Below are 56,726 nucleotides of genomic sequence, written 5' to 3'. Positions count from 1 at the left end.
TACGTCAACCTCACGACCACAGGCGCGATGATCGTGAAGAACTCGGCAGCCACCGGCATCCGGGCCCAGGGGAACACCTTCACGAACTTCTTCACCCCCCAGGCCACCCCGCCGTCCAACGCGTTCTCCTGGGGCGGCACCGATGGGGCATCCGCCCTCGTAGCCAACACGCCCGGCCAGATGATCAGCATTTCGCCCGGTGCGGTACCCATCTCGAATGTCACCCAGACCACACTCGGCACCCTGTCGATACCTCCGGGCATGTGGTCCTGCCACGCCACCGTACAGGTCTTGCCTGCTAGTGGCGCCCTGGTTGCCGTGATGCAGGCAGCATTCAACAACGGCTCGGCAACCCTGCCGCTGGCGCCGGGAGGTGGCATGATGAAGTTCACCGGGTCCTTCTCTAACGAGGAGATCCGCCCCATAGGCCCCTGGGTGTTCGACTTCACGACCGCCACGGGGAACACGAGTGTTTATGTGGTGGGCGTGGCGTCCTATTCGGGCGGCTCGCTACAGATGAACACCGTGGCCCAGTGCGTTCGCCTTAGGTGATCGTCCTGCTTCACAGCAGGCCCCGTCGGTAAGGCGGCAGTTCTCTCGGAGAACCCATCAGCATTGTGAATCGATAGGGGTCCTCATGGCTCACATCGATTCACTCTTTGAATTGGACCGCCCCGGCCCCTCTGCGGGACATAATGGGCAGTTTTACCCGAGCACATAGAAAGGCTCCCTTCGATGCCTACCCCCGAACTTCCGACCACTGCCGGCACCGCCAAGAAGGTCTATGACTTCACCACCCAGGTCTTCGAGACCGTGCCCACGGACGCTCTCAGGTCTCGCATTTCGTCGCTCCCTTTCCGGGCCCGCTGGACGGCCCTCTCCGTTGAGGTCGAAAAGGATGGCAAGCCTCGGGGCTTCTTTGTGCCTGCCGCCTATTTCGTTGAGGTGCGGGGCGCGGCCCCCGACAAGGTCCACCATGCGTATATCAAACAGAAGCTCTCGGATGAGTGGAACAAATGGCTGAAGGAGCTTCCCGCCGCTCGAAGGTCTGACCGTTTCGCGCTGGTGAAGACCAAGCGGACCGGGGAGGAGCCCGACTACAAAGGGCAGGGCCTCGGAGTCATCGCGGTACTGACGGTGAAAGGGTAGGGCGATGGACAACGTTATCCCATTTCCGGGGACCTCAGAGGTTCGGCCCAGCCGGGGAACGGCCCCAGGCAAGACCACCTTGGTGGCCGCTCTGGCCACGGCGGCAACCGCTTGGCGTGACCTCAGGTCCGCCGAAACGATGGTGTGCCAGGGGCGTATGATCATCCAAGATCTCACCGAGGACCTTGCCGTCCGCCATGTCGCGGAGGTCACCCGGGAGCACATCAGGGCTATGGTCTCGAAGTGGAAAGAGCAGGGCTATTCTGCCAGCACCATCCGCAAGCGCCTGATCGTGCTCAAGACTATGGGGTGTGACACGGCGGGGATTACCAGCGGCGTCAAGAAGGCCCCCAAGTGGTGGCTCAATGACGACCACAGGTCCCGCCTCCTCACGTGGCTCCGTACGCCTGTGCCCGAAGGTACCTCGCTGGCTGCCACAAGGCCGGAACTCGCGGACCACATCGAGTGGACCCACTTCACCGGGCTCCGCATTGAGGAGACCCTGCGGGTCAAGTGGTCCGGCGTGAGCTTCAGCAGGGGTCCCGAGGTCGGCCCGCCGTCTCCCTTTGGTATGGACCTCTTTGTCCCAGGCACCAAGACCGAAGGGTCCGAGGCGACCATCCCATTGAGTGGCGAGGCGGGAGGCCTGTTGCTCCGCAGGTGGTTCGCGGCTGGGTGTCCTAAGGGTGACAGCAAGGTCTTCCCGGAGCGCTACGACAACCTTCAGCGCCTGTGGAAGCTCTGCCGGGACCACCTTGGGCTCACCAAGTCCACCACATGCACCCTTAAGGCTATTCGCAGGTCCGCCGCACGGTACCTGCACTACGACAGGGCCATGCCCCTGGACCTCACCCGGCAATACCTCAGGCACAGCAACATCCAGACCACGATGGAATACCTGCGGCTGACTGGTGGTGCCAGCACCGAGGAAATGCGGAGGTTCCTATGATGGGCGGACAGAAGGCACGCTATCGCCTCTCGTGGGGCGCCGATGGTAAGCCGGTCTATACATTGATGGCCGCCGAGCCGCCCCGTGTCCCAGGCAAGACGCTGCTTATGGACCAGTTGGACGCACTCTGTGAGAACCAATGGAAGGGCCGGCGCTCTATGGACTCAATGCGCGGGCAGGGGAAGACCACTATTGTGGCCCTCAGCGAGCGTTTCGCCGTCCACTACGCTGAGGATGTCACCAAGGAGCATATCAAGGCCCTGGTGTCCAAGTGGGAAGCCGAGGGCATCGCCAAGAGCACCGTAACGAAACGCCTCATCGTCCTGAAACAGATGGGCATTGATCGGTCTGGCGTTAAGGCCAAGGGCAAGGTGACCCCGAAGTGGGCCCTCAATGAGAGCACCACCGTTCTCATCCTTGCATGGCTGCGGGACCCCAAGAAGGCCCTGGCTAGTCACCGCTGGTCCCGCCACGAGGACTATCGCCTCCGGTGCGAACTCGCGGACCACATCGAGTGGACCTGCCTTACGGGCCTGAGGGTCGAGGAGAGCCTCCGTCAGGTCTGGGGGGACATCACCTTCAAGCACGACCCCGAGACCAACGAGCTGTCCCCCAAGGGCATGGTGATCATGGTGGATGGCACCAAGACCCAGGCCAGCCGTGCCCCGCTGCCGCTCAGTGAGGATGCCGGGAGGTTGCTCATCAAGAGGCACCAGCGGGCCCTGGACCAGGGTTTGGACTCCAAGATATTCCCACAGAGCTACCGAGATCTAGCGGACCTCTGGCGTGAGTGCCGGAAGTTCCTTGGGGTCACCAACCCGACATGCACCCTGAAAGCCCTCCGCAGGTCCGCCGCTCGCTACCTGCACACCGAGAAGGGCATGCCTCTGGACATCCTGCGGCAGTACCTCAGGCATGAGAACGTTGAGACCACCATGGGGTACCTGAAGATCGCGGGCGGCTACAACACGGAGCAGATTGCGAGGTTCCTGTGATGAGTACCCGCCGCCTCTAGCTGCTGATTCCATTCAATTCCCTACGTAGCCCGGAGCCCCCGAAGGAGCCCGGAAGCGCTTCCCCTATGTCCATTCCAAAACTCACCCGAGGAGCCGAACCCCATGGCTAAGACCCACGGACCCATGACCACCATCGCCTTCCACGACTTTGTGGGGTGGCTTGAAATGCGCCTTCACGGAGGCCTACCGGACCCGAAGTTTCTCTGCCAGCATCTCCCCCAGGGCGTCCTTGCCCGTGCCGTTCCTGTCGTGGACCCGGTGGACGGGTCGGCGGCCATCGCGCTATCAGTGCAGCCCATAAGGCCCGAGCGTCTCCACCTTGCTGACCGCGAGGGGGACAACAGCCCAGCCCGCCCCAGGACACGCTACTGGGAACCCGAGGCCGTCCTCTTGCTCCGCATGGCCCTCGCCAATGGGGGCACGATGTTCGTGGATGACGACTGCACCGGGAAGACTGAAAGCAACCCCGAGGGCAAATGGCACTACCCTGAGATATTCGGGGAGGGCATCTCCCTCAACAGGGTCTTCATGGATGCTGCCCCGGGTGACCGCGTGAGGGTCCACGTAGACCGCAGCCATCCCTTTGGGCACCACGATTGCCGCAGGCGGCTCCTCTACATCGAGACCAGCAGCCCGGTCACCGCACGGGGCGTTTCGGACTTCCTCGATATCGCCGTGCGGACCTACGAGAAGCCCAACCCACAAGACGGACTCACGGGCCCCCAGCGCTTCCACGCGACCACCGAGCAGTACCGGCAGGTTCTCACGGATGCCCTAGCTGCCCACGCCGCTTTCAACCCCTCTGCCTCCTCCGAGCAGGTTGCCCGGTGGCATCGGGAGAGACACCCGGTCTAGGGCAATGCCTCGCCTACGGCAGGTGGTGACACCGAGTTTCCCCGAGGCGGGAACGCCGTGCCGTACATTCGGTGCGGCCATACAGAGCGGGCTTCCTCGGCTTGCGTCCTGCGGGGAGCGGGGGAGGGATATCAATGTTCGAAGGGGTTCGGCCAATGTCTCTCCCCCGTAGCCGCCTAGCGGAAATCTTTGGGGACTTCATTACGCCCGATGGGGTCCGCTTGGCCCTCGGGTACCTTGGGTTCCTGGTGGTCCTCTTCGCTGTCCTTAGCGGGGCGGCACGGGTCTTGGATGGGCTCATGAAGGAGCCGCCCGGGGCACATGCGGACAGACTCAGTGCCTATTGCGTGGACCACGGGATAGGGTCCTGGGAGCGGTGTGTCTCGCTGTATGAGGCCGGCAAGATTCGCGATGAGGAGCTTGAGGGGTACCGCTAGGGCGTTGTAAGGCGCTTAGCTCTCTTGACCACTGTCCGCACTTGCTCATCACCGAGGTCGCATGTTCGGCGACGTGGCGCAGGGTCACCCATGAAAAGGGCCTCTCCGACGACGAGATACCGCCCCGGAACCTCGGGCACGGTCAGCACTTCCCACCCTTCTATTATTCCCACAACCGATCGGTCAGTCGAACCGCCCAAAGCATTGATCAGATCCTTATCATAAGGGTCTTCGGGCAGGTGCACGCTAGTGACCACTCCCGTATCGTCCAGCAGTCTGCCAACTATGGTCACTTAAGTTGCCTCCCCCTGCTCGGGCCTGAGCCCCTAACTCAATCTGAAACAGCCATCAGCATACACAATTCGCCCGTATTGCAGCAGGCATCAGAACTCGCATTATACCGCTATCGCTACGCAACTACGAACCTCGGGAACCGCTCAAAGGCCTTCGCCTTGGCCGCCACGGTCACCTCGCCATAGTCGGCACCTATCGTTCCCGGGGCGTGGCCGCAGATGGCATCCAATACGCTATCCTCTATGCCGGCTTGCCGCCCGATGGTCTTGAAGGTGTGCCGCCAAGCGTGGTTGGGGCGAACACGGGGGTCCGTCACGGCCTTCCGCACCGACTCCGTAACGCGGTTCTTCATGGTCCGCCATGAGCCCCGGAGTTCCCCCTTGGCGTCCGGTGTGATGAAGAGATGTCCGGCCTTAGCGCTTGCCACAAAGTCAGGGAACCCGAGGTCCACTAAGTGGCTGTGAAGCACGACCTCACGGAACTCCTTGTCCTTCACGGTGTAGGCCTCTGGCGTGATGGTGAGGACCCACACCTCTCCGTTGCCAGCTCGGTCCTCGGGCGTTCGCCCTGCGGGAACACTCACCTTCCTCAGGTCCGTCTTGCGGAGTTGCACGATTTCACCGACCCGGGCGCCCGTGTAGGCACACAGCCAGGGGACCCAGCGTTTAGCCGCTGCGGTCTTGGCGTCTTCCCTGGGGCCTTTGCGGTAGTCGGCGGCGTGCTTTAGGATCGCTAGGGCCTCCTCCTCCGTGAAATCCCTGGCTCGCGTTCGGACCGTCTTGGCGGGGCGCAGCGTGATGCCCACCGCAGGATTGACCTGAAGTTTGCGATTGGTGACCGCCCAACCGAATAGGGCGCGGAGGGCACTGAGGTCATTGTCTTTCACGGTTCGAGCATTGATGCCGTCCGCTAACCGCTTGTTCTTGAAGCCCACGATATTGTCAGCCGTGACGCGGGCCGCATCGTCATGCCCAAGGAATTCCTTCAGCCGTTCCATCTTGCGGCTGTAAGCCTCATAGGTTGATTGCGTGACCCCCACTGCCTTGGCCTCTGCCCACCATCCCTCTACGATGTCTCCGAGTGTCAACTTGCCGTTGGCGCTCGTGGTGGCCGGCTTGGCGGGCTCCCCAGGCGGTTGCCACGCGGGAAACCTTTGGGCCTTGGGGTCTGGCGAATAGTCCCCCTCTGCCTGCCTTTGGCGGCTCGCAGCGGCGTCCCGTAGCGCATCCCGGAAAGCTCCCAGGAGAATGAGCCGACTATGGCTGTCCACCCTGCGGATGCCGTGAGCAAGCAAGAGGCGGTCCACTATGGCGCCGAGGACGGCTTCCAGAGCCTCCGTGTCATCAGCGGGCAGGGCGCTCAGTTTCTCCCGGAGGTTCTCCCAGGCGGCGGCCATCTCGTGAGGCAGCGGGGGAGGCTCAGGGGTCCACGTCCCGTCGAATCCGATGGTGCCCGAGACGGTGCGTTCACTCTCCCCTTCGTTCGCCCAGGCGTGATAGAGGAACCCAGCCAGAGCGGTGGCCTGCTTGGCAGTGAGGGAAACCGGAGCGTCCTCTCGAAGGCTGCGCCAGATGGCTTCCAGATACGCCACGATTTCGGCATGCCGTATCTTGGCGGTCACCGGGTCATCCGTGCGGAGCGAGATGCGAAGGGACCCCTTGATCATCGCAGGCGTGATGGTGACTGATTGCGTGGTGCCCCCAATGGGAACGCTGAGCTTCATGCCGAGGGCCTGAGGCTGCACGTCCTTGGGAACTCGCTGAATGAAATAGCGACTGCGGGAGCCTTTCCGCTGCATGGACATGACCATCCGATAACGCATTGTGTGCCACTTTTGTTGTACAGTGGCGCAATCCTAACTGTCTGACAACACGTAACTTATTGGCTTCAATGGCTAAAGTCGTGGTGCTGGTGCGGACGGCGGGACTCGAACCCGCACCCGGTTTCCCGAAGCAGATTTTAAGTCTGCTGCGTCTACCATTTCGCCACGTCCGCAGCGCCGGCCTTGCTTAGGGCCGGAATCGTGTGGGCTCAAGTCGTTTCTGTCGGCTTCCAGCCATAGAGCCAGTCATAGCGCTCCAGGAGACGCCGGCCGCCGAGGGCCGACAGCCCGAGGTCGCGGGCGCTCGCGAGAGGCCAGCGCCAGTGATAGCGCTCGCCATTGCTGTGCGCCTCGGCCTGGATCCGGCGAACGCGCGGCAGGCGCAGGCGGGACCATTCCTGCATGCGGGCGGGAACATCATTGTCGTCGGCGCCACTGAGTTGGGCAGCCAGTTCGGCCGCATCCTCGATGGCCGCCGCGCCGCCCTGGGCGATGAACGGCAGCATGGGATGGGCGGCGTCGCCGATCAGGGCGATGCGGCCGGTCGCGATCCGGTTGTCGGCGCGGCCCTCGAACAGGGGCCAGGTTCGCCATTGCGGCACGGTGGCGAGCAAGGCCCGCAAGCGTCCGTCCCAGCCGGCATAATGCGGCAGCAGCGCCGCCAAAGGCTGCGGCGCGGACCAGCCGGGGCCTGCATCCACGTCATGCGTCACCGCTACGAGATTGAGCGCCTGCCCCGATCGCACGGGGTAATGCACGAAATGGGCGTTGCCGCCGAGCCAGAGCCCGGTCTTCAGGCCCTGGAACAGGGCCGGGGCATCCTGCATCGGGATCACCGCCCGCCAGGCCCGCCGCCCGGCGAAACGGGGCGGCTCGAGCCCGAGCTGGAGCCGCAGCTTCGACCAGAGGCCGTCGGCGCCGATCAACATGCGAGCGGAAACATCGGGATCTGTGCCCGCAAAGGACAGGGTAACCTGCTGCCCATCCTGCCGGGCTGTACGGATCTCTCGCCCCAGCTTCAGCGGGATGCCGTGCCGCCGCACCGCTTCCACCAGCACGGCCTGCAGGTCGGCGCGATGGATCACGCCATAGGGGGCGCCCCAGCGCGCCGGGCAGGCATCGAGCGGCAATTCCTGAATGAGGGCGCCGGTGGCACCCTTGCGGATCCGTACCGCTTCCAGCCGCACCATATGCGCTTCGAGCGCGGCAGCGAGGCCGAGGCCGAACAGGACGTTGAGCGCATTGGGGGTGAGCTGGATGCCGGCCCCAGCTTCCTCGAGCGTCGCGGCGCGCTCGTAGATCTCGACGGCAAAGCCGCGCCGGGCCAGGGCCAGGGCAGCCGCCAGCCCGCCGATGCCGGCGCCGGCGATCGCGATATCCATGGCCGGTTCAGGCGGCCTGGGCGTTCACCGTGCAGGCCGCCGGCTCCGACATGCCCTCGGGCAGCTTGGGATCATATTTGAAGAGCGTGGAGCAGTAGGAGCACACCGCCTCGTCATCCGAACCGAGGTCGATGAAGATGTGGGGATGGTCGAAAGGCACGCTCGCGCCCTGGCACATGAATTCCTTCGAGCCGACGCGAATGACCTTCAAGCCGAGGTCATTTTGGAAATGGGGAATGGAATGGCCTGCCATTGATCTTCAGTCCGCGATGGGGACTTGCGGTCCACGATGTGGACTTAGGGTCCGTAATTTTCTCTCGCGCGGACCATAGCGGTGCCGCACGGGATGCGATAGGGGCTATTGGGAGCAAGAGCAAAGGAAAACCGCGCCGATGCAGCGTTTTGATCATGACGGCGTCGAAATCGCCTATATCGACGAAGGAGAGGGCGAGCCCATCCTTCTCATCCACGGCTTCGGTTCGAATCATCAGGTCAACTGGGTCGGCACCGGCTGGGTCGACCTGCTCACCAGGCAGGGAAGGCGGGTGATCGCCTTCGACAATCGCGGCCATGGCGACTCCTCGAAACTCTACGATCCCGCCGCTTACCACCCCGCCGTGATGGCAGGCGACGCCGTCGCACTGCTCGACCATCTGCGCATCGGCTCGGCGACGGTGATGGGCTATTCCATGGGCGCCCGCATCACGGCTTTCCTGGCGCTTGAGCATTCCCAGCGCGTGGATGCGGTTGTATTCGGCGGCCTGGGCGTGCGCCTCGTGCATGGCGAGGCCTTGCCGCCCACCATCGCAGCGGCGATGGTGGCGCCTTCGCTCGAAGACGTGCCGGATCCGATCGGCCGGATGTTCCGGGCCTTTGCCGACAAGAGCGGCGCGGACCGGCGGGCCCTGGCCGCGTGCATCCGCGGCTCGCGGGTCCAGCTCAATCCGGCCGAGGTCGCCAGGATCCTGCAGCCCACCTTGATCGCCGTGGGTACGCGCGATCCGATTGCGGGCTCGGCGCAGGAACTGGCCGCGATGATGCCCAATGCCGCCGTGCTCGACATTCCCAATCGCGATCACAACCCCGCCGTCGGCGACAAGGTCTACAAGCAAGGCGTCTTGGCATTCCTCGCAGAGCAGGGCGTCTAAATGAACATTGGCACTGCCGGCACCACTGCGCTAAAAAGGAAGGAGATACCTTCCATTCAGCGGATAGGCAGATGAATCAGTCGAAGCGCCTGGTTTCCCATGGGCTTGAAATCGTCGACCCGGTCTGGAGCCGCGTGCGGGCCGAGGCTGAAGCGGTGACCCATGCCGAGCCGCAGCTTTCCAGCTTCATCTTCGCCAATATCCTGCAGCTCAGTTCGCTGGAAAGCGCCGTGGTGCAGCGCATCGCTTCGCGCCTGGATCATTCGGACATGCCGGCGACCCTGATCGCCCAGGCCTTCGGCAAGGCGCTCGAAGCCGATCCGAGCATTGCTTCGGCCATCCGCGCCGACATTGCGGCGGTGATCGATCGCGACCCGGCCGCCAATCGCTATATCGAGCCGATCCTCTACTTCAAGGGCTTCCACGCCTTGCAGACCCATCGCCTGGCTCACTGGCTCTGGAAGGCGGGGCGCAAGGATTTCGCGCTCTATCTGCAGAGCCGTTCCTCGGCCGTGTTCCAGTGCGACATCAATCCGAACGTGCCGATCGGGCGCGGCGTCTTCCTCGACCATGCCACCGGCCTGGTGGTCGGCGAGACGGCGGTGATCGGCGATGACGTCTCCATCCTGCAGGACGTGACGCTGGGCGGCACCGGCAAGGAGACCGGCGACCGCCATCCCAAGATCGCCCGCGGCGTGATGATCGGGGCGGGTGCCAAGATCCTCGGCAATATCGAGATCGGCCAATGCGCCCGCGTCGCGGCTGGCTCCGTGGTGCTCAAGGCGGTGCCGCGCAACACCACGGTGGCAGGCGTGCCGGCCCGCGTGGTCGGGGAGGCGGGCTGCGCCGAACCGTCGCGCAGCATGGACCAGATCCTGCATGGTCCGCTCCCGGACGACATCTTCTGGCACGACGTCGGGCTCTAGAGCAAAGCGCGTTTAGACGGAAACGCTGTTTTGCCCTAACTCTTCGGTTCGACGCGTCTTTGCGATTCTTGGCGATTCCGCCAAATCGCAAAACGCTATAGCGCGCGTCATCTGCGACAACAGGTAAGGACAGGCGATCCCGCTCCATTCTCGATGGAGGTGAGGATGATGGTCCTCTCTGCTTCGCGCCCTTCGGTTCGTAAAACCGACCCTTCACTTCGTTGCCACCGAGATCTGCAGGATCTCTACGCCTCTCAAGCCAGGCCCGGCAACATCACCTTGGCTCCCTCGATGACCATTTCGACCGCGATCGCAGCAAGTATGATGCCCATGATCCGCGTCATGATGACCCTCACCTTGGCGGAGAGGAGTTCGCCGATGTCGGCGGCGAAGAACAGGACGATGAATAGTGCGAGCAGGACGCTCGCAAGCACGAGGGCAAACGATACATATTGCGCGGTACTGTGGGTTTGCGCCGCATAGACGATCAGCGTGGCCATGGTGCCCGGCCCCACGACCATCGGAAATGTCATCGGATAGAACGCCAGATCACCGTCCGTATCGCTTCCCGCTGTCCTGTCGGCCTGTTTTTCCTGCTCGTCCCTTTCGTGTGAGGTGACAGGCTTGCCGTTCAGCATGGACAAGGCGATGCCAAGGAGCACCAGGCCGCCGGCGACGCGGAAGGAGGCAATGGTGACTCCAAAAAAAGCGATGATGTACCCGCCAAACAATGAAATGACGATGCACATCGCTGCCGTATAGAGCAGTATCGTCACCGCCATGCCGCGCTGTTGAGCGACGGGTTTGGTACCCACCATGCTGAGAAAGATCGGCAGGTTGATAAAGGGATTCATGATGGCGAACAGCGCGCCCAGGAACTTCGCAGCGAAAGTCACGTCCATCTGACCGCAATCCTTTTCAGGGCTTCAGGCGCACCTCATTGAGTCCATATCGCCTTCGCGCGGGTGCTTTCCGGGACAGGATATATCATGTGGCATCACCTCATAGTCCTGGCGCTCGTCCTTGTCGTGCATGTGGCAGTACTCTGCCGGGTACTGCTCAACGACGACATGAATTCGGAGGCACGCGCGGCGTGGTTCTTCGTGCTCATCGGCTTCCCGATCATCGGAATTGCGGTTTATCTTTTTCTGGGTGAGCCCTGGATGGCCCGCAGGTTCCGCCAACGGGCTTCCGCCGTGTGGGAGCGGCCTGTATCGAACGCGTCCACCATGCCGGGCGGCCTTTCCTCCGGCGTCATTCCCGATCGCTACAGGCCGGTGTTCGAGACCTGCGCGTCCTTGAACGGATGCGGGGCTGCGATCGGAAACCTGGCGAGCCTGGCGGCCGATTCCAACGCCGCGATCCGCGACATGGCCCGCGATTTCGATCTTGCGCGGGAGACGATCCACGTTTCGTTCTATATTTGGCTGACGGACAATAATGGCAGGCTCGTCGTCGAGGCCCTGCAGCGGGCGGCGGCGCGTGGCGTCACCTGCCGCGTGGTGGTGGATGCGTTCGGATCGCGCGATCTCATCCGCTCCGCCCATTGGGCTGCGATGGAGCAATCGGGCATCAAGCTCTGCACCTCGCTGGTATCCTCGCTCGGTGTTTCGCTGGCGTCGATCAGCCGTCCGGATCTGCGCAACCATCGAAAGATCGTCGTCGTCGACAACAGCATCACCTATTGCGGCAGCCAGAACTGTGCGGACCCGGAGTTCCGCATCAAGCCGAGGTTCGCTCCCTGGGTCGACATCATGCTTCGATTTGAAGGTCCGGTGGCTCGTCAGAACCAGCTCGTCTTCGCGAATGATTGGGCGATCGAATATGGCGAAGACCTGTCGAACCTGCTCAGCGAGCCCTTCCGGGGGGAATTGAAGGGGAGCTGCGCGGCGGCAGCTTTTGGGACGGGGCCGATGTCTCCGAAGGGATCGATGTCCGACGTGTTCGTCTCGTTGCTCCAGAGCGCCCAGCAGGAGGTGGTGATCTCGACGCCCTATTTTGTCCCTGATTCACAGCTTCTCGCCAGCCTCATGGCGTCGGCGCGCCGTAAGGTGGCAACCATCCTTGTTCTTCCGGCCCGGAATGACTCACATGTCGTGAGTGCAATCAGCAGGGCTTACTATGCACAGCTTCTCGCAGCGGGCGTGAGGATCTACGAATATCATGGCGGCCTGCTTCACGCGAAAACCGTGGTCGTGGATGGTCAACTCACGTTGGTGGGCTCGGCCAACATGGACTTTCGCAGCCTCTATCTCAATTTCGAAAACAACATCCTTTTCTATTCGGACAGGGACTCTTCCAACGTCCGGGCCCGACAGGACACCTATATTTCATCATCGACGCCGGTCGATGAACGAGACGTCAGGAAACGCCCGAGGCTTCGTCGAATATACGACAATCTGCTCACCATCGTCGGGCCGGTATTCTAGTGCGGGTGGGATAACCGCGTCAGGGGAAGCCGTTCCGGAAACGGATCCGATGCAGCAGGATTTCATTGCCGCATCGTTTGTGCCGAAAACGGGTACACCTTCTTCTGCACGATGATCCCGTCCCATCCCATCATCTTTCGCCGTTGCAGCAGCTTTCGATCGATCCGACGATCCCGGCAGATTCGGCCATTCCCGTCCTCGCCAGGCCTTAACTTGCTCGATTGCACAGGCCCTCGGCCCGCATTCTCTTGCGAAGCAGGCCTCGGCGTGGCAAAGCCCGGGGATGGCGGGGCGGCAAGGTCGCCCGGCGCATTCAACCGAGGAAGTCTAGTGGACAAGAAAGACATGCAGCGCGTCGAAGCCTATCTTCGTCGCACCTTCGGCAATGCCACCATTCGCGTCGTGCCTCGTGCCCGCAAGACCGACAGCGCGGAAGTCTATATCGGCGAGGAGTCGATCGGCGTGGTCTCAGAGGACAAGGAAGACGGAGAGACGTCCTACGATTTCCATATGGCGATCCTCGACATCGACCTCGAGGACTGATCGGCTATTTCCGGGATTGCAGGCGGCCTCGCCTGCATCTTCCCATCCAGCAGCCGCAGCATGTCCAAGGGCAGGCAATCGCGACACGGGAACATGTCGCTGAGACGCCTGCGATCCCAGGAACGGAGCTCTGCCATGCCCCTTTACGCGCTCGACGATATCGCGCCGTCGGTGCCGGCTGACGGCCGCTATTGGCTCGCACCCGATGCGCAGGTGGTCGGCCGCGTGATTTTGGCAGAGGACGCCAATATCTGGTTCGGCGCAGTGTTGCGCGGCGACAACGAGCCGATGACCATCGGCGCGCGCTCCAATATCCAGGACGGCGCCGTGCTGCATTCCGATCCGGGCTTCCCCCTGACCGTCGGGGAGGATTGCACGATCGGCCATTCCGCCATCCTGCATGGCTGCACCATCGGTGCCGGCAGCCTGATCGGCATGGGGGCCACCATCCTGAACGGCGCGCGCATCGGCAAGGGCTGCCTGGTCGGCGCCAATGCGCTGATCACCGAAGGCAAGGAATTTCCGGATCATTCGCTGATCGTCGGCTCGCCGGCACGAGTGCTCCGCGCCCTCGACGAGGAAACCGTCGCCAAGCTCAGGCAATCGTCGGCGCATTATGTCGCCAACGCCAAGCGCTTCGCCAAGGGATTGAAGAGGGTGGATTAGGTCGCGGGGAGCGTATTTCCGGGTGCACGGACGTCTCGTCCGTTCTTGGAAACATGACACGCGCCGTGGGGAAGAGGCGGACGAGACGTCCGCGCACCCGGAAAAAACTCAATTGCCCTTCGCCGACACGATGGCCGTGGTCTGCGTGTCGCCGAGCGAGACCCAGGCGTTCTGGTCGGATTGCGACTGGCGCTTGACGTAGCGATAGCCGGTGGCGCGCCAGGACAGGATCTTGGCCTCCTGGTTGTCGAGCACGAACTCGCCGCGATCGGTCTTCACCATCAGAACGGCGTGCCCTTCGTTCTTCTTGTCACGCACCACGGTGATCAGCAGGGCCGAGCGCGGCCACCCGGCGTCGATCAGCAATTTACGCTTGAGCAGGACATAGTCCTCGCAGTCGCCCTTGCCATTGGTAGGGTAGGCCCACCATTCGACCTTGCCGTAATTGTCGAGGTCGGTAACCGGCTTGACCGACTTGTTGACCTGGTCGTTCAGGGCGATGAGATCCTTCCAGGCCTGGCGCGAGAGCACGATATCGCGTGCTTCCTGCGAGCCCGATTTGCAATCCGCCGGATTGTCCTTGCAGAACTGCAGATAGCCGGAGGGCGGGGTGGTGACATCGCCCACGGGAGCATAGATCGGCATGGCGCTGTGGCCAGCGGCGGCAGCCTGCGAATGCGGCAGCAAAACCGTTGCGAGCGCCACGGCGGCCAAGGCGGCTTTAGGGGCCATTCGGCTCAAATTCGACCTGATCCTGATCCCGAAGCGCATCACAATCTTCAGACCCGTTTTGCCCGCCACCGGATGTTTACCCAGAGAGCAGGGCCAATTACCCGTTCCCGAAGCCAACTTCGCACAAGGGCAGGGGGCGCACAACGCTCTTGCCGCAGAAAAAACAAGATCCGCACGGGGTATGAAGTATCGTAACTCTTTGAAAAGATTCATGTTAACGGTGGATTAACCACGATTTCCCGTTTTCCCTCGACCGTGGGCAACAAGGGGAGGCGTGGCACGATTGCCACGCTTTCGTCACCTTTTCCGGCGGCGATTTGGTTAATGTCGGGGCGCCTCGACACCGATATTGTCGATGAGGCGGGTTGCACCCAGCCGGGCTGCCACCAGCAATCGCACCGGCCCCTCCGCAAGTCCGGTGATCGGAGCGAGGCTCGCCGCCTGCCGAGCTTCCAGATAGTCGAGCTCGAAGCCTCCGGCCGTGATGGCGCTGCGCCCGGATGCCAGGGCGGCCTCGATGTCGGCGCCCTTGATCAGGGCGTCGGCGACCTGCCGGAGGGTGCGATGCAGGAGAGGGGCCTTGGCCCGCTGTTCCGGCGCGAGATAGCGGTTGCGCGACGACATCGCCAATCCGTCGGCTTCTCGCACGGTCGGAATGCCGACGACCGTGATCGGCAAATCGAGGTCGCGCGCCATCTGGGTAACGACGCAAAGCTGCTGATAGTCCTTCTCGCCGAACAGGGCGAAGTCCGCGCCGCTTTGGCAGAACAGCTTGGCCACCACTGTCGCCACGCCGGCGAAATGGCCGGGACGGAAGCGATCCTCCAGGCCGGCCTGCGCCGGCCCGGCAACCGAGACCGTGGTGGCGAAGCCGTGCGGATAGATCTGGCTGGCGTCAGGAGCGAACAGGAGGTCGCAGCCGACATCCCTGAGACGGGCAAGATCCGCCGCTTCCGTTCGCGGATATTTGGCGAGATCTTCGGTTGGCGCGAACTGGGTCGGATTGACGAAGATCGTGGCCACCACCCGGCTTGCCCGTTGGCGGGCCTGGCGCACCAAGGTGATATGGCCGTCATGCAGGGCGCCCATGGTTGGCACCAGGGCGACCGTCTCCTGCACCTCGCGAAAACGCTTCACGGCCTGGCGCAACTCCGCCACGGTTCGAACGACCAGGGTTTGGCGCGCCATTCCTTACTCCGCAGGTGCATAGTGTCGCATTTGCCTGACCAGCGTTCCAAAGCGTTTTGCGATTTGGCGGTCACACCGAGAATTGCAAAGACGCGCCGAACCAAAGAGTTTGAGCAAAGCCGCGTTTGCGTTTAAACGCGCTTTGCCCGGGGAACGCTGAACTGGCAAGACTCGGATTCCAAGATTTGAATCGATGGCTGTTTCGCAGATCGGATAGAAGTGGGCCAGCTTATTTTCGCATGCGTGGTGCTGTTCTGCCTGTGGCCGTTTCTCAAGCCGGGCATGCTGTCGAAGACGCCGGTCCTGGACAGCCTGCTGCGGCGCGGCGGCAGTTTCCTCGCCTTTGCTTTCGGCCTCTATCTGCTGACGCGCGGCGCCTGGGGCATGGGGTTGCCATTGCTGCTTCTGGCGGCAGGCATGCGGGGCTGGCTGCCGCAATTGCCGGATGGCGTCATTCCGGGCTCGACGACGAGGCCGAGTTCGGTACGCACCGCGGATCTGGTGATCATGCTCGATGCCAACAGGCAGCCGATAGACGGGCAGGTCATTCGCGGGCGGTTTTCGGGCCGGCGCCTTTCGGCCATGCCGGCAGCGGAGCTGATGCAACTGCGTGCGGAGATCGCCGCCGACTTCGTCGGCCGTTCAATCCTTGAAGCTTATCTGGACCGCAGGCTTGCCGGATGGCGTGAACACTTCAAGGACGATGCGCACGCGCGGGGCTTCGGAGCGGCGGCGTCCGACGCGATGACGAAGCAGGAAGCTTACCAGATCCTTGGGGTGCAGCCGGGGGCGAGCGCCGAGGAAATTCGTCGAGCGCACCGGGCGCTCATGAAGAAAATCCATCCCGACAAGGGGGGCACGACGCAGATGGCTGCTCGTGTCAACCGGGCCAGGGACATGCTTCTTGAAGGCCATTGACGCAACTCCACCGAACTTGCTCGGTTCCGACGATGCTTGAGCGTCGCAGAACATGGTTACGCAACGATTAAGCTTGCGACGTTTTCCCGGAGCAAAGTGCGTTCCGGTGAAAGCCGCTTTTATCCTCGGGCAAGCTGCGTCCATGACTGAATGCTTGCTTGCTCCCACGCATTGGCTCGACATGCCTTTGCGTTTGCCCGCGATGCCGTGAATCGCAGGGCGTCTTGTTTATCGCTCCCTTGCCTTCCGCCTTCTGTGTGAAAGCGCAATTCCCGCAAAACAAAGGCGCGGCCTATCCGAGGAAGGCCGCGCCCGAATGGGGAGAACGTGTTCTTGCCGAGGGATCAGAGCTTCACGGCGACGCAGGCGAAGGAAGCCGCCTTGAGGGCGCTGCAGGCCGACTGGGCCTGGTTCTGATCGCTGAAGCCGGCGAAGCGTGCCCGCCACAGTGTCGAACCGTTGCGGCTGACCGTCTCGGTGAAGGGGCGGGCGGAGGAGAGCGCCTTGTTGCCGGCTGCCTTGGCGCTGGACAGCAGTTGCCGGGCGGCTCCTTCGCTGTCGGTCGCGCCGATCTGGATGATCCAGCCGCTGCGCTGCGGCGCGGCGAGGGCGACCGAATCCCGGGTGATGGCAACGGTGCGGACGTTCTGCACCGTGGCGGTGGTGTCGGGGCTGGCCTCGCTGCTCTGGCCGGCGCGAACGGGCGGCGTGGCCGGCGCGGTCGTGACCGGCTGGAGGCCCTGTACCCAACGCATGCTCGGGGTGCTGGGTGCCGCAAAGGCCATGACCGGCTTGGCGGGAACGGGCTGGGGCCGGGCCTGCGGCGCAGAGGCGGGCACCGCGTCCCCGACGATTTCGGGCGGCATCGGTGCCGCCACCGGCGCGGCCTGGCGGGCCTTCGCCGCTTCAGCGACGACGGCCGGCCGGACAACCGGCGGACGGGGCGGCGCTGCCATGGGCTCGGCATCGTTTGGGAGTTCGGCCCGGGCAACCTGCGTGGCGGAGCGGTCGACGGCGTTGCCGGCATAGGCGACGGGCAAATAGGCGTCGATCAGGCGGCGCATCACGACGTCGCGCGAAGCAGCGCTGCGGCCGCCCATCACCACGGCGACCAATTGCCTGTCGTTGCGCTTGACCGAGGTCAGGAGGTTGAAGCCGCTGGCATTGGTGTAGCCGGTCTTGATGCCGTCGACGCCTTCCACCGAACCCAGCAGGCGGTTGTGGCCCGGGATCGGGCGTCCGCGATAGACGAAGCTGCGGGTCGAGAACAGGCGATAATAGTTCGGGAAGCGCTTCTGAATGGCCATGCCGAGGATGGCGAGGTCATGTGCGCTGGTGATCTGCCGGTTGTCGGGCAGGCCGGAGGCGTTGACGAAGGTGGTGCGCGACATGCCGAGGGCACGGGCCTTGCGCGTCATGTAGTTGGCGAAATTGCCTTCCGAGCCGCCGAGGGCCTCGGCCACCACCACGGCGGCGTCATTGGCCGAGCGCGTCACCATGCCTTTGATAGCATCGTCGACGCGAATGGTCTGGCCGGCGCGCAGGCCGAGCTTGGTGGGGGACTGGGAGGCGGCATGGGCGGAGACGGGAAGTTCGGTCGCCATCGAAAGGCGGCCGGCCTGCAACTGTTCGAACAGGAGATAGAGCGTCATCACCTTGGTGATGGAGGCCGGATGCCTCAAGGCTTCGGGGGAGGCTTCGTAAAGCGTGCGGCCAGTCTTCACGTCGACCACGATGGCGGCATAGCGCGGATTGTTGCGCATGTCGGCGGGAATGGCCGAGGCGGCCGATTCCGTGCGGACGCGCTTGCTGCGCGCATGCTTCATCGTTTTCTGCGCCGGGGCGGCATGATGGCCGCGACGGCGCGCATCCGCTTCATCCGGATGAAAGGCCAGGGTTGTCGTGAACACTACCAAGCCGGCTGCAACCATTGTGGTGGTCCGGGCCAGTCCGCCCCCGATCCAACGCGATAGCATGCAAAGTCCCCAATACTCACCGGCGCGACAGCACCGTCCATTACATGTCCCTGCGAGACCGGTGGTCTCATTCGCCCTTCGTCCGGGGCTCACCCCGCCCCTTTGCCGGAGGGAGGCTGTCTCACCGTGCCGCTGCAGGGACGACACAGTCAATGAACCTAGGCGGACGCGGTTACGGATCGGTTAAGTGCCCAGCCAGCGCGGCATTTTGGTCGCATGATTGTCTGATTGGTTGAGAATGAATGAAAAAGAGGCACTTCACCCACTGTTCGGAACGTGGAACCCATTATTGCGCGTTGTCGCACTAGCGGAAAGTCGGGGGCGATCATAAATTCAGTTCGTGGAAGCCTTTTTCCTCGTCGAGATCATGTTAGGCTGCAGGCGATTGCAGTTGTCGAAATGGAAGATTCAACGATTCTGGATATTGCATTGAGCGCCGCGCACAAGCCGTTTCCCCTGATCGGCATGGCCCGCGAGCCCCGCGCTCCAGGTGGCGGTGAGGGCACTAACGCGGCCGTGATTACCAAGACGCGGCCGGCGACCAAACGCCCCAAACTCTACCGGGTCCTGTTGCTGAATGACGATTATACCCCGATGGAATTCGTCATCGAGGTGCTGGAGCGCTTCTTCAACAAGGACCGCGACGGTGCCACCCACATCATGCTGCATGTTCACCACAATGGCGTGGGAGAATGCGGCATCTACACCTACGAGGTCGCTGAGACCAAGGTGACTCAAGTCATGGATTTTGCCCGTAAGCATCAGCATCCGCTGCAATGCGTCATGGAAGAAAAGTGAGGAACTGATCGTGCCATCCTTTTCAAGACACCTCGAACAGTCCCTCCATCGCGCTCTGGCCGCTGCCAATCAGCGCCATCACGAATATGCGACTCTCGAACATCTGCTGCTCTCCCTGATCGAGGACCAGGACGCGGCGGCTGTGATGCGGGCCTGCAATGTCGATCTCGACATCCTCAGGCGCAACCTGGTCGAATATATCGACACCGAACTGGAGAACCTGGTCTCCGACGGCCGCGACGACGCCAAGCCGACGGCAGGGTTCCAGCGCGTCATCCAGCGCGCCGTCATCCACGTGCAGTCCTCGGGCCGCGAGGAAGTCACCGGCGCCAATGTGCTGGTGGCGATCTTCGCCGAACGCGAGAGCCACGCCGCCTATTTCCTGCAGGAGCAGGACATGACGCGCTATGACGCCGTGAACTACATCTCGCACGGCATCGCCAAGCGCCCCGGCCTGTCGGAAGCCAAGGCTCCGCGCGGCGTCGACGAGACCGATGGCGACAGCCCGAAGACCACGGCCAATGGCGAGGATGCGTCCAAGAAGAAGCAGGACGCCATCGACGCCTATTGCGTCAACCTCAACAAGAAGGCGAGGGACGGCAAGATCGACCCGCTGATCGGGCGCGACAGCGAGATTACGCGCACCATCCAGGTGCTCTGCCGCCGCCAGAAGAACAATCCGCTTTTCGTCGGCGATCCCGGCGTCGGCAAGACCGCGATCGCCGAGGGCCTTGCGCGCCGCATCATCGAGGGCGACGTGCCGGAAGTGCTGCGCGGCGCCACCGTGTTCGCGCTCGACATGGGCACGCTGCTCGCCGGCACGCGCTATCGCGGTGATTTCGAGGAGCGCCTGAAGCAGGTTGTGAAGGAGATCGAGGCCTATCCGGGCGCGATCCTGTTCATCGACGAGATCCATACGGTGATCGGCGCCGGCGCCACCTCGGGCGGCGCCATGGATGCCTCCAACCTGCTGAAGCCGGCCCTGGCCGCCGGCCTGCTGCGCTGCATCGGCTCGACCACCTACAAGGAATACCGCCAGTATTTCGAGAAGGACCGCGCCTTGGTGCGCCGATTCCAGAAGATCGACGTGGCGGAACCCTCCATCCCCGACACGATCGAGATCCTCAAGGGCCTCAAGCCCTATTACGAGGAATATCACAAGCTGCGCTACACCAACGACGCCATCAAGGCGGCGGTGGAGCTGTCGGCCAAATACATCAATGACCGCAAGCTGCCGGACAAGGCGATCGACGTCATCGATGAAACCGGCGCTTCGCAGATGCTGGTGACCGAGAGCCGGCGCAAGAAGACGATCGGCGTCAAGGAGATCGAGGCGACCATCGCCACCATGGCCCGCATCCCGCCCAAGACCGTGTCGAAGGACGATACGGAGACGCTGCGGAATCTGGAGACGAACCTGAAGAGGGTGGTCTACGGGCAGGACAAGGCGATCAAGCAGCTCTCGGCCGCCATCAAGCTGGCCCGTGCCGGCCTGCGCGACCCGGAGAAGCCGATCGGCAACTATCTGTTCTCGGGGCCGACCGGTGTCGGCAAGACCGAAGTCGCCCGCCAGCTCGCCTCCGTGCTCGGCATCAACCTCCTGCGCTTCGACATGTCGGAATATATGGAGCGCCATACGGTGTCGCGCCTGATCGGTGCGCCTCCCGGCTATGTCGGCTTCGACCAGGGCGGCCTGCTCACCGACGGCATCGACCAGAACCCGCATTGCGTGCTGCTGCTGGACGAGATCGAGAAGGCCCATCCGGACCTGTTCAACATCCTGTTGCAGGTGATGGATCACGGCAAGCTCACCGATCACAACGGCAAGAGCGTCGACTTCCGCAATGTGATCCTGATCATGACCACCAATGCCGGTGCGGCTGACCTGGCCAAGGCGGCCTTCGGCTTCACCAAGAACAAGCGCGAGGGCGACGACACCGAGGCGATCAACCGCCTGTTCACGCCGGAGTTCCGCAACCGCCTGGATGCGACCATCGGTTTCGACCACCTGTCGCAGGAGATCGTCAGCCAGGTCGTCGACAAGTTCATCGCGCAGCTCGAAGTGCAGCTTGCCGATCGCCATGTCGCGGTGGAGCTCTCCAACGACGCCCGTACCTGGTTGGTGGCAAATGGCTATGACGAGTTCATGGGCGCCCGGCCGATGGCTCGCCTGATCCAGCAGGCCATCAAGACGCCGCTGGCCGACGAGGTGCTGTTCGGTCGGCTGAAATCGGGCGGCGCCGTGCGGGTGACGGTCGTCACCAACGAAGAGGGCAAGCAGGAACTGGGCTTCGAATATCCCGCAGGCCCGGCCAAGCCCAAGCCCGAACCGGTGGTGGCCGACAACAGCCAGGCCTCGGCCAAGAAGCCCAAGGCCAAGCCGAAGGGGCCGCCGCAGCGCGAGCCCGACGCACCGGCCGGCGCGGAATAGCCTGCCTCGCAAGGACGGCTACCGAACATCCGAGGGGGTGAAACGCACCGGCGTTTCACCCCCTCGTCGTTTGGCCGGTTGAAAGAGCGATCAGCGTGTGAAGGTCGATCGCAAGGCCAGGACGGCTCCACGCCCAAAGCCATAGCTGGTGATCAAGAAGCTCAACAGATTGAGGCCGATGAAAATCGTGCTGGCAAATCCCGTGACGGGCGACGGGCCGGTCGGGTCCAGGGCAGGAAAGATGGCCATCAGCAGGAAGAGCATCGAATTTGTGAACGCACCGATGACCATGGCCCAGCGGACATGCCATGGCAGCGCGATCCTGGTGCCGTAGAAGCCCAAAAGCAGCGCGCTCATCAAGAGAAAGTCGATATGCGCCTGCAGGACACGCTGATATTTTCCGGGGAAGACAGCACCGAATCCCGGGAGTTGCAAGGCCAGTCCCACCAGGCACCAGGCAAGGACAAGGGCAACGATGAGCCAAAGGGCTCCGCCCCTCAGAAGAAGTTTGCCCTGGACATTGTCGTCCTTCGTGTCCGGCATGTCCCATTTCCAATTCTGTTGAAGACCGCATGGTTCAGATCATGGAAGGCAGCGTCGCTGCCGCGATGAACGGCAAGGCAGTGTCAGGGCATGTCCTTCGGCGGCAACGCCGGTTTCGGTAGCGGCACGAGATCGACGTTGCGCGATTGCCCGCCGAGAAAAGCCGGGTCGAACAGGCCGCCGCCGGAAGGATCCCCTCCGGGCGGTGCTCCGGTTTGCAGCGGGCCGGTGGGGACGCTTTGCGATGCTCCCGTTCCGAAAAATTCCGCGCGTCCCCCCTGCAGATTGCCCTTCTCGATCTCCTTTTGCGCCTTGGCCACCCGGCCGGCGAGGTTCGTCGTATAAGGCAGGCGATAGGCGCGCGGCTCGCCGGTCGGCAGGTTGGCCGCATCCAGCTCCTCGAGCCAGAGATGGATGGCACCGGTTTCGCCCTGGACGACATTGGGTTCGACGATCCTCGTCCACAGCACCTGAAAGCGGGCCGGCACGCCGACGGGGGCCGACCAGCCCAGCAAGCCTTGCATCGAGAAGAACACGACGACATAGAACAGGCTCGCCACGACGATCGCGCCGATCTTGACCAGACGCGGCAATGCCAGCCCGATCAGCACGGTGAGCATCAGGAGGCTGAGAAAGACATAGGCGAGCACCAGGCAGAGCAGGTTGGTCTCAAGCATGATCGCCGCCCACCGTCATTGCCGCGGTCATAGATTCTTGCTCCAGGCATTGTGCATGCTGCGCAAGATCGACTTGGCCTCCCGGCTGGTGCCGGTGACCTCGCCCTGCGCGTCCATGGTGAAGCGTATGGCGGTCTGCTCGCTTCCCCCGTCAGCCGTTTCAATCGTCTCCCGGGCGACGATCTTGGCGACCGGATTGAGCTTTTGCACCGTTACCGTCACCGGCACCGGCTGCTTGGTCAGGGCGGTGAAGTGATAGACGTTCACGGTGTATTCGCCGGCGACGAAACCGCGAATGCTGACGAGCTCCTCGCGCACCTTGGTCTGTTGCTTGCGCCCGTTGACCATGACGAAATCGTTGAGGCCGCCGCGATCGTCGCGGTCGAGCACCAGGAAACCCGCTTCGCGCCGGCGGTACCAGGCGATGTTGCCGAGCGGATCCTGGACGAAGATGTCCATGTCGTCGGGATGATTGTCGGGCCAATCCATGGTGATGATGAACTCGGCCTTGCTGTCGACCTTGCCCTCATTGGCCTTGGGGGAAATGATGATGAACACCACGAAGAACAGGAAGGCGATGACCTGCAGGGCCTTGAACAGCACCACGCTGAACGGGTCGAAGGCTTCTTCCCGTCCGTGGAGATCGAAGTCATCGATCATCCCGGCGCCCTTTGCGCTTCCAGCGCCGAAATCACATGGACTTCGGTGAGATCGACCGCGAAGGAGAAGATGCGCGAGGTGGCGCCGTCGAGGAAATGATATTGCACCTTGATCATGATCGAACCGATCAGGCCTACCAGCGTGGTGTACATGGCGACCGCCATGCCCCCGCTCATCAGCGACATCGAACTGCGCACGGCTTCCTTGCTGTCGGTGTCGAGCCCGGCGATCGGAGCCAGCATCATGATGAAGCCGACGATGGTGCCGAGCAGCCCGAGCTTCATCAACGTATCGCTGGCAAAGGCACCATAGCGGTTGGAACCCCGCAGCCGGTCGGCGAGGACACGCAACAGCAAGGTCTGGTCGAGGCGGGCCGAGCCTTGCAGGTCGGCCTTGGTGACGAGGTCGCGTATGTGGCCGGCGACCAGGCCTTGCCCAAGCTTTCCGTCGGGCACCGAACCCAAGGTCGCCAGGGCGGACTTGCCACCTCGAATGACCCACTGGGCCGTGCGGCGGGCAGCCTCCCCCTCGCGCCCGATGAAAACGATGCGCCACAGGCAATGCAGACTGCTTGCGATATAGAGGAGGACGATGACAACGGAGATATAGGTCCTGTCCTCGTCGATCATCTTGGCGATGAAGCCAAAATACCAGAGTACGAGGAAGGCGAAGATGCTGACGCCGGTAAAGATGAGCCAGGGCAGCAGGGGATCTCCACCGGAAAGGCGCGGTTGACGCTCGCTCATGGGACGGTCGGACTCATTGGACGTTTGGATTCACGGGACTTGCTGACGGTTGCTATGGATCGATGGATCATGTTCCAGGCTAGCAACGGTGAAAGCCGACAGCCTGGGTAGAGGTCCCGATCTCATTTGGGCATTTTGCCCGACATTGGCTTCCGGGCGTCGTCTCGCCGCCTTTGTGCTTGCCAGCCCTGTGGGCCATGCTCACTATTCGAGGGGGTCGATCCAGCAAGAGTGAGCCATGAACCTCTTCGGTCATCTGGTTTTGCGGCTCGCAGCCGCCATCGTTCTCTGCCTCGCCTGTGCCATCGGCTGGGTCTTGCACGATACGCGCCATGCCACCGAAACGGAGACACGCGCCTCGGCCGAGCGGGTCTCCAAAGCGCTGGAAGCTCTCTATTGGCGCGAGCTGCTCTGGCGCGGCGGACTTTCGCGCAACCTCATCCTGCCCTTGCCCGATTGGAACACCATCGTGACGATGAAGGTGATTTCGCCGGGCATATGCATAACCGTCACGCTCGGCCAGGAAGCCCCCCGGCGCCTGTGCAGCCAGCTCGAGACGATCGGCCGTCCCGCGCCGGCCTGGTTCGAAACGTCCTATGACTGGCTGTTCGGGCCCAACCAGGCCGTCGAGCGCCCCCTCAGTGACCGCCAGCGTCAGGCCGGCACGATCGAGGCCGTGCCCGACCACGGTGCCGCCGTGCGGCTGGCCTGGGACCGCATCACCATCGTGCTCAGCGTGGCGGGCCTGCTGGCGGTCGCCATCGGCGTGCTCGCCGGGCTTTTTATCGGCCAGTCCCTTCTGCCGGCGCGTGCCATCGTCGCCGGCCTGCGCCGCCTCGAACGCGGGGATTACGGCTATCGTCTGCCGGGCTACCGGACGGCGGAATTCGATCGCATCGCCGGCGCCTTGAACGATCTCACTTGCCGTTTGGCCGAAACCACGGCCCAGCGCGTCGCCCTCACCAACCGCCTGTTCCAGGTGCAAGAGGAGGAACGACGCACGCTGGCGCGCGATCTCCATGACGAATTCGGCCAGTGTCTGGCGGCCGTCAATGCCCTTGCGGGCGCCATCGAATTGGAGGCTGAGGACCGGCCGGAGATTGCCAAGGACGCTCGATCCATCGCCGAAGTGACCCGGCGGATGAATGCGACCTTGCGCGGCACCCTGCAACGGTTGCGTTCGCAGGAACTCGAGGAACTGGGCCTGGAGGCCAGTCTGGCCCAACTCGTGGCTGGCTGGAATGTAGGCAACACCACGCGCGCCCGATTCCACCTTGATATCGCCGGCAATCTCACCGGCCTTCCGCACGCCATCGCCCTCAGCATCTATCGCATTGCACAGGAATGCCTGACCAATGCCGCGCGCCACGGCAAGCCGCGCGATATCCGCCTGTTCGTCAAGCGAACAGGCCTGCAGGAGGGGGGCGCTGTCGAGCTCAGCGTCGAGGATGACGGCGGCGGCAATCCGCTACGGCTGACCATGGAGGCCGGGCATGGAATTCTCGGCATGCGGGAACGGGTGACGGCACTGGGCGGAAGCCTTTCCATCGGCCAGGCGCGACACGGCGTTCGCATCGCTGCAATCATTCCGTTGCTTGCGGATCGCGCCAATCGGATGCGCGGCCCGGCCCAGCCTGTCCCGGCATGAGCGATCTCAGCATCCTGCTGGTGGATGACCATCCCGTCGTCAGGGAGGGGTATCGGCGGCTGCTCGAAAAGGTGCCCGGCTATCGCGTGGTGGCCGAAGCCAGCGATGCCGTTTCGGCCTATGAGGCCTACCGGAAAGCCAAGCCCGACGTGGTGGTGATGGATCTTTCCCTGCCGGGCCTCAGCGGCATCGAAGCCTTGCGCCATATCCGCCAATGGGATCATGCCGCCCGGGTTCTCATCTTTACCATGCACAGCGGGGCCGCTTTCGCCCTCAAGGCGTTCGAGGCGGGGGCCGCCGGCTATGTCACCAAGGGCAGCGATGCCGCCGAGCTCGTCAATTCCGTTGCCCTGGTGGCCAAGGGCGAACGGGCGATGAGCAATGACGTGGCGCGCGAGATCGCGGCCGAACGCCTTACCCATGCCTCATCGCCGCTGGCCGAGCTCAGCCCGCGCGAGACCGAGATTCTGCGCCTGGTCGCATCGGGCTGGTCGGCCGAGGCGATCAGCACATCCATGCATCTCAGCCTCAAGACGGTTCGCAATTACCATTATCAGATCAAGACCAAGCTCGGTGCCCGCAACGATGCCCATCTCGTGTGGCTGGCCATCGATGCCAAGCTGGTCTGATGCAAGTCCCGGACCGAAACAACCAGAATTGGTGGTGCCCATGCGCTCGGTACGGCAGCCTGGCATCGCCGAGACGGGTGATGCCTCTTCCGGCGCCGCCGTGCTGATGTTCACAGACCACGGCATCAACGCTGCCGTCATGTCACGGTTATTGGCTGCGAGGCGACGCTGACCGCTACAATTCGAGAGGGGCTTCCTGCGCGTCCGCGACGGCGACACGGGTTTCCACGCCGCTTCGGTGCACCCTGTCGCGAAAGGGGGCGGGAATGTCGTCGCTGACCAGGATGTCGACATCTTCGAGCGAACCGAGCCTGACCAGCGCGCGCTTGCCGAATTTCGTGCTGTCCACGGCCAGGATGGTGCGCTCGGTCTGTGCCAGGGCGGCGGTGACGGCCGAGACCTCCGCAAGGTCGTCGTCGCAGATATCGCCGGCCTGGTCGATGCTGCTGACCGAGATCACGGCAAAGTCGAACTTGAAGCGGCGGATGTAGTCGGCCGTATCCTCGCGGAAGACGCCACCATCCACCGGTCGCACGAAGCCGCCGGGAATCGCCAGGGCGAAATTGGAATTCTCGCTGAAGATGGTGGCCACCCGCAGGCTGTAGGTGACGATCCGCAGGTCTCGCCGCTGCAGCAGCGCGTAGGCGATCGCCTCGCAGGTCGTTCCGGTGTCCATGAAGACGGCGGCTCCGTCCGGAATGACCTGGGCAACAAGGGTGGCGACCTGAGCTTTCTGCGAGGCATTCTCGATGCGGCGCTGGCGTCGCGTGATGGCATCCACCGGTGTGGCGATCGTGGCACCGCCGTGCAGGCGGCGCACCTGGCCGATGGCTTCCAGTGCGACGATATCCCGGCGGGCGGTCTGCGTCGTCACGGCAAAACGTTCGGCGATTTCCTCGATCGAGAGATAGTGGCTGCGCTCGAGCAGCCGCAGCAGTTCGGCCTGCCGGTTCGATTTCTTGGTGCCGTCGCCCAGCGCATGTTCGTCGAATTGCGTCATCTGGCCTGCTTCGTTTCGCCCCGGATTGCCAATGTCCATCCCCGCGGAAATGTTTCAAGGAAAATGTCGCCCCAAGGCCATGGCTACCAACTCGCCCGGTGCGATGTCGCGGAGCCCCGCCCGCCGACAGCTGGGGCGGATCTGGTGTGCGGTCAAAACGGCAATTCATCGTCTCCATATCGGATGTCACGGGATCGCGTGATGGCAGGTCGGCATCGACGCCGTGCAGATTCCATCTGCGCCGGGGGCCGCATTTCCATGGAATAATTCAATCGATTGACTTAAATGCTGTTTTCGTCTATGGGTTGCATCATGGTCAAGAAACAATCCTCCCCTCCGGCTTCGAACGGCCGTGGCGATGCCACCCGCGAGAAGCTGCTCGATGCCTCGATCGGCGTGTTTGGCCGTTATGGCTTCGACGGCGCTTCGACCCGCATGCTGGCGGATGCCGCCGGCGTCAATCTGCAGGCGATCACCTATTATTTCGGCTCCAAGGAGGGGCTCTATCTCGCCACCGCCGATCATATCGCCGGCCTGATTTCGTCGCATGTCGGTGGGCTGGGCGGACGTGTCCGGGCCCGACTTGCCGAAGCAGCGAGCGGTGGCGGGGCAATCGACCGGCAGGAGGCCCGGGCCTTCCTGACCGAGCTGACGCAGACCATGGCGACCCTGTTCATCGGGCCGATATCCGAGCCGTTGGCGCGCTTCCTCATCCGCGAGCAGATGGAACCGACGGAGGCTTTCGAGCGTATCTTTTCTCAGGTGATGAAGCCCATGCTCGAGGCGGCAACCATGCTGGTGGGCATCGTGCTCGGCGAGGACGGGGCTTCCCGCCACGTCAGATTGCGCACTCTCTCCCTGCTCGGCGGCCTGATGGTCTTCCGGGTCGCGCATGCGGCCGTGAAGCGCCATCTCGCCTGGGACACCATCGGCGCCGACGAGGTCGAAACCGTGCGGCGCCATGCGGGTGAACTCGTCGCCGCGCTGGCCGCGGAAGGAGGCCGCTCATGAAGAAGGCCGCCATTCCCGCCGTCTTGCTCGCAATTGCCGGTGCCGGCTTCGTCGGCTGGTGGTTCGATCTACCCCAGCGCATGGGCTGGGTCGAGCGTGCTGGGAAGGAATTGGTGCTCTATGGCAATGTCGACATCCGGCAGGTGCAGCTCGGTTTTCGTGTCAGCGGCAGGCTCGCCGAGACGCTGGTGGACGAGGGCGACAGCGTGAAGGCCGGCGATACGCTCGCCCGGCTGGATGTCAGGCCGTATCAGGACCTGGTCGAGGTGGCGCAGGCCCAGGCAGCCAGCCAGCGCGCCACGCTCGCCAAGCTCGAGGCCGGGCCGCGCGCCGCCGAGATCGCTCAGGCCAAGGCCGTCCTCGCCGAACGCCAGGCCGATCTCATCAATGCCGAACAGAGCTACACCCGCTCCTTCCAGCTTCGGCCGAGCGGCACCGTCTCCCAGGGCGGGCTCGACCAGGCGGTCGCCGCCCGCGACGCGGCGCGGGCCCGGGTCAACGCGGCCAGGGAAGCCTTGACCCTGCTGGAGCAGGGCACGCGCTCGGAGGACATCGCCGCCGCCAAGGCCAGCCTGGAGGCGGCCGAGGCCAATCTCGCTTCGGCCCGGACGACCGTTGGCGATGCCACCCTGGTCGCTCCGGCCGATGGTGTCATCCTTTCGCGCGTCCACGAGAAGGGCGCGATCCTTGCCCCCAACGACATCGCTTTCGTGCTGTCGCTCACCAAGCCGGTCTGGGTCCGGGCCTTCATCGCTGAAACCGATCTTGGACGTGTCCATACCGGCACAATGGTGGAGGTGCGCTCGGATACCGATCCGGCCAAGCGCTACAAGGGCCGCGTCGGCTTCATCTCGCCGGTGGCCGAGTTCACGCCGAAGACGGTGGAGACGCCGGAACTGCGCACCGATCTGGTCTATCGCCTGCGCATCGTGGTCGACGAGCCCGACAGCGCGCTCCTGCAGGGCATGCCGGTGACGGTACGCCTGTCCGATGGAGCGGCGGTGGATGGCGGCAAGCCCTGAAAGGCAACGCGCATGACCGATGCGGTCGTCCAGATTTCCGGTGTCAGCAAGCATTTCGGCGAGGCGATCCAGGCTCTCGACGGCATCGAGGCCTCGATCCGGCCGGGTGAGATCACCGGGCTGGTCGGCCCCGACGGCGCGGGCAAGACCACGCTGATCCGCCTGATGACCGGCCTGATGCTGCCCGATGAAGGCAGCCTGACGGTGCTCGGCTTCGACACCGCCCGCGACGCGGCTTCGATCCAGGCTGCGATCGGCTACATGCCCCAGCGCTTCGGCCTCTACGAGGACCTTTCGGTTCAGGAAAACCTCGATCTCTACGCCGATCTGCGCGGGCTGCCGAAAAGCGAACGCGCCGCCATCTTCGACGAACTTCTCACCTTCACCGATCTGGCCGCCTTTACCACCCGCCTGGCAGGGCGGCTGTCCGGCGGCATGAAGCAGAAGCTGGGCCTGGCCTGTGCGCTTCTCAAGAAGCCGCGCCTGCTGCTGCTGGATGAGCCGGGCGTCGGCGTCGATCCGATCTCGCGGCGCGATCTGTGGAAGATGGTGGAGGACCTCACCCGCGAGGGCATCGGCGTGGTCTGGTCCACCGCCTATCTCGACGAGGCCCAGGCCTGCGACCGTGTCTTGTTGCTGAACCGGGGCAAGCTGCTGTTTGCCGGCGTGCCTTCCGAACTCACCGGCAAGGTCGAAGGCCGGGTGTTCCGGCTCGGCGATATCGAGGGCCGCCGCCGTCCGGCCCTGTCGCGGGCGCTTGCCGTGCCGGGGATCGTCGACGGTGTCATTCAGGGCCAGGCTATCCGGCTGGTGACCGGGGAGGGGGCAGGGCTCGCCGAGGAGGCGGCGCGCGCCGCGGGCGCCCGTGCAAAGCCCCAACCGATCCAGCCGCGCTTCGAGGATGCCTTCGTCGATCTGCTCGGTGGCGGCCCCGGCGGGCGCTCGCGGCTGGCCGAGGCGACCCAGGCACTGCCCGTCGAGGAGGGCAGGCCCGTGATCGAGGCGCGCGGCCTGACCAAGCATTTCGGCGATTTCGCCGCGGCGCAGGATATTTCCTTCGAGATCCCGCGCGGGCAGATCTTCGGGCTCTTGGGGCCGAACGGCGCCGGCAAGTCCACCACCTTCAAGATGCTGTGCGGCTTGCTCAAGCCCACCGGCGGCGAGGGGCGGGTCGCCGGCTTCGACCTCAGGCGGGACTCGGCCGAGGCGCGCAACCGCCTGGGCTACATGGCCCAGAAATTCTCGCTCTATGGCGATCTCAGCGTGGCGCAGAACCTCGCCTTCTTTGCCGGCGTCTACGGCCTGACCGGCGCGCGCAAGCGCCAGCGCATCGAGCTGATGACCGAGATCTTCGATTTCGGCCCACGAAGGGGCATGTCCGCCAAGGATCTGCCGCTCGGCCTCAAGCAGCGCCTGGCGCTGGCCTGCGCCGTCATGCATGAACCCAAGGCGCTCTTCCTCGACGAGCCCACCTCGGGGGTCGATCCGATCACGCGGCGCGAATTCTGGACCCATATCAACGCGCTGGTCGAAAAGGGCGTGACCGTGCTGGTCACCACCCATTTCATGGACGAGGCCGAATATTGCGACCGCATCTCGCTTATCTATCGCGGGCGCTCCATCGCGCTGGGCTCGCCCGATGAACTCAAAGCGCGGGTGGCCGATGCCGCCAATCCCGATCCGACCATGGAAGATGCCTTCGTCGCGCTGGTTCAGGGTTCGGAGGCCAAGGCGGCATGAGCGACCACAAACCGGTATCCTCCGTTGCCGGGCAAACCGCGTCGTCGCCCGTCGCAGCGGACCGCTCCGCCAGGCTGCGGCGCTTTTCAGCCCTGGTCCGCAAGGAAAGCTATCAGATCGTCCGCGATCCCAGCTCCATCCTGATCGCCTTCGTGCTGCCGCTGATCCTGCTTTTCATCTTCGGCTATGGCGTGTCGCTCGATGCCACCCGCACCCGGGTGGGGCTGGTCGTCGAGGATCCTTCGCCGCTCACCCGCGACATTGCCGCGAGTTTCCAGGCCTCGGGTTATTTCGAGGTCGAGCAGGGGCATGACCGGCGCGACTTCGAGGAGGCACTGATCCTCGGTCGGATCAAGGGTATCGTCGTCATTCCCTCAACCTTCGCCGCCGATTTCGCCTCCGCCGCCGGGCCGGCGATCCAGGTCCTGGTCGATGGCTCGGACCCGAACAATGCGAATTTCGTGCAGAACTATGCCCGCGGGGTCGTCGCCAGCTGGGCGGCGATCCGGGGTGGCGAGCGCGGTCTCGGCCAGCCGGCGATCGAGGTGGAGCAACGCTTCTGGTTCAACCCGGAGCTGACCAGTCGCAACTTCCTGGTTCCCGGCTCCATCGCCATCGTCATGGCGCTGATCGGCACGTTGTTGACCTCGCTGGTGGTGGCCCGCGAATGGGAACGCGGCACCATGGAGGCGATGATGGCGACGCCCGTCAGCGCCGCCGAACTGCTGGCCGGCAAGCTCATACCCTATTTCCTGCTCGGCCTGGCTTCGATGACCCTGTGCGTGCTGGTGGCGGTCCTGCTTTTCGGCGTGCCGTTCCGGGGCTCTGTGCTGGCGCTCTATGCCCTGTCGGCGAGCTTCCTGATCCCGGCGCTTGGACAAGGGCTCCTGATCTCGGCCGCCACCAAGAACCAGTTCCTGGCCTCGCAGCTCGCCCTGATTTCGGCCTTCCTGCCCGCCTTCCTGCTCTCCGGCTTCCTGTTCGAGATCAATTCGATGCCCCAGGTGATCCAGTGGCTCACCTTGATCCTGCCCGTGCGCTATTTGATCCCCAGCCTGCAGTCGGTGTTCCTGGCCGGCGACATCTGGCCGATGTTCCTCCAGGCCATCGCGGTGATGCTGTTCATCGGCTTCGTCTTCTTCCTGGCTGCGGCCCGCAGCACCCGCAAGAGGATCGGCTGAGATGGGACTGGCGCGCCTCAGGGCCCTGATCATCAAGGAGTTGCTGGGCATCCTGCGCGATCCCAAGAGCCGCATCATCCTGGTGGTGCCGCCCATCCTCCAGCTCCTGGTGTTTTCCTTCGCCGCTACGCTGGAGGTGAAGAATGTCGACATTCTCGTGCTCAACCGCGACAACGGCGCCTGGAGCCAGGAGCTGATCCGGCGCGTCGAGGGCTCGCCCACCTTCCGCTCCGTCCGACGGACGCAGGACCCAGCCGAACTGCGCACCGCCATCGACGGGCAGGAGGTGATTGCCGCCATCGAGATCGGCCCCGCCTTCTCGCGCGACATCGAGGCGCGCCGGCCGGCCGAGCTCGGGCTCGTGCTCGACGGCCGCAAGTCCAATGCCTCCCAGATCGTGGCGGGCTATCTCAACCAGATCGCCGCCGGCCTCGCTGCCGATACCGCCCTTGGCAAGGCAGCCGGCGGGCGGGCCATCGACGTGGTCGCGCGCAACTGGTTCAATTCGAACCTGATCTTCCAATGGTTCATGGTGCCCAACCTGGTGGCCGCCATCGCGCTGCTGATCGGGCTGATCGTCACGGCCTTGTCGATCGCGCGCGAGCGGGAGCTCGGCACCTTCGACCAGCTGATGGTCTCGCCCCTGCGCACGCATGAAATCCTGTTGGGCAAGGTGCTGCCACCCATGCTGATCGGCACCTTCCATCTTACCGTCTACATTGTGGCTGCCGTGCTGATCTTCGGGGTGCCGCTACGGGGCTCGCTGTTGCTGCTCTATGGCAGCGCCGTCTTCTATCTCCTGGCGGTGGCGGGCATCGGCCTGTTCATCTCGGCCCTGTCGACCACCCAGCAGCAGGCCATTCTCGGGGCCTTTCTCTTCCTGGTGCCGGCCATGCTGCTCTCCGGCTTCGCCACGCCGATCGAGAACATGCCGGCCTGGCTGCAGCCGGTGACGGTGATCAACCCGCTGCGCTATTTCCTGGTGATCGTGAAGGGCGTGTTCCTGCGCGACCTGCCTTTCGACGCCGTGCTCGCCAATACCTGGCCAATGGCGGTCATCGCGGCCGTTTCGCTGGGCACAGCGAGCTGGCTGTTCCGTCGCCGGCTGGAGTGAGGCTTTAAGGAGCGCGGATATCCTGTCCGCCCTTTTCCTCCCATCCGCGTGGGGTCTCCAAGAGCGGACAGGATGTCCGCGCTCCAAGATCTTGCCAATCACTCCCATCCGAGCCACTGCTTCTTCTTCGCTACCGCCAGGATCCCCCATCCCATGAAGATCACCGCCATCCGCGCCACGCCGATCAACCTGCCGATCGAGGCGCCATACTGGTGGTCCTTCGGCTGGCTGCCGGGCTCCTCGCGCTGCGTGGTCGAGGTGGAGACGGACGAGGGCATCATCGGGCTGGGGGAGGCGGCATCCTGGCACGCCTGCGCCATCGTCGACCGCCTGGCGCCCGGCCTGATCGGGCGCGATGCCCATGACATCGCCGGCGCCGAACTCGTCTGCCTGCCGAGCTGGCGCGGCGTGACCTCCAATGTCGACTTTGCCACCATCCGGGCCTTCGCCGCCATCGAGACGGCGCTGTGGGACATCAAGGGCAAGGCGACGGGACGCCCGCTCTACGACCTGCTCGGTGGGGCCGTGCGCAAGAAGATCGCCTTCGCCGATTATTTCGGCTTCCGCCAGGCCAGGAACGGCAAGGGCGGGGAACTCACGCCGGAAGCCGTGGCGGACTATTGCGTCGGCCTGAAGGAACGGTTCGGCACCACCGTCTTCGAGGGCAAGCTCTGCACTAGGGATCCCGAGCCGAGCATCGAGGCGCTCAGGCTGATGCGCCGGCAATTGGGGCCCGATGCGATCATCCGCATCGATTCCAACATGGCCTATTCGGTGACCGAGGCCAAGCGCATCGCCAGCCGTATCGAGGAGCTCGACATCCGCAACTGGGAAGAGCCCTGCGCCACCTTCGAGGAGATGGCGGCGCTGCGCCGGCACACCGCCATTCCGTTCTCCGGGCACAATGTCGATATCCAGAAGGCCGTGGCGCTCGGCGTGCCCGATGCCATCGTCACCGACGTCAACGTGCATGGCGGCATCGGCCGCACGGTGCGCTTCATCGGCGCCTGCGAGGCGATGGGCATCGATTTCTGGTGCTACAGCGCCAATACCGGCATCGGCAGTGCCGTCTATCTGCATCTGAGCGCCGCCTTCTCGCATCTGCGCGAGCCCAGCCAGTCGCTCTTCCGCATGCAGCCCTATGACGTGGTGGAGGAGGGCGTCTTCGCGCCCGTCGACAATCTCGTCGCCGTGCCGGAGGGACCCGGCCTCGGCGTCACCCTGTCGAAGGACAAGCTTGCCTTTTGCCACAGGCTATTCCTGGAGGAAGGGCCCTACAGCCAGCATCACGACCCGGAAGAACCGGGCCGCTACAAGCGACTGCCTCTGCGCTGAGGAGCCTCCCTGGCGACCATTCATAAGCAACTGACGTCATCGCCGGCGCCGCCGAAGGTGGCGGGAAGGGGATCCAGGGGCCGATAGGGGGCAGGTTGGTAGCCCCTGGATCCCCTTCCCTCGGCCTGCGGCCTCGCCGGGGATGACAATGTTAGTTTGCGCGGGGCTCCCTCACGCCACGCGGCCGTAGCGCCGCATCACCTCCAGTAGCGGCTCGTGCGGCAGGGCCTTGATCAGGAAACGGTCATGAGGCGTGCCGCCGGCGTCCTCGGCGGCGAGCATGGCGTTGACCACGGCCTCCTCGACGCTGTCGACCACGGCGAGATAGGCCGGATCGAGCCGCTCGTCGTTGAGGATTTCGATGGCGAAGCGCGGCGGGGCACGGTGCAGCATCGGCCTGGCATTGGCGGTGGAGAAGGCCAGGAAGATATCACCGGAATTGTTGCCGCCGGGCGTGCCGTTGCGGCCGATACCGATGGCGGCACGGCGCGCCAGGCGCTGCAGCTGGTGGGGGGCAAGCGGCAGGTCGGTGGCGATGACGACGATGATCGAGCCGCGCTCCTGCATCTGGCTCTGCGGGGTGCCGTCCCTGAGATGCTCGCCCACCGGCACGCCGCGGATGGTCAGCCAGTCGCGCTGGCCATGGTTGGCCTGCACCAGCGTACCGACGGTGTAGGATGCACCGTCGAGCTCGACGATGCGTGAGGCCGTGCCGGTGCCGCCCTTGAAGCCATAGGTAATCATGCCAGCGCCGCCGCCGCAATTGCCCTCGCGCACGGGGCCGCCGGTGGCGGTATCGAGGGCGGCGCGCACATCGGCTTCCGAGAGGGCCAGGGCGTTGATGTCGTTGAGCACGCCGTCATAGGTCTCGGCGATTACGGGCATGATCCAGAGGAAATCATCGCTGTCATAGGTGGAGGCGTAGCGCTCCAGCATCCATTTCACCGTGGCGTGATGCGCCATGCCGATGCCGTGGGTGTTGGTGATGACCACCGGCCCGATGAAGCTGCCGCCATCCTCGATCCAGTGGGTGCCGGTCATCTCGCCATTGCCGTTGAAGCGGTGCACGCCGGCATAGACAGGCACCGGCGTGGGCGAGGCGGCATGCGGCAGGATGGCGGTGACGCCGGTGCGCAGCGGGCGCTTGCGGCCGGGGCGGGGTTCGTTCTCGAGAATGGTGGTGAAGCCGACGGCAACGCCTTCGACGTCGGTGATGGCATTGTGCGGTCCCGTCCTGCCTGAAAAAGGCAGGCCGAGGTCGCGGGCGCGGGGCTTGCGCCCGGGAGGATTGGCTTGTGTCATGCTGGTCAATTCTGGCGGGAGCGAAGGTAGAGGCCGAGCGAGGCGACCACGAAGGAGAAGGCGAGCATCATCACGGCGATCGCGTTGATCTCCGGTTTGATGCCGCGGCGAAGCATGGAGAAGATGAACATCGGCAGGGTCGTCACATCCACGCCAGCGATGAAATAGGTGATGACGAGATCGTCCATCGAGATGATGAAGGCGAGCAGCGCTCCCCCGACGATGCCCGGCAGGAGCTGGGGAAACACCACCTTGCGGAAGGTCGTCCATTCATGGGCCCCCAGATCGGCCGAGGCATGTTCGAGCGTGCGATCCATGCCGGCAAGGCGGGCCGAGACCACGATGAACACGTAGGAGATCAGGAAGGTGCACTGGCCGATGATGATCGTCTTCAAGCCGAGTTCGATGCCGGCGTTGACGAAGAAGATCAGCAAGGCGATGCCGAGCACGATGTCGGGCATCAGCATGGGCATGAACAGCGAGGCCCGGTAGAAACGGGCGCCGAAGAAGGCGTAGCGATGCAGGGCGACGGCAAGCGCCGTGCCGAAGATGGTGGCGATCGCCGTGGTTGCCCCGGCGATGACGAGGCTGTTCCGGACGGCGCGCAGCAACTGGTCGGTCGATTCGATATAGAGTGCGCTCTCCGAGATCGCCGTCTTGAAACCGAGAACCTGGGCGTACCATTCGGTGGTGAAGCCGCTCCAGGTCATCATGTTCACCGGATTGGCATTGAACGAATAGACCGCGATCACCGCGAGCGGCACATAGATGAAGGCGAAGAATAGCGCGGTATAGGCGACGAGGCCGCCGCGAGCGAGGAAGCGGACGGCTTTCATGCCTTGCCTCCCTGAACCGCTGCGGCGCCGCGCCGGCTGGAGGCGAAGACATAGACCATCAGCAGCACGAGCATCACGCTCATCACCATCATGGCCAGCGCCGAGCCGAAGGGCCAGTTGCGGGCCGACAGGAACTGCTGCTCGATCAGGTTGCCGAGCATCATCACCTTGGCGCCGCCGAGAATGGCCGGCACCACGAAATTGCCGAGCGCCGGGATGAAGACGATGACGGCGCCGCCGGCGATGCCGGGCGCGGTCAGGGGCAGGATAATGCGCAAGAAGGTACGGACCGGCCCGGCGCCGAGATCGAGCGAGGCGCGCACCAGCGTCCAGTCGAGCTTCTCCACGCTGGCATAGACCGGCATGAACATGAAGGGGATGTAGACATAGACCATGCCCAGGATGATGGCGCCGTCGGTGTAGATGAGATCGAGCGGCCGGGCGATCAGGCCGCTCGACAGCAGTGCCTCATTGACCAGGCCCGTCTGGCGCAGGATCAGCACCCAGACGAACAGGCGCACGATCAAGCTGGTGAAGAAGGGCAGGGTGATCAGGAAGAGGCAGAAATTCTTCCAGCGTGCCGGCAGGCCGGCGATGCAGAAGGCGGCCGGGTAGCACACCACCAGCGAGGTCAGCACCGTGAAGGCGGCGATCTTCAGGGAACGCAGGAAGATCGCGATGTAGATCGGGTCGAATTCCTCGAAGGCCGGATCGGCAAAGCCGAGGATGCGCCCGAAATTATGCGGATAGAACGTCCATTCTACCCCGCCATAGAGGCCCGGCGCCAGGAAGCTGGTGACCATCATGATGGCAAGCGGCACCAGGAAGAAGAGCGCGAGAAAGGCACTGACGGGGCCGAGGAGCAGGGAAAGTTCGATACGGCGGCGGCTGGCGATGGACATCTCAGGCGCTCGCGCTCGGTTCGATGAGATGGACGGCGCCGGGATCGTAGGAGATCCGCGCCCGGCGGCTTTGCTCGATGGCTCCGATGGCCTCGCGGCGCGTGGCAGGGACCTCGACCGTGATCGGCCGGCCCTGGCCCGTCTGCCCGAACAATTCGAAGGACGAGCCGACGAAGACGATCTGCCTGAGCTCGATGTCGAGGCCGGGCAGGTTCGTATCGCCCTCCGCCAGGAAGAACTGCTCGGGACGGATCAGCGCGGTGGCGCTGGCCGATCCTGCTGGGCGCGCCGAGCGATGGCGGATCGTGGTGCCGTCCGACGTCACCAGGTCCTGGCCCCGGACCTCACCCTCGAACAGGTTGCTGGCGCCCACGAATGTGGCCACGAAGGTGCTGGCGGGATGGTCATAGACGTTTCGCGGCGTGTCGAGCTGCTGGATGCGCCCGCCCGACAGCACGGCCACCCGGTCCGACATGGTCAGGGCTTCCTGCTGGTCGTGGGTCACGAAGATGAAGGAAATGCCGAGTTCGTGCTGCAGCGTCTTCAGCTCGATCTGCATGGCCTGGCGGAGATTCTTGTCGAGCGCCGACAAGGGTTCGTCCAAGAGGACGAGCTTGGGCCGGGCGATGATGGCGCGTGCGAGGGCGACCCGCTGCTGCTGACCGCCGGATAGCTGGCGCGGTCGCCGGCTTTCGGTGCCTTCCAGGCCGACCATGCGCAATGCGGCGGCGACGCGCTGCAGGCGCTCGGCCCTGCCGATGCCGGCGATTTCGAGGGCATAGCCGGTGTTCTCGCCCACCGTCATATGCGGGAAAAGGGCGTAGTTCTGGAACACGGTATTGACGGGGCGCCGATAGGGAGGACGCTCGGTCATGTCCTCCCCGTCGATGAGAATCCGCCCCGAATCAAGCTCGACGAAACCGCTGATGGCATGGAGCAGCGTGGTCTTGCCACAGCCGGAGGGCCCGAGCAGCGTCAGGAATTCGTTGCGGCGCACATCGAGATCGATCGCGTCCAGTGCCGTCACGCTACGCCCTTCGGGGGTGGGAAAGGCCTTGGCCGCTCCCACCAGCCGGACGATCTGGTCCTGCATCTGTCTTCCCTCGAAATGTTATAAAAATAACTCTTGTTATGTTAAGATATTTGGATACCATTTATGGGGCGAAGTCAACGGCCGGCAGAAGCCGTGACCCGCAAAGCGCGAAGGAAAATCGGACCCTGGAGGTCCGTGCCCGGCGCAAGCCACCAGAGGAGAATTTCGATGACCAAGACCATTGACGCGGCCGGTCGCCGCCGGGCGAAGCGGCGCGCCTGGTGCGCGGGCCTGGCCCTGTCTCTCGCTGCGCTGCTGGCGGCGGGCAGCGTCCGGGCGGAGGAGCTTAACGTCTATAATTGGGGTGAGTACATCAATCCGGCGGTCCTGAAGAAGTTCGAGGAGGAGACCAAGATCAAGGTCAATCTCTCGACCTATTCTTCGAACGAGGAGATGCTCGCCAAGATTCAGGGTGGCGCGACGGGCTACGATATCGTGTTCCCGTCTGTGCACATGCAGGACATCATGGCCAAGCTCGGCCTGCTCGAGAAGACCGATATCGACGCCTATGAGGGCTTCAAGAACATCGACCCCAGCTTCCTCAGGGCCAAGAGCGATCCGAAGGGCGAATATTGCCTGCCCTATGCCTTCGGCTCCGTCGGCATCCTCTATAACCGTAAGGTGCTGGGCAAGGACGTCACCGGTTGGAAGGATCTCATCGCCACCGTGAAGGCGAAGAGCCTGAAATTCACCCTGCTCGACGACATGCGCGAAGTGCTCGCGGTGGGACTGATCCTCAACGGCCACAAGGTCAACTCGACCGATCCGGCCGAATTGCAGCAGGCGGCCGAGACGGTGATCGCCATGAAGCCGCAGGTTGCCGCCTTTACCTACGACGCCCGCCCGATGGTGGGGGCGGGCGATGTCGCCGCGGCGCATTTCTTCATCGGCGCGATGATCGATGTGTTTGGCAACCCCAAGGATCTCGGCTTCGTGATCCCGGAGGAGGGGGCCACGATGTATCAGGAGGATATCTGCGTCCTCAAATCGGCGCCGAACAAGCAGAATGCCATCAAGTTCCTGCAGTTCTATACCCGGCCCGAGGTCGCCGCTCTGAACGTCTCGCAGCAGACCAACGGCACGCCCAATCTGCCGGCCCGGCAATTGACCCCCGACAACATCAAGAATAGCAAGGAAATCAATCCGCCGCAGGAAACCATGCAGAGGCTGCAGATCTTCCAGGATCTCGGCCCGGGCATCCGCCAGCTGGACCGCGTCTGGACTAAGGTCAAGACGGCCCAGTGAGGCCGACGACACGCCCTGGGGAGGTGATGTGGCGCAGCGTATCCTCAAGCTCCTGCAAGACGAGGCCTTGCGGCGGTCGAAATCCGACAAGCTGATCGCCAATTATCTCGAACGGAACATCGCCGATCTTCCGTTCGAGACCGCCAAGTCGATCGCCGAACGCCTCGAGCTCTCGCCGATGACGGTGGGACGCTATCTCAGGCGCATGGGGTTCGACGGCCTCGACCAGCTCAAGCGCGAATTGCGGCGCGGCAGCTCCAATCCGGCCTGGCAGGTGAAGGGGCCTGTCGACCGACTGCGCGAGGATATCAGCGGCGGCAAGCTGCTGGCCGGCCTGATCCAGCAGCAGATCGACAATCTCGGCATGATCTATGGCCTGACGACCTCACCCGAATGGCACCAGACCATCGAGGCGCTGGTCGGCGCCAGCGAGGTCTATGTCGCGGCCTACCAGAATGTGCGGGGCATCGCTCAGTATTTCGCCAGCCAGCTTTCCTATACGCGTCCGCGCGTGCAGTTCGTGGATGGGTTGAACGGCACCTATGCCGAACTGCTCGATGGTTCGGTGAGCGGCAGGCTGCTCTTCCTGCATGATGTCCGTCGCTTCGCCTCCAAGGCACGGCCCCTGGCGATCGAGGCGCGCCGCGCGGGCGTGAAGGTGGTGCTGATCACGGACGAGTTCTGCCCCTGGGGTGCGGAGGTATCCGACATCTGCCTGGTGGTGCCCGGATCCCACGGCCCGCTCTGGGACGGGGCGGCGACGATCACGGCCGTGCTCGACCTGATGCTGAGCAATGTCATCGTCGTGCTGGGCGAGGAGGTCAGCGAACGCGTCGAGGCGCTGACCCGCCTCCAGGACGTCTTCGGCGATTTCGAGACCTGAGCTTCGCCGCGGCGAATGACCCGGTGCGCGGACCTCTCGTCCGCTCCTGGAAACGCCTCGTTTGCAGAGAAAAGGCGGACGGGACATCCGCGCACCCGGAGAAGTGCTCCCCTGCCGGGAGCACTCCAGTGCTACTCGGTCTCAGATATCCACCAGTTCGCCGGCGAAGGCGGCCTGTTCCTGGATGAAGGCAAAACGGGCTTCGGGCTTGTTGCCCATCAGCCGTTCGACGGAAATCGAGGTCTCCGCGCGTTCCTCGTCGATCACCGTGACCTTGAGAAGCGTGCGCTTCTTGGGGTCCATGGTGGTTTCCTTCAGCTGAGCCGGCATCATCTCGCCCAGGCCCTTGAAGCGGCCGATCTCGATCTTCTGATTGGGCTTGAAGGCCGATTTCACCAGCTCGTCCTTGTGGGCATCGTCACGCGCATAGAGCGATTTGGTGCCTTGGGTCAGGCGATAGAGGGGCGGGGCGGCGAGATAGAGGTGGCCCCGCTCGATCAGGCGCGGCATCTGGCGCCAGAAGAAGGTGATCAGCAGGGAGGCGATATGGGCGCCGTCGACGTCGGCGTCCGTCATGATGATGATCTTCTCGTAGCGCAGATCATCATCGCGGTACTGGGTGCCCATGCCGCAGCCGAGCGCCTGTCCCAGGTCCTGCAATTGCTGGTTCTGGGCGAGCTTGTCCTTGCCGGCATTGGCGACGTTGAGGATCTTGCCGCGCAAAGGCAGCACCGCCTGGTTGGAACGGTCGCGCGCCTGCTTGGCTGAGCCGCCGGCGGAATCGCCTTCGACGATAAACAATTCAGAGCCTTGCGCGGCGTTGTTCGAGCAATCTGCGAGCTTGCCTGGCAAGCGCAGTTTGCGCGTTGCGGTCTTGCGCGCCACGTCCTTCTCGGCCCGGCGACGCAGGCGCTCCTCGGCCCTTTCGACCACGAAATCGAGCAGTTTGGCGGCCTGGGACGGCATGGAAGCCAGCCAATGGTCGAAGGCATCCTTCAGGGCCTGCTCGACGATGCGGCTGGCCTCCGTGGTCACCAGCTTGGCCTTGGTCTGGGACGAGAATTCGGGTTCGCGGATGAACACTGAGAGCATGGCCGCCGTGCAGGCCATCACGTCTTCGGTGGTGAGCTGGTTGGCGCGCTTGATGCCGATACGCTCGGCGTGGTCCTTCAGGCCGCGCAGCAGGGCGATGCGCAGGCCCGCCTCATGGGTGCCGCCTTCGCGGGTGGGCACCGTGTTGCAATAGGAGGAGACATAGCCCTCGTCCTCGGCGAACCAGCCGATGGCCCATTCCACCGAACCATGTCCCTCCGGCTTGGGTACGCGGCCGGAGAACATCTGCTCGGTGACGAGTTCGAGGCCCTCGCTGGCCGAGCGCAGATAGTCCTCCAGGCCGCGCGGGAACTTGAAGCTCTCCTCGGCCGGCACGTCGCTATGGCCGATCAGCAGTTCGGCTGCGCATTTCCAGCGGATCTCGACGCCGCGGAAGAGATAGGCTTTCGAGCGCGCCATCTTGAACAGGCGCTTGGGATCGAAGGCGATACCGTGCTTGAAGATCTCGATGTCCGGCTTGAAACGCACCCGGGTGCCGCGGCGGTTGGGGGCGGCACCGATATGCTCGACGGGGCCGAGCGGCACGCCGCGGGCAAAACGCTGGCGGTGGAGTTCGCGCCCGCGCGCCACTTCCACCTCCATGAGTTCCGACAGGGCGGTCACCGCGGTGACGCCGATGCCGTGGAGACCGCCGGAGGTCTGGTAGGCGTCGGAGTTGAACTTGCCGCCCGAATGCGGCCTTGTCATCACGACCTGGAGGGTCGACTCGTCCGGAAATTGGGGATGGGGCTCGACCGGGATGCCGCGCCCATTGTCGGTGATCGAGACGAAGCCGTCGGCGGTGAGCTCGACATCGATGAAGGTGGCATGGCCGGCCACCGCTTCGTCCATCGAATTGTCGATCACTTCGGCGAACAAATGGTGCAGGCCGTCGCCTTCCGGCCCGGTCGAGCCGATATACATGCCGGGACGCATGCGAATGGCTTCGATGCCCTCGAGCACGCGGATGGAGGAGGCGCCATAGCCATCTTCGCCTTTCGTCGCGGCGGGCTTAGGAGCAAGTCCAGCCTTCAAGGCGGCGGCAATCGACTGGGTCGAGGGTCGCTTCGCATTATCGGCCTTGTCGGCGCTCGTCTTGGATTGGGCGGGCTTGTCGCTCCCGAACAGATCGGAGGTATCACTCATGCAGTCGGTATCTCGCACAATGCGTTTCGCTGAGCGGGTTATCCTTGATCGAATCGCAGGTTCGATCAGGGATAACCCGCAAGATTTCGGACATTTGCAGAGTTGTTGCGCGTCACTCACGAGTGGGCGAAGCGCAACAACTCTGCTTGGCGATTCGCAGTTCGGCTCATTATGGCATGTTCGTATCGCAGCCGCGAACGGATCGTAAACGGTGTTGTTGATGAATGTGGAATGGCACGTTTTTTGGGCCTAATTCCGTCATGATTGACAGGCTCTTTGAGCATTGTGGCATCAGGGTGTGCCACTTATGGTAATGCCGATTTTTGAAACGGAAATTTGCTTCATGCGGATGACACTTCCGGTCCATCCAAGGATCGTGCTTCTTCCGGCCGTGCTCTTCCTGGCTGTGCCGGGGATGGCCTCGGCGCAGGACGGCGTTGCGCCCCAGAAGGTGGCGGCGAGCGCTGCGATCCCCGCGGCGGCGACCGTTCCCTTCGTCGCGCACCGGGCCGTTTACGATCTCAATCTCGACCGCCGCAAGGACCAGTCGAGCGTCGACAGCATGCGCGGGCGCATCGTGTATGATTTCTCCGGCAATGCCTGCAGCGGCTACGCGCTCAATTTCCGGCAGGTCACCGAAATCGGCCTGAGCGGCGGCGGGGTCAACACTTCGGATCTGCGCTCCACCACGTTCGAGGACGAGAAGGGGCGCAATTTCCGCTTCAATTCGCAGAATTTTACCAACCAGAAGCTGGATGGCAGCGTCGATGGCCAAGCCAGCCGGGCCGAGAGCGGGGCGGTCGGTGTCGCGCTGAAGAAGCCCAAATCCACCAAATTCGATCTATCCGAGCGGGTTCTCTTCCCGACCGGCCAGATGAAGGCGATCGTCATGGCGGCGCGAGCCGGCGAGCACGTGTTCGAGAGCCAGGTCTATGACGGATCGGATGGCGGCCAGAAGATCTACAACACGCTTGCGGTGATCGGTGCAAAGATCGGCCCCGACAAGCCGCGCGAGGGCGTCGAGGCCAAGGCCAAGCAACTCGATGGCGTCGATCGCTGGCCGGTGACGATCTCCTATTTCGACCCGACCAAGAAGGCCGTCGGCGAGGAGACCCCCGTCTACACCATGTCCTTCGAGCTCTATGCCGATGGCATTTCAGGCAGCCTGACCCTGGATTATGGTGATTTTCGCCTGAAGGGAACGATGGTGTCGCTCGATTTCCTGCCGCAGACGGAATGCAAGTGAGTGACATGATGCGGTGGGCCGGTTTTCGGGACGGCGCCAGCCGCGCCAAGCCTACGTCTTCGCTCGATGGTGCTGCACAGACCGGCACTGCGTCATGAGAAACGCCATTCGTCAATGGTCGCATACGCACAATTGGCGCGCGCTCGGCCAGCGGCTGCGGGCGCCGGCGCGCCTGCCGGCACGGCCGCTGTTCGGACGGGTGGCGACGCCTGCCGCCATCGCCTTTGGCGGCGTGCTGGTCATCGCCCTGATGGTGCTCGCCGATCCGGCTTCCTTGCACATCTTGCCCGAATGGCCTCGCCTTGTGGTGCGGCTGGCACGTTTCGTTACCTATCTCGGTGATTCCGGCCTTTATCTCATTCCGCTCGGCCTGGCGCTTGTCCTGCTCGCCGTTGTCGATCTGGAGTTGCCGCCGCGGCTCGATGCCGCCCTGCGCCAGCTCTGGCTGCAGCTTGCCTTCGCCTTTGTCGCCATCGCCGGAACCGGGCTCGCCGTGAATGTCGTCAAGCGCGCGATCGGCCGCGTCAGGCCCCTGCATGTCGAGGCAGGCTCGAGCTGGAGTTTCGAGCCCTTTTCCTGGCGCGCCGCCAATGCAAGCTTCCCCTCCGGCCATGCCACCACGGCCTGGACGGTGGCTGCGGTAATCATCCTCCTCTGTGGGACGCGCTGGCGTCCCTGGCTGTTCGCGCTTGGCGGGCTGGTCTGTCTCAGCCGTGTGATCCTCGGCGCCCACTATCCCGCCGATGTGGTCGCCGGCGCCCTGTTCGGCTGGTTCGCCACCTTCTGGTTTGCCGACTTTCTGGGGCGCCGCGGTCTTGTTTTCCGGCAAAACCACGACGGTGCTCTTGCGTTGCGGGGGCAAGACGCGGCAAAGACGCTGATCGAGGCGTGGCGAGCGCGCCGCTGAGGTTCGACTCTTCATGTCATCACAAGACAATGCGCCTGAAATCAGCGTCATCGTTCCGGTCCGCAACGAGGCCGGAAATGTCGAGCCGCTGATCCGGGAGATCGCCGCGGCCCTGGCCGGGCGCCGTTTCGAGATCGTCTATGTCGACGATGGTTCGAGCGATGCGACTCCGACAGAATTGGCCAGGTTGAAGGGCGAACTGCCCTACCTGCGCAGCCTGCGCCACGAGGCATCCTGCGGCCAGTCCTGCGCCGTGCGCACGGGCATTCGCCATGCCCGCGGCGGCCTGATGGTCACCATCGATGGCGACGGCCAGAACAACCCGGCCTATATTCCCGCCTTGGTCGACGCCCTGATCGCCGGCGGCGCCGCGACCGGCATGGTTGCGGGGCAACGGCTCGGGCGCAAGGACACCGGCTTCAAGCGCTGGCAGTCGCGCACCGCCAACAAGGTGCGGGCCTCTGTTCTCAAGGACGGCACACGCGACACCGGTTGCGGCCTCAAGGCCATCCGCCGCGACGTCTATCTGGCCCTGCCTTATTTCGATGCGCTGCATCGCTTCATGCCGGCCCTGGTCAAGCGCGAGGGCTTCGAGGTCGGCCATGTCGACGTGGTCGACCGGCCCCGGCTGACCGGCGTTTCCAATTATGGTTTCTTCGACAGGCTGTGGGTCGGCATCCTCGATCTCGTCGGCGTGTGGTGGCTCATCCGCCGGCGCAAGCGCGTGCCTGATGTCAGCGGAGGGGGACAGAATGCTGATTGAGTTGTCGAACGCCCTCGGCGGCTATCTCCACAATGTCTTCTACACCAATTTCGACTTCTGGCTGATCCTCGGCCTGTTCGCGCAGGCCCTGTTCACTGCCCGCTTCGTCATCCAGTGGTGGGTGAGCGAGCGGGCGGGCAAGAGCGTCATCCCCTTCAGTTTCTGGATCCTGTCGATCGGCGGCGGCGGCCTGCTCTTCCTCTATGCCTTGGTCAGGGCCGACCTCGTCTATATCATCGGCCAGGGCTCGGGCCTGGCGATCTATATCCGCAACGTCTCGCTGGTGCTGAAGGAAAAGCGGGAGGCAAGGGAGCAGGGGCAAGGCGCCTCGAGCTAGGACGGCGGCCGTATCGGTGCCAGGACGTTATCGTCGCAGCAAAAGGCGCGGCAGTGCCGCAGTGCAATTCACTGAAGCGTCTATGTGGTTGCTCGACCTTTGTCATGGCCGGGCTTGACCTGGCAATCCGGTGCGAAAGCCAGCATTCCGCGTGCGGCTTCTGGATAGCCGAGCCAAGCCCGGCTATGACAATTCGGAGCGTTTCCTTCTTGAATGAACCGCAATGCAGCGGAGCTGCGTCCTATCCCCTTGCCGCCCTGAACCGCGCCAGGCCCGCGTCGAGATCGCCGATCAGGTCGGCGACGTCTTCCAGGCCGATATGAAGGCGCACGCAGGGGCCGCCCGGATCCCAGCTGGTGGCGCTGCGATAAGTCTTGCAGTCGAAGGGGAGGGCGAGGCTCTCATAGCCGCCCCAGGAATAGCCGAGCCCGAAGAATTTCAGATCGTCCAGGAAGGCGCCGATGGCCTCCATCGGAGCAGGCTGCAGCACGATGGAGAACAGGCCGGATGAGCCCTTGAAATCGCGCTTCCAGATGGCATGGCCCGGATCACCCTCCAGTGCAGGGTGCAGGACGCGCTGCACCTCGGGGCGCTTGGCCAGCCATTTCGCCACCCTGAGCGCGCTTTCCTGGTGTTGGCGCAGGCGCACGCCCATGGTGCGCAGCCCGCGCATCGCCAGGTAGATGTCGTCGGGCGCAACGCATTGGCCTGAATCGCCGTGGAAGCCCTTCAGCGTCGGCCAAGCCTTGCGCGAGGCCGAGACCACGCCGAACATCGCATCGGAATGGCCGACGATATATTTGGTGCCGGCCTGGATCGAAAGGTCGATGCCATGGCCGAAGGCGTCGAAGAACAGCGGCGTCGCCCAGGTGTTGTCGAGCAGTACGGTGGCACCGTGCCGGTGCGCGACCTCGGCGATCGCAGGCACGTCCTGCATCTCGAAGCTCTGCGATCCCGGGGCTTCCAGATAGACTGCCTTCGTATTCGGGCGGATGAGCGTTTCGATGCCGGCGCCGATCAGCGGATCATAATAGGTCGTCTCGATGCCGAAACGGGCGAGCACCTTGTCGCAAAGCTGCCGGGTGGGCTGATAGGTGGAATCGACCATCAGCAAATGGTCACCGGCCGAGAGGCAGGAGAGCAGGGCAGTCGACACGGCCGATAGGCCCGAGGGACACAGCACCACGCCGGCGCTGCCGTCGAGCGTCTTCAGCGCCTCTTCCAGGGCGTCGCTGGTCGGATTGCCGCGGCGACCATAGCTGTAGCGCGGCGTGTGGTTGATGAGATCCTTCGTCGTCGGGGCGAGAACGGTGGAGCCGTGATAGACGGGCGGATTGACGAAGCCGTGATATTCGGATGGTTCGCGCCCGCCGATAACCAGACGCGTATTTTCACCGAAGGTCGCGATCTCGTCCTTGCTGATCTTCTTCATGATAGATTCGATTGGGTCCTGAAACGGTTACATTCGACCCCGGCCGCCCCTGCGTCAATCTCGAAGGTCGCGACATCTTCCACAGACCAGTTTTGTGAATATTCGGCCGCTTTTCGCGAATTCCGCTTGACGTGGGCAGCCAAAGCGCTTGCAATCGGCGGCAAGGCACGGGTCGTAACTGGCGAGAACAAGCTGGGCGCTTTTGCCGCGGGACAGATCGATACGGGGGACCTTGCAATGACCGCTTCAGCACGCACGGCCGGCAGGTCGTTTCTCATCTCCGGCGAGGCATGTCCGGATCGTTGAGCTCGTCATCATACCTCCTCGACGGAACGCCCGTTCCTCCCGGCCATCGCCGGGAACGCTCGAAACATCCATTCGCGAACGCAGGAAGAGGTGGCGGCAGTTCAAAAAATCACGACGTTTAGCAGTCTGGCGATGGTTTCGGACCTCGCCCTGTCGTCGATAACAAAGATGTGGTTCAAAATGCGTTCCGTCTAGGCGTGTTTTGTCCTAAAGCGTTGAGGGATTTGGCGGATACGCCGAAGATCGCCACGACGCGTCGAAACAAAGAACCGAAGTCAGAGGGCGCTCGCGATAGAACGTGCTTTGAGCTTTGGAAACGTCAAACAAGCCCGGTGAGCTGGCCGGTTCTGACGCCGCAGCCAGCCGTCCAAGGGCATTCTCGTTACACTGACAACGAAGCGAACAGGGGCCTCCATCCATGAGAAAGACACTTCTTACAGCGGTAGCCGGTGCGGCGCTGGCGTTGAGCGGGTTCGGCGCGCACGCCGATACGCTCGATACCATCAAGCAGCGCGGCCAGGTGATCTGCGGCGTCAACACCGGACTGCCGGGCTTCGCCGCGCCCAATGAGAAGGGCGAATGGACCGGCCTCGACGTCGACTATTGCCGCGCGATCGCCGCAGCCGTGCTGGGCGATGCGACCAAGGCCAAATTCGTGCCGGTCTCCACCAAGGACCGCTTCACCGCGCTGCAGTCCGGCGAGATCGACGTGCTCAACCGCAACTCGACCTGGACGCTCGGCCGCGACACCGCCGGCATGCTCTTCGCTGGCGTGAATTTCTATGACGGCCAAGGCTTCCTGGTGAAGAAGTCACTCGGCGTCAAATCGGCGACCGAACTCTCGGGAGCCTCGATCTGCGCCCAGCAGGGCTCGACCGGCCAGCTCACGATCTCCGACTACATGCGGACCCACAATCTGCCCTACAACATCGTCAGCTTCGATACGCCGGAAGAAGCGGCCAGGGCCTATGAGGGCGGGCGTTGCGACGTCAACACCGACGACGCCTCCGGCCTCTATGCGGTGCGCGTCAAGATGGCCAATCCCGACGACCATGTCGTGCTTCCCGAAATCATCTCGAAGGAGCCCCTGGCCGCGGCCGTGCGCCAGGGCGACGATAAATGGTACAATGTGGTCAAATGGGTGCACTACGCCATGCTTTCGGCTGAAGAGGCCGGCGTGACCCAGGCCAATGTCGACGAGATGGTCAAGTCCGACAAGCCGGACATCAAGCGCCTGCTCGGCACCGAGGGTGACTTCGGCAAGCAGCTCGGCCTCGACAATCAGTGGGCCTACCGGATCGTCAAGCAGGTCGGCAATTATGGCGAGAGCTTCGACCGCAATCTCGGCCCCAAGACCGTGCTGAAGATCGATCGCGGCCTCAACAATCTGTGGACCAAGGGGGGCCTGCAATACGCCCCGCCGATCCGTTGAGAATTGCGGAATAAGTCCTGAGGGACCGTTGCGGAGCGGGATTCGGAGGGCGGTTGACAGCGCTCGTCCGGCCCCGCTCCAAATCAGCCACTGACGAAGGGATTTCATTCATGAAGAAGCAATTTTCTCTGGCGATTGCGGGTGCGTTTGTCGCCTTGGGTGTTGCGGCCGCGAATGCCGGTACGCTCGATACTATCAAGCAGCGCGGCCAGCTCATCTGCGGCTCGAATGCGGGCCTTGCCGGCTTCGGCATCCCCAATGAACAAGGCAAATGGGCGGGCTTCGACGTCGACTATTGCCGCGCTCTTGCGGCCGCCGTGTTGGGAGACGCCGAGAAGACCAAATATGTGCCGCTCTCGGCAAAGGACCGCTTCACGGCGTTGCAGTCCTCCGAAATCGACGTGCTGCCGCGCAACACGACCTGGACCCTGTCGCGCGAGACCGGCGGCTTCCTGTTCGCCGCCACCAATTACTATGACGGCCAGGCCTTCATGGTGAAGAAGTCGCTGGGCGTGGCGTCGGCCAAGGACCTCGACGGCGCTACGATCTGCGTGCAGCAGGGCACGACCCAGGAACTGAACCTCTCCGACTATTTCCGGAGCCTCGGAAAGAAGTATCAGATCCTGACAGTCGCCACGATCGGCGAGGCGCAAAACGCCTATGAAGGCGGTCGCTGCGATGCCTTCACGTCGGATTCGTCCCAGCTCTACGGCGTGCGCCTCGCCCTGAAGAACCCGGACGAGCATGTGGTGCTGCCGGAGATCATCTCCAAGGAGCCGCTGGCGATCGCGGTCCGCCAGGGCGACGACCAGTGGTTCAACATCGCCAAATGGGTCTACTATGCCCTGGTCCAGGCCGAGGAATCCGGCGTGACCCAGGCCAATGTCGACGAGATGCTCAAGTCGGACAAGCCGGACATCAAGCGCCTGCTCGGCACCGAGGGCGATTTCGGCAAGCAGCTGGGCCTCGACAACCAGTGGGCCTATCGCGCGATCAAGCAGGTCGGCAATTACGGCGAGATCTTCGATCGCAACCTCGGCTCCCAATCCAAGCTGAAGATCGAGCGCGGCCTCAACGCCTTGTGGACCAACAAGGGCCTGCAATACGCCCCGCCGATCCGTTGAGATCGACAAGATCTGCCCCGGAGATTTGTCTCCGGGGCGAAAACGCAGACATGGCGACACGGCACTTCGGTGGCGGCGCTGGTGAGCCGGACCAGGATCGAAGGGGGACATTGATGAGGCAACAACTCTGCGCGGCGACCGTTGGCGTCTTCGCCGCTTTGAGTGTTTCCATGGCAGGTGCGGCAACGCTCGATACGATCAAGCAGCGCGGCCAGTTGATCTGCGGCGCCCATCAGGGCCTGGCGGGCTTCAGCATCCCGAACGAGCAGGGCAAATGGGCGGGCTTCGACGTCGATTACTGCCGAGCCCTCGCGGCTGCCGTGCTGGGCGATGCCGACAAGACCAAGTTCGTGCCTCTGTCCGCCAAGGATCGCTTCACGGCCTTGCAGGCCTCCGAAATCGATGTCTTGCCGCGCAACACCACCTGGACCCTGACACGCGAGACCGGCGGCTTCCTGTTCGCCGCCACCAATTACTATGACGGCCAGGGCTTCATGGTGAAGAAGTCGCTAGGCGTGAAATCGACCAAGGAGCTCGACGGCGCCACCGTCTGCGTACAGCAGGGCACGTCGCACGAGCTCAATCTTTCCGACTATTTTCGCAGCATCGGCAAGCCCTACCAGATCCTGACGCTGGCCACGATCGGCGAGGCGCAGAACGCCTATGAGTCCGGCCGTTGCGATACCTTCACCACCGATGCCTCCGGGCTCTATGGCGTACGCCTGGCCCTGAAGAACCCGGACGAGCATGTGGTGCTGCCGGAGATCATCTCCAAGGAACCGCTGGGAATCGCGGTCCGCCAGGGCGATGATCAATGGTTCAACGTGGTCAAATGGGTCTATTTCGCGCTGCTTCAGGCCGAGGAGTCCGGCGTGACCCAGGCCAATGTCGACGAGATGCTGAAATCGGACAAGCCGGACATCAAGCGCCTGCTCGGCACCGAGGGCGATTTCGGCAAGCAGCTCGGCCTCGACAACCAGTGGGCTTATCGCGTCATCAAGCAGGTCGGCAATTATGGCGAGGTGTTCGATCGCAATCTCGGCGCGAAGTCGCCGCTGAAGATCGAGCGCGGGCTCAATGCCCTGTGGACGAACAAGGGGTTGCAATACGCGCCGCCGATCCGTTGAGGCGGAACGGTTCCGGCAGGACGTGTTCCGCGTTGGCCGGGTGGTTTTCCGAAGCGTTTGGCGATCGGGCGAAGGCAGCCAAGATCGCAACGACGCATCAAGGCAGAAGGTGGAGCAGATGAACATTCAGCCTTGAATGCACTCTGCTCCAGAGGAATCCGTAGAAAAAGGGTGAGGACTATCTGCGTGTTGGGGAGAATGAGACAATGACGTTGGCAGTCAACCGGGGAGACGGCGGCGGGCGTACCCACTGGTTCAACAATCCGAAGTTACGGGCGGTTGTCTTCCAGATCTTGCTGCTGGCAATCGTCTTGCTCATCATCTTGACGGGCGCTTGGAACGCCGTCGAAAACCTGGCCAGGCAGGGCCGTACTCTCGGCTTCGATTTCCTGGGACGCACGGCGAGCTTCGATATCGGCCAGACCCCGATCGAATATACCTCGCTGTCCACCAATGGCCGGGCGCTGCTGGTCGGCATCACCAACACGCTGATCGTCGCCGCCCTCGGGATCATCCTCGCGACGATCCTGGGCTTCATCATCGGCGTGGCCCGGCTCTCCAGCAACTGGATCGTCGCCAAGATCGCCATGGTCTATATCGAGGTCGTCCGCAACATCCCGCTGCTGCTGCAGCTGCTGTTCTGGTACGGCGCCGTGCTGAAACCCCTGCCGGGCGTGCGCCAGTCGATCACCTTCGGCGAGAGCATCTTTCTCAACAATCGCGGCATCTTCTTTCCGGCGGCCATGCCGCAGGCGGGTTCCGGCCTGGTCGGCGGTGCCTTCCTGGTCGGCGTTCTCGGGGCCATCGGCTTCGCCATCTGGGGCAAGCGCAAGCAGATGGAGACCGGCAAGCGGCCACCGGTGCTGCTGGTCAATCTGGCGCTGGTCGTCGGCCTGCCGCTGCTGGCCTTCCTCGCGGCCGGCATGCCCTTCACCATGGATTACCCCAAGGTCGGCGGCTTCAACGTTACCGGCGGCTTCCGGCTGCAGCCCGAATTCGTGGCGTTGCTCCTGGGCCTGACCATCTACACCGCGGCCTTCATCGCCGAGACGGTGCGCTCGGGCATCCGCGGCGTGCCGCATGGCCAGACGGAAGCGTCCGGTGCTCTCGGCCTGCGCTCGAGCCACAATCTGCGCCTGGTGGTGATCCCGCAGGCCATGCGCATCATCGTGCCGCCGCTCGCCAGCCAGTATCTCAACCTGACCAAGAACTCGTCACTGGCGGTGGCCATCGGCTATCCGGATCTGGTGCAGGTGTTTTCCGGCACGGTGCTCAACAATACCAACCAGGCGATCGAGTGCATCGGCATCACCATGGCGGTCTATCTGATCATCAGCCTGTCGATTGCGGGCTTCATGAATTGGTTCAACAAGCGCGTTGCGCTGGTGGAGAGGTAGGGCCATGAGCGACGCAACTTCCGCCGCCGGCAGCCCGGCCTTCGTCTCGACCAAGACCTTCGAGCCGCAGCCGCCGCCGGCTGCGACCACCGGCGTGGTCGGCTGGCTGAAAAAGAACCTGTTCTCGTCCGTCACCAACTCCATCCTCACCGTTCTGGCGGTGCTGCTGGTGATCTGGGTGCTGCCGGGCGTCCTGCGCTTCATGATCTTCGATGCCGTCTGGACCGGCACCGACCGCAATGCCTGCCTCGAGGCCGATGTCGGGCGGCATGTCGGTGCTTGCTGGCCCTTCGTCGAGACACGCCTGCAATATTTCATCTATGGCCAATATCCGGTCGACGAGCGCTGGCGCGTCAACCTCACGGGCCTGTTGGCTGCCATCGGCGTCCTCTGGCTGCTCTGGCCGAGGATCGGGGCGAAGGGCTGGGGCATCCTCTACTTCTTCGTCGTCTTCCCGCTGCTGGCCTTCTGGCTGCTGGTGGGGGGCTTCTTCGGGCTGGTGCATGTCCCCACCAATCTGTGGGGCGGCATTCTCGTGACGCTGGTGATCGCCGTCGTCGGCATCGTGGCGTCCCTGCCGCTCGGCGTACTCCTGGCACTCGGGCGGCGCTCGAGCATGCCGATCGCCCGTACCATCTCGGTGATGTATATCGAGTTCTGGCGCGGCGTGCCGCTGATCACGGTGCTGTTCATGGCCAACGTCATGCTGCCGCTGTTCCTGCCCGAAGGCTGGCGCCCGGATTCGCTGCTGCGCGTGCTTGTCGGCGTGGCGCTGTTCTGGTCGGCCTATATGGCGGAAGTGGTGCGCGGCGGCCTGCAGGCCATTCCCAAGGGCCAGTATGAAGGGGCCCAGGCCCTGGGCCTGAACTATTCCTACATGCTGATCTTCATCATCCTGCCGCAGGCCCTGCGCCTGGTGATCCCCAGCATCGTCAACACCTTCATCGCCCTGTTCAAGGACACCACGCTGGTGGCCATCGTGGGCATTTTCGACTTCCTGAAGACGATCGAGGCGTCCATTCCCGATCCGAACTGGGCGACGCCCGTGACCTACTATACGGGCTATGCATTCGCCGCTATCTTCTTCTGGATCTGCTGTTTCTCGATGTCGCGCTACTCGCAGGGCTTGGAGCGTCGTCTCGATACCGGTTACAAACGTTGAGGGGAAAAATGGCTAACGCCGCTCAAAACACTGCTGGAGAACTCAGCCCGATCGCCGTTCAGATCACCGATATGAACAAGTGGTATGGTGAGTTCAACGTTCTCAAGAACATCAACCTCACCGTGAAGCGGGGCGAGCGTATCGTGATCTGCGGGCCGTCGGGCTCGGGCAAATCGACGATGATCCGCTGCATCAATCGCCTGGAGGAACACCAGAAGGGCTCGATCGTCGTCGACGGCATCGAGCTCACCAACGACCTCAAGCGCATCGACGAGGTGCGCCGCGAGGTCGGCATGGTGTTCCAGCACTTCAACCTGTTCCCGCACCTGACCGTGCTGGAAAACTGCACGCTCGCCCCGATCTGGGTGCGCAAGATGTCGAAGGCCGACGCCACCGAAAAGGCGATGCACTTCCTCAAGCGCGTCAAGATTCCCGAGCAGGCCAACAAATATCCGGGCCAGCTTTCGGGCGGCCAGCAGCAGCGCGTGGCGATCGCCCGGGCCCTGTGCATGAATCCCAAGATCATGCTGTTCGACGAGCCGACCTCGGCCCTCGATCCGGAAATGGTGAAGGAAGTGCTCGACACCATGGTCGGTCTTGCCAATGACGGCATGACCATGCTGTGCGTCACCCATGAAATGGGCTTCGCCCGCCAGGTCGCCGATCGCGTGATCTTCATGGATGCCGGACAGATCGTCGAGAGCAACGAGCCCAACGCCTTCTTCTCCAATCCCCAGCACGAGCGCACCAAGCTCTTCCTCAGCCAGATTCTGCACTGAGGATCACAGCGCGGCCGGCTTCGCCGTCGGCCGCAGCCACTTCCGCAGGCTGGCTTCCCCGAAGCAAAGCGCGTTCAAGTGTAAACACCCCTTTGCTCCAACTGCTCGTTCCGACGCGTTTTTGCGATTCGAGGTGCCCCCGGGAAATCGCAAAACGCTACAGGAGCCAGCCATTTGCATTGTCGGGGCTTCTCCTCGACTATCGGCACAAACACTTCAGTACGCAGGAATTTCATCATGGCGTTTGATCGCTCGAGCGAGCCCGATGGCACGCCCAGGCGCGGGCTTTATCCCGAAATCGAGGCTTATCGCTCCGGCATGCTCGATGTCGGTGACGGCCATTCCATCTATTGGGAACTGGCCGGCAATCCGGAAGGCCTGCCGGTAGCCTTTCTGCATGGTGGCCCGGGCGCTGGCTGTTCGGCCAAGCACCGGCGCCTGTTCGATCCGCGCCATTGGAATATCCTGCTGTTCGATCAGCGCGGCTGCGGCCGCTCCCGCCCGCATGCCAATCTCGACGCCAACACCACCTGGCATCTCGTCGCCGACATGGAGCGCCTGCGCAAGGAGGTGCTGAAGGTCGAGCGTTGGAGCCTGTTCGGCGGCTCCTGGGGTTCGACCCTGGCGCTCGCCTATGCGCAGAGCCATCCTCAGACGGTGCAGGCACTCATGCTGCGCGGCATCTTCACCCTGCGCCGCATGGAACTCGACTGGTATTATCGGGAAGGGGCTTCCTATTTCTTCCCGGACAAGTGGGAAGCCTTCCGCAAGGACCTGCCGCAGGATGCCTGGGCCGATCCGATCCTGACCTATCACCGCCGCCTGACGGGCGACGACGCGGCAGCCCGCCTGGCCGCGGCCCGATCCTGGAGCGTGTGGGAGGGGGAGACCTCGACCCTGATGCCGGAAGGGCCGGCCACGGGACACGCCCAGGAACAGTTCGCCCTGGCCTTCGCGCGTATCGAAAACCATTATTTCGTGCATGGCGGCTGGATGGAGGAGGGCCAGTTGCTGCGCGACGCCGGCAAGCTCGCCGACATTCCCGGCACTATCGTGCAGGGGCGCTACGACGTGGTCTGTCCGCCGGTCACGGCCTGGGAGTTGGCCAAGCGCTGGCCCAAGGCGGAATTGCAGATGGTGGAGGATTCCGGCCATTCCTTCTCCGAGCCGGGCACGCTGCATCGCCTGGTCGAGGCCACAGACAAATATGCCCGCCTGCTGGGAGCGGCGGCGGGCTGAGGCTCCTCCCG

General features: G+C 63.6%; 53 protein-coding genes and 1 tRNA gene (1 of these 54 running past the window's edge). 35 read left to right on the top strand and 19 right to left on the bottom strand.

All coding sequences use genetic code 11. The features are described from left to right. The 5 genes from BA190_RS27445 to BA190_RS27425 all read left to right on the top strand — a co-directional run. Positions 1–552 carry the 3' end of a hypothetical protein gene (locus BA190_RS27445; protein WP_068295560.1) on the top strand. It extends 1,326 nt beyond the left edge of the window, so the window shows 552 of its 1,878 coding nt (coding positions 1,327–1,878); its start codon lies beyond the left edge, outside the window; its stop codon occupies positions 550–552. A gap of 183 nt (positions 553–735) precedes the next feature. After that, positions 736–1,149, top strand: coding sequence for a hypothetical protein (locus BA190_RS27440; RefSeq protein ID WP_068295558.1), 414 nt, complete (start codon positions 736–738; stop codon positions 1,147–1,149). 157 nt (positions 1,150–1,306) lie between these two features. Continuing rightward, positions 1,307–2,098, top strand: a complete 792-nt coding sequence (locus BA190_RS27435) for a tyrosine-type recombinase/integrase (RefSeq protein WP_162275229.1) — start codon at positions 1,307–1,309, stop codon at positions 2,096–2,098. Further along, positions 2,095–3,093, top strand: coding sequence for a tyrosine-type recombinase/integrase (locus BA190_RS27430; RefSeq protein ID WP_068295553.1), 999 nt, complete (start codon positions 2,095–2,097; stop codon positions 3,091–3,093). Before BA190_RS27435 ends, BA190_RS27430 begins: the two co-directional genes overlap by 4 nt. A 123-nt stretch (positions 3,094–3,216) precedes the next feature. After that, positions 3,217–3,969, top strand: coding sequence for a hypothetical protein (locus BA190_RS27425; RefSeq protein WP_068295552.1), 753 nt, complete (start codon positions 3,217–3,219; stop codon positions 3,967–3,969). Between the two features lie 846 nt (positions 3,970–4,815). Here BA190_RS27425 and BA190_RS27415 read toward each other — a convergent pair. The 4 genes from BA190_RS27415 to BA190_RS27400 form a co-directional block, all read right to left on the bottom strand. Beyond that, positions 4,816–6,498, bottom strand: coding sequence for a DUF6538 domain-containing protein (locus BA190_RS27415; RefSeq protein WP_068295688.1), 1,683 nt, complete (start codon positions 6,496–6,498; stop codon positions 4,816–4,818). A 111-nt stretch (positions 6,499–6,609) separates the two neighbouring features. Next, positions 6,610–6,695: transfer RNA gene (locus BA190_RS27410), tRNA-Leu, on the bottom strand. A gap of 36 nt (positions 6,696–6,731) precedes the next feature. Further along, complete coding sequence (locus tag BA190_RS27405) at positions 6,732–7,904, bottom strand: FAD-dependent monooxygenase (protein ID WP_068295548.1); 1,173 nt, start codon at positions 7,902–7,904, stop codon at positions 6,732–6,734. 7 nt (positions 7,905–7,911) lie between these two features. Then, the gene (locus BA190_RS27400) at positions 7,912–8,157 is read right to left on the bottom strand and encodes a zinc-finger domain-containing protein (RefSeq protein ID WP_068295546.1); all 246 of its coding nucleotides are present in this window, start codon (positions 8,155–8,157) and stop codon (positions 7,912–7,914) included. 139 nt (positions 8,158–8,296) lie between these two features. Here BA190_RS27400 and BA190_RS27395 point away from each other — a divergent pair, with 139 nt between their 5' ends. Both BA190_RS27395 and cysE read left to right on the top strand, forming a co-directional pair. After that, entirely contained in the window at positions 8,297–9,052 is a 756-nt protein-coding gene (locus BA190_RS27395) for an alpha/beta fold hydrolase (protein ID WP_068295544.1), read from the top strand. Between the two features lie 71 nt (positions 9,053–9,123). Next, positions 9,124–9,978, top strand: a complete 855-nt coding sequence (gene cysE / locus BA190_RS27390; RefSeq protein WP_068295542.1) for a serine O-acetyltransferase — start codon at positions 9,124–9,126, stop codon at positions 9,976–9,978. Positions 9,979–10,232: 254 nt separating this feature from the next. Here the strand turns inward: cysE and BA190_RS27385 are convergent, their stop codons facing one another. Then, positions 10,233–10,880, bottom strand: coding sequence for a MarC family protein (locus tag BA190_RS27385; RefSeq protein WP_068295540.1), 648 nt, complete (start codon positions 10,878–10,880; stop codon positions 10,233–10,235). Between the two features lie 87 nt (positions 10,881–10,967). Here BA190_RS27385 and cls point away from each other — a divergent pair, with 87 nt between their 5' ends. The 3 genes from cls (at position 10,968) to BA190_RS27370 (ending at position 13,616) form a co-directional block, all read left to right on the top strand. Further along, positions 10,968–12,407: a cardiolipin synthase gene (gene cls, locus BA190_RS27380; RefSeq protein WP_068295538.1), complete on the top strand. Its 1,440-nt coding sequence runs from the start codon at positions 10,968–10,970 to the stop codon at positions 12,405–12,407. A 345-nt stretch (positions 12,408–12,752) separates the two neighbouring features. Continuing rightward, entirely contained in the window at positions 12,753–12,950 is a 198-nt protein-coding gene (locus BA190_RS27375; protein WP_245196728.1) for a DUF3126 family protein, read from the top strand. Between the two features lie 135 nt (positions 12,951–13,085). Next, positions 13,086–13,616: a gamma carbonic anhydrase family protein gene (locus BA190_RS27370; RefSeq protein ID WP_068295534.1), complete on the top strand. Its 531-nt coding sequence runs from the start codon at positions 13,086–13,088 to the stop codon at positions 13,614–13,616. A 108-nt stretch (positions 13,617–13,724) separates the two neighbouring features. Here BA190_RS27370 and BA190_RS27365 read toward each other — a convergent pair whose 3' ends face one another. Both BA190_RS27365 and panC read right to left on the bottom strand, forming a co-directional pair. Then, positions 13,725–14,348, bottom strand: a complete 624-nt coding sequence (locus tag BA190_RS27365) for a transglutaminase-like cysteine peptidase (RefSeq protein WP_068295532.1) — start codon at positions 14,346–14,348, stop codon at positions 13,725–13,727. Positions 14,349–14,669: 321 nt separating this feature from the next. After that, positions 14,670–15,536, bottom strand: coding sequence for a pantoate--beta-alanine ligase (gene panC / locus BA190_RS27360; RefSeq protein ID WP_068295530.1), 867 nt, complete (start codon positions 15,534–15,536; stop codon positions 14,670–14,672). Between the two features lie 219 nt (positions 15,537–15,755). Between panC and BA190_RS27355 the strand changes: the two genes are divergently transcribed. After that, positions 15,756–16,454 (top strand): DnaJ domain-containing protein, encoded by a 699-nt coding sequence (locus BA190_RS27355; protein ID WP_082980069.1) that lies wholly within the window; start codon positions 15,756–15,758, stop codon positions 16,452–16,454. A 344-nt stretch (positions 16,455–16,798) separates the two neighbouring features. Here BA190_RS27355 and BA190_RS27350 read toward each other — a convergent pair whose 3' ends face one another. Further along, positions 16,799–18,430, bottom strand: a complete 1,632-nt coding sequence (locus BA190_RS27350; protein WP_156771726.1) for an SPOR domain-containing protein — start codon at positions 18,428–18,430, stop codon at positions 16,799–16,801. 465 nt (positions 18,431–18,895) lie between these two features. Here BA190_RS27350 and clpS point away from each other — a divergent pair, with 465 nt between their 5' ends. Next, positions 18,896–19,228 (top strand): ATP-dependent Clp protease adapter ClpS, encoded by a 333-nt coding sequence (gene clpS, locus BA190_RS27345; RefSeq protein WP_082980075.1) that lies wholly within the window; start codon positions 18,896–18,898, stop codon positions 19,226–19,228. A 10-nt stretch (positions 19,229–19,238) separates the two neighbouring features. Continuing rightward, positions 19,239–21,659, top strand: a complete 2,421-nt coding sequence (clpA, locus tag BA190_RS27340; RefSeq protein WP_068295526.1) for an ATP-dependent Clp protease ATP-binding subunit ClpA — start codon at positions 19,239–19,241, stop codon at positions 21,657–21,659. A gap of 90 nt (positions 21,660–21,749) precedes the next feature. Here the strand turns inward: clpA and BA190_RS27335 are convergent, their stop codons facing one another. The 4 genes from BA190_RS27335 to BA190_RS27320 all read right to left on the bottom strand — a co-directional run bounded on the left by BA190_RS27335 (position 21,750) and on the right by BA190_RS27320 (position 24,285). Beyond that, positions 21,750–22,202, bottom strand: a complete 453-nt coding sequence (locus tag BA190_RS27335; protein ID WP_068295523.1) for a hypothetical protein — start codon at positions 22,200–22,202, stop codon at positions 21,750–21,752. 83 nt (positions 22,203–22,285) lie between these two features. Next, complete coding sequence (locus tag BA190_RS27330; RefSeq protein WP_068295521.1) at positions 22,286–22,879, bottom strand: hypothetical protein; 594 nt, start codon at positions 22,877–22,879, stop codon at positions 22,286–22,288. A gap of 27 nt (positions 22,880–22,906) precedes the next feature. Next, on the bottom strand, positions 22,907–23,539 hold the full coding sequence (locus BA190_RS27325; protein WP_068295519.1) for a hypothetical protein: 633 nt from the start codon (positions 23,537–23,539) through the stop codon (positions 22,907–22,909). After that, a complete protein-coding gene (locus tag BA190_RS27320) occupies positions 23,536–24,285 on the bottom strand; it encodes a MotA/TolQ/ExbB proton channel family protein (RefSeq protein WP_068295517.1) in 750 nt (249 codons plus the stop codon). The genes BA190_RS27325 and BA190_RS27320 overlap by 4 nt, the downstream gene beginning before the upstream one ends. A gap of 238 nt (positions 24,286–24,523) precedes the next feature. Between BA190_RS27320 and BA190_RS27315 the strand changes: the two genes are divergently transcribed. The 3 genes from BA190_RS27315 to BA190_RS37095 are packed head-to-tail and all read left to right on the top strand — an operon-like array spanning position 24,524 to position 26,734. Then, positions 24,524–25,933 carry a histidine kinase gene (locus BA190_RS27315; RefSeq protein ID WP_068295515.1) on the top strand — a complete coding sequence of 470 codons (1,410 nt, stop codon included), beginning with the start codon at positions 24,524–24,526 and terminating at the stop codon, positions 25,931–25,933. Further along, positions 25,930–26,562 carry a response regulator transcription factor gene (locus tag BA190_RS27310; protein WP_068295513.1) on the top strand — a complete coding sequence of 211 codons (633 nt, stop codon included), beginning with the start codon at positions 25,930–25,932 and terminating at the stop codon, positions 26,560–26,562. Before BA190_RS27315 ends, BA190_RS27310 begins: the two co-directional genes overlap by 4 nt. A gap of 40 nt (positions 26,563–26,602) precedes the next feature. Then, positions 26,603–26,734 carry a hypothetical protein gene (locus BA190_RS37095; RefSeq protein ID WP_256390554.1) on the top strand — a complete coding sequence of 44 codons (132 nt, stop codon included), beginning with the start codon at positions 26,603–26,605 and terminating at the stop codon, positions 26,732–26,734. 3 nt (positions 26,735–26,737) lie between these two features. Here the strand turns inward: BA190_RS37095 and BA190_RS27305 are convergent, their stop codons facing one another. After that, positions 26,738–27,562, bottom strand: coding sequence for a DeoR/GlpR family DNA-binding transcription regulator (locus tag BA190_RS27305; protein ID WP_068295682.1), 825 nt, complete (start codon positions 27,560–27,562; stop codon positions 26,738–26,740). A 312-nt stretch (positions 27,563–27,874) separates the two neighbouring features. Between BA190_RS27305 and BA190_RS27300 the strand changes: the two genes are divergently transcribed. The 6 genes from BA190_RS27300 (at position 27,875) to BA190_RS27275 (ending at position 34,965) form a co-directional block, all read left to right on the top strand. Continuing rightward, positions 27,875–28,573 (top strand): CerR family C-terminal domain-containing protein, encoded by a 699-nt coding sequence (locus BA190_RS27300; RefSeq protein WP_068295680.1) that lies wholly within the window; start codon positions 27,875–27,877, stop codon positions 28,571–28,573. Then, positions 28,570–29,595, top strand: coding sequence for a secretion protein HlyD (gene hlyD, locus BA190_RS27295; RefSeq protein ID WP_068295511.1), 1,026 nt, complete (start codon positions 28,570–28,572; stop codon positions 29,593–29,595). The genes BA190_RS27300 and hlyD overlap by 4 nt, the downstream gene beginning before the upstream one ends. 12 nt (positions 29,596–29,607) lie before the next feature. Beyond that, entirely contained in the window at positions 29,608–31,335 is a 1,728-nt protein-coding gene (locus BA190_RS27290) for an ATP-binding cassette domain-containing protein (RefSeq protein ID WP_068295509.1), read from the top strand. Continuing rightward, on the top strand, positions 31,332–32,516 hold the full coding sequence (locus BA190_RS27285) for an ABC transporter permease (RefSeq protein ID WP_068295507.1): 1,185 nt from the start codon (positions 31,332–31,334) through the stop codon (positions 32,514–32,516). Before BA190_RS27290 ends, BA190_RS27285 begins: the two co-directional genes overlap by 4 nt. A 1-nt stretch (position 32,517) precedes the next feature. Beyond that, positions 32,518–33,630 (top strand): ABC transporter permease, encoded by a 1,113-nt coding sequence (locus tag BA190_RS27280; RefSeq protein ID WP_068295505.1) that lies wholly within the window; start codon positions 32,518–32,520, stop codon positions 33,628–33,630. Positions 33,631–33,702: 72 nt separating this feature from the next. Then, positions 33,703–34,965, top strand: a complete 1,263-nt coding sequence (locus tag BA190_RS27275; RefSeq protein WP_245314969.1) for a mandelate racemase/muconate lactonizing enzyme family protein — start codon at positions 33,703–33,705, stop codon at positions 34,963–34,965. Positions 34,966–35,136: 171 nt separating this feature from the next. Here the strand turns inward: BA190_RS27275 and BA190_RS27270 are convergent, their stop codons facing one another. The 4 genes from BA190_RS27270 to BA190_RS27255 are packed head-to-tail and all read right to left on the bottom strand — an operon-like array spanning position 35,137 to position 39,098. Beyond that, entirely contained in the window at positions 35,137–36,267 is a 1,131-nt protein-coding gene (locus BA190_RS27270; protein WP_156771725.1) for a P1 family peptidase, read from the bottom strand. A 5-nt stretch (positions 36,268–36,272) separates the two neighbouring features. Further along, the gene (locus BA190_RS27265; protein WP_068295500.1) at positions 36,273–37,103 is read right to left on the bottom strand and encodes an ABC transporter permease; all 831 of its coding nucleotides are present in this window, start codon (positions 37,101–37,103) and stop codon (positions 36,273–36,275) included. Next, a complete protein-coding gene (locus BA190_RS27260; RefSeq protein ID WP_068295498.1) occupies positions 37,100–38,005 on the bottom strand; it encodes an ABC transporter permease in 906 nt (301 codons plus the stop codon). Before BA190_RS27260 ends, BA190_RS27265 begins: the two co-directional genes overlap by 4 nt. Position 38,006: 1 nt before the next feature. Then, positions 38,007–39,098: an ABC transporter ATP-binding protein gene (locus BA190_RS27255; protein ID WP_068295496.1), complete on the bottom strand. Its 1,092-nt coding sequence runs from the start codon at positions 39,096–39,098 to the stop codon at positions 38,007–38,009. A 168-nt stretch (positions 39,099–39,266) separates the two neighbouring features. On the opposite strand from BA190_RS27255, the gene BA190_RS27250 reads away from it, so the two are divergent. Then, the gene (locus tag BA190_RS27250; RefSeq protein WP_082980068.1) at positions 39,267–40,343 is read left to right on the top strand and encodes a spermidine/putrescine ABC transporter substrate-binding protein; all 1,077 of its coding nucleotides are present in this window, start codon (positions 39,267–39,269) and stop codon (positions 40,341–40,343) included. Between the two features lie 28 nt (positions 40,344–40,371). Then, complete coding sequence (locus BA190_RS27245; RefSeq protein WP_068295494.1) at positions 40,372–41,226, top strand: MurR/RpiR family transcriptional regulator; 855 nt, start codon at positions 40,372–40,374, stop codon at positions 41,224–41,226. A gap of 141 nt (positions 41,227–41,367) precedes the next feature. On the opposite strand, the gene parE is transcribed toward BA190_RS27245, so the two are convergent. Then, positions 41,368–43,464, bottom strand: coding sequence for a DNA topoisomerase IV subunit B (gene parE / locus BA190_RS27240; RefSeq protein WP_082980067.1), 2,097 nt, complete (start codon positions 43,462–43,464; stop codon positions 41,368–41,370). Positions 43,465–43,807: 343 nt separating this feature from the next. Here parE and BA190_RS27235 point away from each other — a divergent pair, with 343 nt between their 5' ends. The 4 genes from BA190_RS27235 (at position 43,808) to BA190_RS27220 (ending at position 46,717) form a co-directional block, all read left to right on the top strand. Beyond that, positions 43,808–44,710 carry a cell envelope integrity EipB family protein gene (locus BA190_RS27235; protein ID WP_162275227.1) on the top strand — a complete coding sequence of 301 codons (903 nt, stop codon included), beginning with the start codon at positions 43,808–43,810 and terminating at the stop codon, positions 44,708–44,710. A gap of 94 nt (positions 44,711–44,804) precedes the next feature. Next, complete coding sequence (locus tag BA190_RS27230) at positions 44,805–45,617, top strand: phosphatase PAP2 family protein (protein WP_068295493.1); 813 nt, start codon at positions 44,805–44,807, stop codon at positions 45,615–45,617. A 13-nt stretch (positions 45,618–45,630) separates the two neighbouring features. Further along, a complete protein-coding gene (locus BA190_RS27225) occupies positions 45,631–46,380 on the top strand; it encodes a glycosyltransferase family 2 protein (RefSeq protein ID WP_068295491.1) in 750 nt (249 codons plus the stop codon). Continuing rightward, on the top strand, positions 46,370–46,717 hold the full coding sequence (locus BA190_RS27220) for a lipid-A-disaccharide synthase N-terminal domain-containing protein (RefSeq protein WP_068295489.1): 348 nt from the start codon (positions 46,370–46,372) through the stop codon (positions 46,715–46,717). The genes BA190_RS27225 and BA190_RS27220 overlap by 11 nt, the downstream gene beginning before the upstream one ends. A 241-nt stretch (positions 46,718–46,958) precedes the next feature. Here BA190_RS27220 and metC read toward each other — a convergent pair whose 3' ends face one another. Continuing rightward, positions 46,959–48,149 (bottom strand): cystathionine beta-lyase, encoded by a 1,191-nt coding sequence (gene metC, locus BA190_RS27215; RefSeq protein ID WP_068295487.1) that lies wholly within the window; start codon positions 48,147–48,149, stop codon positions 46,959–46,961. A gap of 724 nt (positions 48,150–48,873) precedes the next feature. Between metC and BA190_RS27210 the strand changes: the two genes are divergently transcribed. The 7 genes from BA190_RS27210 to pip all read left to right on the top strand — a co-directional run bounded on the left by BA190_RS27210 (position 48,874) and on the right by pip (position 56,715). Continuing rightward, entirely contained in the window at positions 48,874–49,887 is a 1,014-nt protein-coding gene (locus BA190_RS27210) for an amino acid ABC transporter substrate-binding protein (RefSeq protein ID WP_068295485.1), read from the top strand. Positions 49,888–49,997: 110 nt separating this feature from the next. Beyond that, positions 49,998–51,011, top strand: a complete 1,014-nt coding sequence (locus BA190_RS27205; RefSeq protein WP_068295483.1) for an amino acid ABC transporter substrate-binding protein — start codon at positions 49,998–50,000, stop codon at positions 51,009–51,011. A gap of 113 nt (positions 51,012–51,124) precedes the next feature. Beyond that, positions 51,125–52,138, top strand: coding sequence for an amino acid ABC transporter substrate-binding protein (locus tag BA190_RS27200; RefSeq protein ID WP_068295481.1), 1,014 nt, complete (start codon positions 51,125–51,127; stop codon positions 52,136–52,138). Between the two features lie 206 nt (positions 52,139–52,344). After that, positions 52,345–53,535, top strand: a complete 1,191-nt coding sequence (locus BA190_RS27195; RefSeq protein WP_068295479.1) for an amino acid ABC transporter permease — start codon at positions 52,345–52,347, stop codon at positions 53,533–53,535. 4 nt (positions 53,536–53,539) lie between these two features. Next, entirely contained in the window at positions 53,540–54,697 is a 1,158-nt protein-coding gene (locus BA190_RS27190; protein ID WP_068295477.1) for an amino acid ABC transporter permease, read from the top strand. 8 nt (positions 54,698–54,705) lie between these two features. Further along, the gene (locus BA190_RS27185; protein WP_068295475.1) at positions 54,706–55,476 is read left to right on the top strand and encodes an amino acid ABC transporter ATP-binding protein; all 771 of its coding nucleotides are present in this window, start codon (positions 54,706–54,708) and stop codon (positions 55,474–55,476) included. 237 nt (positions 55,477–55,713) lie between these two features. Then, positions 55,714–56,715 (top strand): prolyl aminopeptidase, encoded by a 1,002-nt coding sequence (pip, locus tag BA190_RS27180; RefSeq protein ID WP_068295474.1) that lies wholly within the window; start codon positions 55,714–55,716, stop codon positions 56,713–56,715. Positions 56,716–56,726 lie beyond the last annotated feature (11 nt).

This window comes from Labrys sp. WJW, from assembly GCF_001676615.1.
In the GTDB taxonomy this organism is placed as follows: Bacteria; Pseudomonadota; Alphaproteobacteria; order Rhizobiales; family Labraceae; genus Labrys; species Labrys sedimenti.
The sequence above is the reverse complement of the archived record's forward strand: the minus strand, read 5'-3'. Positions and strand labels throughout refer to the sequence as shown.

Bases quoted from the DNA above. Each gene is read 5' to 3' on its own strand.
- BA190_RS27280 (WP_068295505.1), top strand. From the start codon at position 32,518: ATGGGACTGGCGCGCCTCAGGGCCCTGATCATCAAGGAGTTGCTGGGC.
- BA190_RS37095 (WP_256390554.1), top strand. From the start codon at position 26,603: ATGCGCTCGGTACGGCAGCCTGGCATCGCCGAGACGGGTGATGCCTCT.
- cysE (WP_068295542.1), top strand. From the start codon at position 9,124: ATGAATCAGTCGAAGCGCCTGGTTTCCCATGGGCTTGAAATCGTCGAC.
- BA190_RS27185 (WP_068295475.1), top strand. From the start codon at position 54,706: ATGGCTAACGCCGCTCAAAACACTGCTGGAGAACTCAGCCCGATCGCC.
- BA190_RS27195 (WP_068295479.1), top strand. From the start codon at position 52,345: ATGACGTTGGCAGTCAACCGGGGAGACGGCGGCGGGCGTACCCACTGG.
- BA190_RS27330 (WP_068295521.1), bottom strand. From the start codon at position 22,879: ATGCTTGAGACCAACCTGCTCTGCCTGGTGCTCGCCTATGTCTTTCTC.
- BA190_RS27235 (WP_162275227.1), top strand. From the start codon at position 43,808: ATGCGGATGACACTTCCGGTCCATCCAAGGATCGTGCTTCTTCCGGCC.
- BA190_RS27210 (WP_068295485.1), top strand. From the start codon at position 48,874: ATGAGAAAGACACTTCTTACAGCGGTAGCCGGTGCGGCGCTGGCGTTG.
- BA190_RS27220 (WP_068295489.1), top strand. From the start codon at position 46,370: ATGCTGATTGAGTTGTCGAACGCCCTCGGCGGCTATCTCCACAATGTC.
- BA190_RS27395 (WP_068295544.1), top strand. From the start codon at position 8,297: ATGCAGCGTTTTGATCATGACGGCGTCGAAATCGCCTATATCGACGAA.
- BA190_RS27300 (WP_068295680.1), top strand. From the start codon at position 27,875: ATGGTCAAGAAACAATCCTCCCCTCCGGCTTCGAACGGCCGTGGCGAT.
- BA190_RS27255 (WP_068295496.1), bottom strand. From the start codon at position 39,098: ATGCAGGACCAGATCGTCCGGCTGGTGGGAGCGGCCAAGGCCTTTCCC.
- BA190_RS27405 (WP_068295548.1), bottom strand. From the start codon at position 7,904: ATGGATATCGCGATCGCCGGCGCCGGCATCGGCGGGCTGGCGGCTGCC.
- BA190_RS27425 (WP_068295552.1), top strand. From the start codon at position 3,217: ATGGCTAAGACCCACGGACCCATGACCACCATCGCCTTCCACGACTTT.
- BA190_RS27265 (WP_068295500.1), bottom strand. From the start codon at position 37,103: ATGAAAGCCGTCCGCTTCCTCGCTCGCGGCGGCCTCGTCGCCTATACC.
- BA190_RS27275 (WP_245314969.1), top strand. From the start codon at position 33,703: ATGTCCGCGCTCCAAGATCTTGCCAATCACTCCCATCCGAGCCACTGC.
- BA190_RS27305 (WP_068295682.1), bottom strand. From the start codon at position 27,562: ATGACGCAATTCGACGAACATGCGCTGGGCGACGGCACCAAGAAATCG.
- hlyD (WP_068295511.1), top strand. From the start codon at position 28,570: ATGAAGAAGGCCGCCATTCCCGCCGTCTTGCTCGCAATTGCCGGTGCC.
- clpS (WP_082980075.1), top strand. From the start codon at position 18,896: ATGGCCCGCGAGCCCCGCGCTCCAGGTGGCGGTGAGGGCACTAACGCG.
- BA190_RS27365 (WP_068295532.1), bottom strand. From the start codon at position 14,348: ATGGCCCCTAAAGCCGCCTTGGCCGCCGTGGCGCTCGCAACGGTTTTG.
- BA190_RS27315 (WP_068295515.1), top strand. From the start codon at position 24,524: ATGAACCTCTTCGGTCATCTGGTTTTGCGGCTCGCAGCCGCCATCGTT.
- BA190_RS27190 (WP_068295477.1), top strand. From the start codon at position 53,540: ATGAGCGACGCAACTTCCGCCGCCGGCAGCCCGGCCTTCGTCTCGACC.
- BA190_RS27250 (WP_082980068.1), top strand. From the start codon at position 39,267: ATGACCAAGACCATTGACGCGGCCGGTCGCCGCCGGGCGAAGCGGCGC.
- BA190_RS27385 (WP_068295540.1), bottom strand. From the start codon at position 10,880: ATGGACGTGACTTTCGCTGCGAAGTTCCTGGGCGCGCTGTTCGCCATC.
- BA190_RS27430 (WP_068295553.1), top strand. From the start codon at position 2,095: ATGATGGGCGGACAGAAGGCACGCTATCGCCTCTCGTGGGGCGCCGAT.
- BA190_RS27325 (WP_068295519.1), bottom strand. From the start codon at position 23,539: ATGATCGATGACTTCGATCTCCACGGACGGGAAGAAGCCTTCGACCCG.
- BA190_RS27285 (WP_068295507.1), top strand. From the start codon at position 31,332: ATGAGCGACCACAAACCGGTATCCTCCGTTGCCGGGCAAACCGCGTCG.
- BA190_RS27350 (WP_156771726.1), bottom strand. From the start codon at position 18,430: ATGCTATCGCGTTGGATCGGGGGCGGACTGGCCCGGACCACCACAATG.
- BA190_RS27400 (WP_068295546.1), bottom strand. From the start codon at position 8,157: ATGGCAGGCCATTCCATTCCCCATTTCCAAAATGACCTCGGCTTGAAG.
- BA190_RS27205 (WP_068295483.1), top strand. From the start codon at position 49,998: ATGAAGAAGCAATTTTCTCTGGCGATTGCGGGTGCGTTTGTCGCCTTG.
- BA190_RS27335 (WP_068295523.1), bottom strand. From the start codon at position 22,202: ATGCCGGACACGAAGGACGACAATGTCCAGGGCAAACTTCTTCTGAGG.
- BA190_RS27230 (WP_068295493.1), top strand. From the start codon at position 44,805: ATGAGAAACGCCATTCGTCAATGGTCGCATACGCACAATTGGCGCGCG.
- metC (WP_068295487.1), bottom strand. From the start codon at position 48,149: ATGAAGAAGATCAGCAAGGACGAGATCGCGACCTTCGGTGAAAATACG.
- parE (WP_082980067.1), bottom strand. From the start codon at position 43,464: ATGAGTGATACCTCCGATCTGTTCGGGAGCGACAAGCCCGCCCAATCC.
- BA190_RS27440 (WP_068295558.1), top strand. From the start codon at position 736: ATGCCTACCCCCGAACTTCCGACCACTGCCGGCACCGCCAAGAAGGTC.
- BA190_RS27290 (WP_068295509.1), top strand. From the start codon at position 29,608: ATGACCGATGCGGTCGTCCAGATTTCCGGTGTCAGCAAGCATTTCGGC.
- BA190_RS27200 (WP_068295481.1), top strand. From the start codon at position 51,125: ATGAGGCAACAACTCTGCGCGGCGACCGTTGGCGTCTTCGCCGCTTTG.
- BA190_RS27260 (WP_068295498.1), bottom strand. From the start codon at position 38,005: ATGTCCATCGCCAGCCGCCGCCGTATCGAACTTTCCCTGCTCCTCGGC.
- BA190_RS27320 (WP_068295517.1), bottom strand. From the start codon at position 24,285: ATGAGCGAGCGTCAACCGCGCCTTTCCGGTGGAGATCCCCTGCTGCCC.
- BA190_RS27415 (WP_068295688.1), bottom strand. From the start codon at position 6,498: ATGCAGCGGAAAGGCTCCCGCAGTCGCTATTTCATTCAGCGAGTTCCC.
- BA190_RS27270 (WP_156771725.1), bottom strand. From the start codon at position 36,267: ATGACACAAGCCAATCCTCCCGGGCGCAAGCCCCGCGCCCGCGACCTC.
- panC (WP_068295530.1), bottom strand. From the start codon at position 15,536: ATGGCGCGCCAAACCCTGGTCGTTCGAACCGTGGCGGAGTTGCGCCAG.
- pip (WP_068295474.1), top strand. From the start codon at position 55,714: ATGGCGTTTGATCGCTCGAGCGAGCCCGATGGCACGCCCAGGCGCGGG.
- BA190_RS27370 (WP_068295534.1), top strand. From the start codon at position 13,086: ATGCCCCTTTACGCGCTCGACGATATCGCGCCGTCGGTGCCGGCTGAC.
- BA190_RS27310 (WP_068295513.1), top strand. From the start codon at position 25,930: ATGAGCGATCTCAGCATCCTGCTGGTGGATGACCATCCCGTCGTCAGG.
- BA190_RS27375 (WP_245196728.1), top strand. From the start codon at position 12,753: ATGCAGCGCGTCGAAGCCTATCTTCGTCGCACCTTCGGCAATGCCACC.
- cls (WP_068295538.1), top strand. From the start codon at position 10,968: ATGTGGCATCACCTCATAGTCCTGGCGCTCGTCCTTGTCGTGCATGTG.
- BA190_RS27435 (WP_162275229.1), top strand. From the start codon at position 1,307: ATGATCATCCAAGATCTCACCGAGGACCTTGCCGTCCGCCATGTCGCG.
- BA190_RS27225 (WP_068295491.1), top strand. From the start codon at position 45,631: ATGTCATCACAAGACAATGCGCCTGAAATCAGCGTCATCGTTCCGGTC.